The following is a 57,671-nucleotide window of genomic DNA, read 5'->3' as shown; positions in this document are numbered from 1 at the left end:
CACGCAGCGTGATTCCGATATCGCCTTTGAAACAATCAAAAGAGACGATGAAGTTGACGAGCTATACAACGACACTTACCGCGCCGTGATGGCGTATATGGCAGCCAATAGTGACTCGTTCCAATTAGCACAACGGTTGGAATGGGCGGCGCACAATCTGGAACGTGCGGCCGACCGGGTCACCAATATTTGCGAATGGGTGATCTATTTGGCTTCTGGTGAATATAATCAGGGCAAGGAATTGCTTCGTTCATACGATTCTACATAAGTGTGTCACAACTGAGCATTTTCTAAAAATCTTGCTTTCTGCGGGTCGTGTCGTTGACGCGACCCGTTATTTGTTTATATTTCTGATATGGCACAAGTTAAGGAGAAACCAACAATCACGACGGACGGGGCAAACACGGCCGTTTCTGCCAGAAATTACGGTCGTCTTTTAGGCGCAGTCGTCATCCTGCTGCTGCTCATTGGCCTCTTCCCCAACCTGGTTCCCGCTGGCTTGAATGAACGATTCCAAACCTTTGTCACCATCTTTTTGGGAATCTTCATTGAAGCAGTGCCCTTTTTGCTGGCGGGCTCGCTGGTTTCTGGGCTGATTGATGTTTTTGTAGACAAAGAAGCATTGGCACGGTACGTGCCGCGACGGGCAGTGCCAGCGGCGTTTGTGGGGTCGTTGCTGGGATTTGCCTTCCCCGTCTGTGAATGTGGCGTGGTGCCCGTAACGCGACGGCTCTACCAAAAAGGGCTGCCCGTCTCTGTTGGCATCGCTTTTTTGTTGAGCGCCCCAGTGATTAACCCGGTTGTGTTGGTAAGTACGTATGTTGCTTTTGGCTGGGGGCCGGTGCTAATCGGCCGTTTTGCCTTTACCATTCTCATCGCCTTTGTTGTGGGCCTTATCTTCCAGTTTGCCCCGCCCAAAGAGATTATTTTGCCGCAGACCGACGATAGCCACGATCATGATCATTATGCAATGGCGGCTGGGAACGGCCGTTCCCAACGTCTGTGGCAGGCAGTTACCATCGCCGGGGACGACTTCATTGACATGGTGCGCTACCTCATTGTTGGCTCCATGCTGGCGGCCACCATGCAAACCTTTGTGCCACAATCCACCCTCATTGCCTTCGGCAGCGGGCCTGTCACCTCCGTCGTGGCCATGATGGTGTTGGCTTTTGTGCTGTCCATCTGCTCCACGGTGGATGCCTTTCTGGCACTTTCCTTTGTCAACAGCTTCACCACTGGCTCGATTCTCAGCTTTTTGGTCTTTGGCCCCATGGTAGACATCAAAAGTGCGCTCATGTTCCTGGGCGTTTTCCGGCGGCGGGTGGTGCTTTATCTCATTCTGCTGCCGCTGGCACTCACCATGCTGATAACCGTTTTCATTAACCTAAACCTGAATTGGTAGGAATATTTGCCACGGATTTTCACGATTAACGCGGATTAAAAAATCTGTGATAATCCGCGAAATCTGCGGCTAAAAAATTATGAAACAAACGATTAAGGTCATCTTACTCATTGCTCTGGGCATCTTTTTATTGAGCCGTTTGCTGAACGGCACGCTCAGTTTTTACATTCACCCTCGCTTTAATGTGCTAACGCTGCTAACGGCCGTTGGCCTCATGGGTCTGGGCATCGCTTACGCCATTCAACAACGGCGGCAGGCTGCCCACAATCACTCCCACGATGAAGCCCATGATCACGACGACCATGAGCACGAGCACGTCCACAGCCACGACGTCACTTGGGTCGGATTGCTCCTGCTGGCCATCCCCGTGGTGCTGGGGCTGCTGGTAGAACCCCGTCCACTTGGCGCATCGGCCCTGCAAAATCGGGAAATCAACATCGGCAACGACGTGTCGCTGGTGTCGGCCAATGCGCCAGAGGGCAGCGAATTGAGCGTGATTGCCAACGCAGGCGAACGCAACATCCTGGACTGGCTCTACCTGTTCCAGCGCAGCGCAGAACCCACCGCCTTTGATGGCGAAGAGGCGCATGTGGTAGGCTTTGTTTACCGGGATGAGCGCTTTGCCGAAACGCAGTTCATGGTGAGCCGCTTCACCGTTAGCTGCTGCGTGGCCGACGCCGCCCCGATTGGGTTGATTGTGGAGTGGCCGGATACGGCCGTCCTTGCTCCAGACAGTTGGGTAGAAGTCGCTGGCACCGTCCAGGCCCGTACCTTCAATGGTGTGCAAATGCCCGTGCTGGTGGCGGAGAGTATTACGCCCACGGAAACGCCGAGCCAGCCATATCTATATCAGTGAATTTTGTAATTTTGAATGATCCTCCGGGAGGTTTCGCTAATTTGTAAGGCCGTAGATCAAACCTCCCGGAGGTTGATGTTGAAACAAAGTACTTAATTATCAATTACCCCTCCATGTCACTCACCCGCTTCGACCGCATCGTTATTTCCACCCTGGCTGTGCTGGCAACAATGATTACAGTCGTCATCCTCTACGGCGACAATATTGCCCTGGAAGCCACTGGCACTTGGCCTGCGCCCAACAGCAGCAGCATTTCTACCCGCGCTACCATTCAGGTGACCTTTAGCGAGCCATTGGCCAACGTGCCGGAAACGGCCGTTACCCTCGATCCCGCCATCCCTGGCACAGTTTCTATTGCCAGCAACCAACTCATCTTCCAGCCAGACGTGCCGTTGGCCGCCGATAGCCGCTACCGCGTCACCGTCGCCGAGATCAGCAGCGAGCAAGGACACCAGCTAGACGAGTCACTTAGTTGGGAATTCCAGACTGGCCAACCGCGCATCGTCTACATCAGTTGGGATGATGAAGCCGCCGACCAGCTCTACATCGCCGATGTGGGCGGCGAAACCGTTACCACCACGCCCCTCACCGCTACCGACGCGGACGTACTCGACTTTGCCATCAAGCCAGACGGCAGCCAGATTGCTTACGCCATCCTGCGCGACGGCGGCGCGGCCGATCTGTGGCTCATCAACAGCGATGGTAGCGGCAATCGGGAACTGCTGGCCTGCCCGGAAGCCGCTTGCTCCCAGGCGCAATGGTTACCAGACGGCCGTCGCCTCATCTACGAGCGGCGCAACATTCCCACACCCGGCGCGCCGCCCGGCAACCCACGTCTCTGGTGGCTAGACGTCACCACTGGGGAGACCGTGCCGCTCTTTCAAAATAATCAAATGTTGGGACTGTACCCGCGCATTTCAGACGATGGGCAGTGGCTCAGTTTCGTTTCGCCTATTGATCAGGGCATCCAGCTATTCAATTTGGCAGATGGCACCGGGATGCTCATTCCCAATCAGATGGGTTCCCCGGCCGTGTGGCGACCGCAGGGAGACAGCCTGCTCATCACCAACATCAACACCAGCAGCACCAACTGGAGCGTGGAGCTAACCAGCGTCAACCTGGCCAGCGAAGCCACCACCGTCCTCAGCCAGCCCATGCCGGGCGAAGACAGCGTGGACGACAGTTCGCCCGCCTGGTCGCCAGATGGTGAATGGATTGCCTTAGGCCGCAAGCTGCCGCGCACGCCCATGGGTCGCCAAATTTGGGTGATGCGCGCCGATGGCTCAGAATCGTTTGCGGTCACCAACGATCCGCAAATACATCACGGAGAAATCACCTGGTCGCCAGACGGCCGTTTCCTACTCTACCAGCAATACAACCTGGAAGAACTGTATGCCAAGCCCGCCATCTGGCTCGTCGAAATCACCACCGGCGAACGCACCGAAATCGCGACGCCTGGCACATTACCTGCTTGGCTTCCGTAAAACTACCCTCTCCCTCTCAGAGAGAGGGGGCAAAATTCCCTCCCCTTTTGAGGAGGAGGGTTAGGGAGGGGGTCAAACAATCATGAACAACGCACCACAGCAAACCCAACCAGAAGCCAAACCACAACTCCCCCGCTGGCAAATTGGACTGCTGTTGCTGATGTTATTTGCCTTCCTGGGCGCATCTTACGCTTTTTTGCAGCCACCTCGCCGCCCCACCACGCTCCCGCCCATCCTCTACTTAGCTGAAGATGAGCCCGGTCTGTACCAACTATTCCTGGCAAATACACCCGACTGGCAACCGACGCAGCTAACGCAAGAAACAGCCGTTCTGCTCAATTACGCGCCTGCCCCCAACGGCAACCAAATTGCCTACGCCACCAGCCTGCCAGACGGCAACAGCCAGATTAAGCTGCTTCCCCTCAACGGCTCGCCCGAAACGCTGCTCACCTGCGAAAATGCCGAATGCGCCCAACCGGTCTGGCACCCAGACGGCCGTCGCCTGCTGTACGAGCGGCGCGAACCACCCAACTTTGGCCACCCCCAGCTTTGGTGGCTAGACACCCAAACCGGAGAATCTATTTTGCTGCTCGAAGATGAAACGGCCGTTGGCAGCAACGCCCGCTTCTCCCCCGATGGGCGTTGGGTCGCCTTTGCTGGTTCGCCAGATGAAGGCATTCGGCTGTACAACTTTGCGGACGGCCGTTTCCTCACTTACCCCAGCATCGTTGGCACACCCGCCGCCTGGCACCCAATTGGCAACCAATTACTCTACCAAAACAGCCGCACCGTCGTTTTTCACGGTGAAAGCAACAACAATCACGACGAGCATGGGCACGATTTTGCAACGGCCGTTAGCCTCTACCTGGGCGGCATCAACAGCGAAGCCAACAATCGCCTTCTCAGTGAAGATGGTGCCTTTGACGACGGCAACGCCGCTTGGTCGCCTGATGGCGAGTGGATTGCCTTTGGACGCCGCTTGGCTGGCACCAACACAGGCCGCCAGCTTTGGCTCATGCGCGCCGATGGCTCAGAAGCCCGCGCCCTGACAGACGATATTACCATTCATCATGGCCCCCCAAGCTGGTCACCAGACGGCCGTTTCCTTCTCTTCCAACAATACAACAGCAACACCCCCAACCAGCTCCCCACCGTTTGGTTCCTCGAACTCGCCAGCGGCGAATTCACGCAAGTGACAAGCAATGGCCTTTTGCCAACGTTTTGGGTTTCATTGCAATAGTGGGTTGTGGCGTAGTGATAACAAGATAAGTCTAAGTAAAACGGCTATCTAGCCACCAAATATAATACAATCAATTCCAAGACATTTCTAGAATTGCCAAATTTAAGTCCCACCCTTGACCCCACTTTTAGTACCCTACTATTACTCTTAGACGATCATTCTCATCATCAAAAGATAAAGTAATTTTACTTAAGGGCTCGGAAACCCTCTTTCCGATTTTCAGTTTATCAAATGTAACCCAATAATTATTGATAAACACAACCTCCGCTAATTCATCCCATGCCCAACGATGGCTAAAAAGATGAATCATAGGCCTCGCACCTATACTCTCTTCTCTTCTTGATACAGGCACAGTTGAAGTATCCCCATGCACAGTGACCTTTTTTCCCAGCCACTTTGCCAGTTCGCTCACAATATCAGATCTGAGATCAACTAATTGCTGGAAAACCTGTTCTGTGGCAATTACAGTTTCTGAACCTTGCCTCACCCAAGCTGGTCCACCAAAATGCGGAGTATCCCCATCATGTTCGATTTCAATACGAACACAAAATTTATCCATTTTCTTGTAAATCATTGATCTCCAAAGAATTGGAGGATAAATTTTGTCGCACTCTTTCCGAATTCTTTTCTGAATATTGTCAGGATTCTTAACGCCTTGGACTGTCCCATCATCCTTTTCACCAATCAGAATAGTTGCCACATGCCCTGGTTTCACGGAATTGGAAAACGCTACAAGGGTTTTTAGAAGATCTTTCAAATCTGATTCTACTTTTCTCTCAAGCAAATTGTCTTCCCACGGAAAATCAATCATCGTTTTACCTTTAAATGTGTTTTGGATACAAAATAACGTTACCGTGTTCTACTACATTGACATCTCATTGACAATGTGTTTTTTCTTGATTTGATATATTTCTCTGTGACAACCCACCTGCTTATTCATTCCATTGTCTTCTAACCCATCCACAATCGTTAACCAAATGTTTACAGCGATTTAGCTATCCCTTAACAAAGGTAAGGTATTCTGGGGGCAAGTACACACTTATGGTTGTTCCTACCCCCGGAACAAGCAACGGCAAACGTTTCAGGAAACGCACATTTCTTTCCTCCTTTTCTCCTCTATGGTTAAGTTTGAACACGAATTGGGAGCGGGTTGCGGCCCCGCTCCCTTTTCATTTCCCTCATAAAAGCGTTCCCAAGTGGCAAAATACAGATTTTAAGGTTGATGCTTAATCTGGTTTACAATAATAGGCGTCTGTTTTAGCGCACATTTTACAGTTAGCACCATAGTGCTGGAGTAAAATGTGGAAACGATTGGTTGAATATGCCATAATCAGCATAGCAAATACATAAAATTCTTCTTGTTCATCAATTCTCGAAGAAAAATGACTGAAGCATCGTTTAATTCATCATGACATTAGTTGGACCTAGCTGGATCGGCCGAACGCTTGGTGGCCGTTACGAAATCGAATCAATTTTGGGGCGCGGCGGTATGTCGTCAGTTTACCGTGCCACAGACCCAAATTTGCGGCGCAAAGTTGCCGTCAAAATCATTCACCAGCATCTTTCCGACAATAAAGAGTTTATCGAGCGATTTGAACAGGAAGCGGCCGTTATCGCCCAGCTACGCCATCCCAACATTGTGCAGGTGCACGACTTCAATCACGAAGGCGAAGTCTACTTCATGGTAATGGAATATGTGCCGGGGGAAACGCTCGGTAAGCGGCTGGAGGCACTCAAAGGTGCTGGTTTGCGCCTGCCGCTGAACGACACCATCCGCATCCTCACCACCATTTGCGGGGCGGTTGATTACGCCCACCAGCGGCGCATGATTCACCGCGATCTGAAGCCTGCCAACGTAATGATCAATCTGCTTAACGAGCCGGTGCTTATGGATTTTGGCATTGCCAAAATTGTGGGTGGTCGTTCTCACACAGCTACGGGGGCGGCAATGGGAACGGCCGCTTACATGTCGCCAGAGCAGGTGCGCGGGGAACACGCCGACCACCGCTCCGACATTTACTCTCTGGGCATCATGATGTACGAAATGCTGAGTGGTGAAACCCCGTTTCACGGTGACTCCACCTACCAAATTATGCTCAAGCATATCAATGAGCCATTGCCAGACATCCAGCTTGTAGAAGCCAACACCCCCAACTCGCTGGTCAACATTTTAGAACGCGCCCTCTCCAAAAATCCTGACCACCGCTTCCAAACCGCGCAGGAGATGGCCGCCGCGCTGAATACCGCCGCCATGCAAATGCCCAGCCCCACCGACACGCTGGCCGCGCGCCACCTGGACCGGCTGATGGTAATGTGGCAATCGGCCCGCGATCTGTACGATGACCGGGAGTTTGCCCGTTGCCTGGACAAACTGGATGAGCTTCACCGTGCCGACCCAGATTACCAGGAACAAAAGTCAAAGCAGCTACGGCAGCAAGCTATCGATCATCTAATCGAGCGCGCCAACCGCACCCTGGAAAGTGGCGAATTTTCTGAGAGTTTAACGGCCGTAAAAGCCCTGCGCGAACGCGACATCACCCATCCAGACCTGGACGAGTTGGAAACCAAAGCGCGGGCTGGTTTAGAAACGATGGCGCTGCAAGCGCAGCTAAACCAACTGTATGAAGAAGCATTGGCACACCTGGATAACCGTGAATATCAATCTGCCCTAGCCAAGTGGGATGTGATTGAACAGCGACGAGGTAAACTACCGTTTGCCGATAGGCTTGCTGTGCAAAAGCGCGCCAACGAAGGCATTTGTGCCACTCTTTACAACCAGGCTATTGCTGCCCTGGCACAAAATAACCCTGAGCAAACGTTGGCAATCTGGGAAAAAATTTCAGCAACAGATTCAGAATTCCCAGACTCGCAAAACGTGGTGCAATCTGCTGAGGCGATGATTCAGGGGCAAAACCGCAAAAAATTACGAACGCCCTTATTCATCATTGGGGGTGTAGCCCTGCTTGCACTGCTTATCTGGGGCGCAAGCCAGTTCATTGGTGGCTCAGATGATGTGGCGGAAACGGCCGTTCCCACCACCATCCCTGCCATCGCCGCCAACACAGAAACACCCACCGCAACCACGATGCCCACAGAAACGGCCACCAATCCACCCACGGCAACCGCAACAGATGCGCCAACGGACACGGCCGTTCCTACCAACACCGCCTCACCCACGCCAGAGCTAACACCCAGCGCGACACCGCTGCCGCAGGATACGGCCGTTGCCACTGAAAACGCCTCCATCTTTGCCCAGGCCAGCACCAACAGCAATGAATTGGGCATCGTGCGCGCGGAAGAAATGGTGACGGTGCTGGGTCGCTCGGCCAACAACAATTGGCTGTATGTGTTGGATGACTCAGGGAATCGTGGCTTTATTTTTGCAGACTTGCTAACCTGGGCAGGCGATGTTGAGGCATTGCCCATCCGCACAGGCAGCACAACCATACCCGATGCAACGGCCGTTCCCACTACCGACGGCACGCTCACTCTGGACATTTACCAGCTAGACGGCACCGAACAGTGTGGCGAAGGCAGTTCCTGGACCCAACAGGTTTTCATGCGTGCCCAGGGCGTTAGCGGAACGTTTGACTATTATTGGGAAGGCGAACTGATTGGAACGGCCGTAAATGATAACATTACCTTTGAAATTAGCAGCAGCGGTGGCGCCGTTGTTGGCACAGGCAGCGTCATCGTCAATGGCGCAGAAGTAAGCCAGCAAATATTTGTCCCGCCGCCAGCATGTAGCCAAAATTAATAGATAAAAATCATACCAGAAATCGTATTTCTCAAACCAATTCTTTTTGCTGTAACAAGCTACTCAGAAATACGATTTCGTAGGATAATTTGAAACACAACTTGGAGAAACAAGATGAGTGATCTGCAACCAACCTGGACTGGGCGCACCCTCGGTGGACGCTACAGAATTGATGCCCTACTGGGGCGTGGTGGCATGTCTTCAGTATACAAAGCCACAGACCCCAACTTGCAGCGCACCGTTGCCATCAAAATCATCCACCCCCATCTGTCTGAACACCCAGAATTTGTTAAGCGGTTCGAGCAAGAAGCTGCGGCCGTTGCCCGTTTGCGCCACCCCAACATCATGCTCGTACACGACTTCAACCACGAGGGCGGCGTCTACTACATTGTCTTTGAATACATTGCGGGCAACCCGCTGGATAACCGGCTAAAAGAGCTAAAAGAAGCCGGGCTGCGCCTGCCGCTATCAGAAACCATTGAGATTATGGTGCCGTTGTGCGAGGCTGTGGCCTACGCCCATGAAAACAAGATGGTTCACCGCGATCTGAAACCGTCTAACGTCATGATCAACCTGCTGGGGCAACCAATTTTGCTCGACTTTGGCATTGCCAAAATTGTTGGTGGCGGACATGTGCATACTGCCACGGGTGCTACCATCGGTACGGCCGCTTACATGGCTCCAGAGCAAGTGGTAGGTGATGAAGTGGATCATCGCGCCGACATCTACTCGCTGGGCGTGATGCTGTATGAAATGGCATGCGGTCGTCCGCCATATGAAGGGCAATCAGCTCTGACGGTGATGATGAAGCATGTCAACGAGCCTCTGCCAGACATCCGGCTGTTCAACAGCAATTTGCCCGATATGTTTAGCGCAGTGTTGGAAAAAGCATTGGCCAAAGACCCCAAAGAGCGGTTTAGCTCTGCATTGGAGATGGCAACGGCACTGCGCGATGTGGCGCGGCAGGCCTCCATGCCTGGCACAGACACGATGGCATACACCATACCACCCCCTGCAACTGACCGTGAATCAGCAGAAACGGCCGTTCCGCCCACCAAAATAGAACCAAAAGAAGAACCACCCTCGCTGGCAGATACAGAAATTGTCACACCAGACCCCGTTACAGAACCTATCGCGCAGCCAAAACCCAAGCCTGCAACCCAAAAATCTGGGCGCAACTGGCTGCCGTTGGTGCTGGGGGGCGTTGCGCTGCTGGCTATTATCGCTGCGGCCGTGCTGCTGTGGCCTCGACTGTTTCCGCCAGAATTGCCCAGTTCGGCAGGCATGGTGCAAGTCCCCGAAGGCACCTTCACTATCGGAGCCGACCTGAGCGGCAGCCAATACGTCTCGCCACAAGAAATTACGCTGGAATCATACTGGATTGACCGCTTTGAAGTGAGCAATAGTGATTACGCCCTCTTCCTGGCTGAAACGGAAAATGAACCACCGTCAAGCTGGGTGAATGGGCAGCTACCTGTTGGGCAAGAAAATCATCCTGTACGTGGCATTTCCTGGCAAAATGCCAACGATTATTGCAACCGCCAAAACAAACGCCTCCCATCCGAGGCAGAGTGGGAGGTGGCAGCGCGAGGCGGCTTGGGCTTCTTGTACCCGTGGGGAGACGACCCCACCAGCGTCAGCCTGCCCCAGAATAGCACCTATGCCAGCGGCAGTTTGCCCCCCAACCGCAGCAGCTTTGGTGTGTTTGACATGGCCGGTAACGTGTGGGAATGGGTAGATGAACCATATGCCGCTGTGCCTGAAGGCCAGGAAGTAGCGCGCGGTGGTGCGTTTGACTTTTTCAAAGATATGGCTTATCGGCTTCAGGGCGACCCCAATCTCCCCACCATGATCGCTTCAACAGGCGTGCGCTGCGCCGCGAGCGAGGCGGAAGTTGTTCCTGATGATGCGATTGTGCTAGTGGATGATTTTACAAACCCAGAAAGTGGCTGGCCCGATTTGAAGGAAGACAACGCCTGGCGCGGTTACCATCCGCCAGATTATTACCATGTGGAAGCAACGGGGGCCAATCAGGCAGCAACGGCCGTTTTCGGCTCAGAAGTTAGCAATGTCAGCATGGAAGCGCGCGTTTTCGTTGATATTTTGGAAACAGAAGCAGGGGAATATCGGTACGGGATCATCTTGCGCCAGACCAGTAATCGCGAGTTCTACGCCTTCACAGTTGCGCCCCGCTCAGGTGAGTGGGCCGTTCTCAAAGCATCAAACGATGGCTTAGATAACGTACAAAATGGCTCTATTGAAGGCTTAACGGCAGGTATTGGCGGCGCTATTCAAGGCGGTTCGGTAGACGTTGCCGATACCTTACGCGTGGATGCTAGTGGCAACATGTTCTCCTTTTTTGTAAACGGCCGTATCCTCACCACCTTCACCGACAGCAGCTACCCTAATGGCGATTTTGGCTTTTACGTAGAAACCGTAGACGAAACCCGCGCCCACGTTCATTACGACAATCTCACTATCCTAGAATTGGGCGATGCGTTACTACAAGATGAAGAAGAAGCCGTAGCGGCTGAGCCAACAGCAGAGGAAAATGATCCGGCCACCGATGCTACCGAAGTAGCCCCAGAACCTACCGCAACTACAGAAATCGGTGCAACAGGCCAACCAGAAGCGACTCCTGAACCTACCGCCACGCTGATACCCTCCTCCACCCCTGAACCAACCGAAGTTGCCGTCCCAAATGGCATGCTCCTCATTCCCAGCGGCAGCTTTTTGATGGGTTCCTCAACGGGTGAAGCCAATGAGCAACCAGAGCATGCGGTTACTTTAGACGCTTACTTCATTGACCAATTTGAGGTAAGCAACGAGCAATATTTGGCCTGTGTGGCGGATGGCGGCTGCACCCAAACTGGGCTACGGAACTCCTTCCGCCGTTCCGGCTATCGGGATGATCCTGTCTTTGCCAACTACCCCGTGATGGGCATCACCTGGACGCAGGCCAACGCTTATTGCGAATGGGCGGGCAAGCGACTGCCCACCGAAGCCGAATGGGAATTTGCCGCTAGCGGCCCAGACAACTTCACCTGGCCTTGGGGCAACGAATTTGATCCTGCCCTGTCTGCCGCCAGTTCGCTAGACACGGAGCCAGTGGATGACTTCCCCAATGGTGCCAGTCCGTTTGGCGTTTTCAACATGGCAGGTAATGTGAATGAGTGGGTGCTGGATCGGTTCGATCCAGATTTCTACGCCAATTCTCCCGAAAATAATCCAGTCAATCTGGATTCTGGCAACAGCCAAATTTACCGGGGCGGCAGCTTCGACAACACCAATGGCGCATTTTTCACAACCAGCCGCCGCTATGTCGTCTCTGGAAATACTTTTGATGTAGACATTGGCTTCCGCTGCGCTCAAGACAATCCTTAATTAGAAAGAGGCTGGGTGCGACTGACCCAGCCTCTTTTTCATTTGGCCGTTTCATCTTTGCCTGTTTTACGGCCGTTTCGCTCTTCTTCCCGCAGTTTTTCCAGCACGCCTACCCTGCGCGCAATATCCTGCACAATGAGCAATGTTTGTCCCACCGTTTGCTCTGTGGTGATGTCACCCCGCGTCCACCGCCTGATCACTTCGTCCAACGTGTAATTTCCCATCTGGCATTGCCTCCTTTTTTGCCACAGAGAACACAGAGATTTTTGAGAAAAGCATGTCCTATGTTGATTCTGTCGCTATTTCAAGGTTTGATTAAGAAAGGTGTGGCAACGGCCGTTTGCAAAAACAGCGTCAAGGTGAGCAAACCCCACTGTCTTCGCGTCCTCTTCCCAGGAAACACAGGCAACCAGAAAGTTACGGCAAGGTTCACCGCCAACGTTGCGCTTTTTGGTTAAAAGGTCTTTGTTGGAATGTTTGACTGTGTGATACGGCCGTTACCGCACCAATGATGACATTTTACACGGTAGCGTCTTTTTTGTCAATACCCATTTTCTTCTTTGAGTCATGTCCGCGTAGGCGGGCATCCATTTCAAACACAAAGATGGATTCCTGCCTCCGCAGGAATGACAGGTTTAAATGCAGAATGAGTTACGGCCGTTCTTCCCCCACCTCATACCCAAAGCCAGCCCGCTCCGCCACCAAGCCCAGATGTTTGGATGTGGCGCGGCTGGGTGCGTAGGCTCCCGTTTCCCACTCACTCACCGTCTGCTGGCGTACCCCTAACTCGTCTGCCAGCTCACCCTGCGACATTTCCATATGCTGCCGCAACGCCTTAATCATGCCGCGGTTCCATAGCACTGTATCCCCCGATTTTTCAACCGTGTAGGTCAGCTTCGCTTTAGCAAAATGCACCGTTTCTATAGCCAAGTCCACCGACTGTACATGATACCCCGCATCCATCCACGCCGATGCCTGCACCGCCCCTTTGCTGCGATTGCTCCACCAGCCAGCCCGGGCCCGTGCACTGCCGGGCAAATTGGTTTGCAGTAATTGTTCAATTTGGGAAAACGTCAGCGTCACCGGCTCGCCAGCCGCCTGCTGCAAGTGAGAATAAAGCGGAAAATATTTACTGCCTTGCTTCATAATTGGGCATTATACCAAAATTGCATGGGAAACGGCCGTAAATAATCAATAGCAACAAATGATGCGAATTTTTATGAACTTCACGCGCTAATTCGTGAAAATTCGATGCCAAAAATATTTATCACATAGGTTCAACTCTTTTGACGAAACCCAAAACCAGACTAAAATCTCGTAACGTTATTTACAAAAAATTCCATACTTCAACCACAGGAATATAAATGGTCAAAACAACCCCCTTTTATCCCCGCCTCGCCCCGCTGAGCGAAACGATGCTGTGGAAGCATTGGGCGGGCTATGCGGCGGCGCAAAATTACCAATTCTCCACACTCACCGAATATTTCGCCATCCGCAGCGGCGTAGCCGTATTCGACACTTCGCCGTTGTTCAAATACCGTATCAAAGGGCCAGACGCTGAGTGCTTCCTGTCAGGCGTGCTGGCGCGAGACATTCGCACCTGCCAACCGGGGCAAGCCCAGTACACCATCTGGTGCGATGATGCGGGCTACATGCTGGAAGATGGCGTGGTGCTGCGACTGAGTGAAGATGAATTTCTACTCACCGCCGCCGAACCAAACCTGCGCTACTTTGCCAACTTAATCGGCCATCACCGCGTGGAAATTAGCGACATCTCCAAAGAGTACGGCATTTTGGCCGTGCAAGGACCACACTCGCGCACCGTCCTGGCGCAACTCACAGAAACGGCCGTTGACCTCCCTTACTTCCACGTCACCCAAACCAAAATCGCCCAAAAGCCCGTCATTTTGTCCCGCACCGGCTACACGGGCGACCTCGGCTTTGAAATCTGGATCAAAACAGAGGATGCGCTTACCGTCTGGGATTCACTCATGGCGGCTGGTGCCAACTACAACATCATGCCGATAGGCTTGTGGGCGTTGAAGATGGCCCGCCTCGAAGCGGGGCTGCTTCTGCTGGATGTTGATTTTTCATCGTCGCGCTATGCCTGGATTGCCGAGCAGCGGGAAACACCACTGGAGCTGGGGTTTGATTGGATGTTTCGGAAGTTGGCGGATGAGGAACGGCCGTTCATTGGCCGTCAAGCCATCGAAAACGAAATCAAAAACAAAACCTCCCGCTGGAAAACCATCGGCCTCATGCTCGATTGGCAGGCCTATGACCAGACATATGAAGACCTCGGCCTCATCCCGCCAAAAGAGACAATGCCCCTCGAAGAAGCGCATTCACTGTACGACGCGGAACGCAACTACTTGGGCTACGCCACCAGCCTCATGTACTCCTCACTGCTCAAGCGGCACATTGCCATTGGCAAGCTGCCGCCGCACCTCAGCAAACTCGGCAGCGAAGCGTATCTCGAACTCATGGTGGTCCATCGGCCCAAATACGTGTTGGCCAACGTCGTGCGGACGCCCTTTTATGATCCACCCCACAAAAGACGATAAGCCGCCAATCAGACTCATTATTGACAAAGGCTATTACAAGTTTATACTTTAGAGTGTAAACTTCGGAGGTGATTTTATGCAAGCCACAGCAAAAGATTTGAGATTTAACGTCAAAGAACTATTAGATACGGTTTCCAGAGGGGAAGAGGTGATCATTACATATCGAGGAAAACCTCAAGCAAAGTTAATTCCTTTTGAAGATGAAATTGCCATTGAGGACGAACTTTTTGGAATATGGGCAGACGATTCAAAGTCTGAAGATGTAGCAGCGTATATTCGCAATATCCGCAAGGGGCGGTTTGATGCTGATTGATACTGATATCATCGTTTGGTATATGCGCGGCAATGAAAAGGCCAGAGAAACAATTGAAACCTATCCTCGATTCAGCATATCTGTTGTGACCTATATGGAATTGGTGCAAGGGATGAGGAATAAGAACGAGCTGCGGGCATTGCGTCGCGCTTTACGTGCCTGGAAAACAGAAATCATCTACATCAATGAAGAAATTTCCAGCAAGGCGATGTTTTTTGTTGAGCAATATTACCTGAGCCACCCTGTTCACCTTGCAGATGCTTTGATTGGTGCAACGGCCGTTACCCACGGCCTCTCTCTACTAACTGGCAACGCCAAACATTACACACCGATCAAAGATGTGGAAATCGTAAAATTTAAACCAGGGTAAAAGATGTCTAAAAAATATGATGCAATTGTAATCGGCGGTGGTCACAATGGGCTGGTGAATGGCGCGTACCTGGCCAAAGCGGGGCTGAAAACGGTGGTGCTAGAGAAGCGACACCTCGTTGGCGGCGCAGCCATCACCGAGGAGCTAAAGCCCGGCTTCCACTTCACCACCTTCTCTTACGCCCTCAGCCTGCTGCGCCCTGACATTATTCAGGAGCTGGAGCTAGTGAAGCACGGCCTGATGATCCTGCCCATGCCCAATACCTTCACCCCTGCTGAAAACGGCGACTACCTGCTGATGGGGCCAGACAGCTACCAAAATTACCACGAAATTGCCCGCCATTCGGCCAAAGACGCCGAGGCATATCACGATTACTGGCACATCATTAAGCAGGTGGTGCAGGCGGTGAAGCCGCTGGTAGACAGCATCCCGCCCGACATCACCAGCAGCGAGCCAGAAGAGTTGGCCCGCTTAGCGGCCGTGGGATCGCATCTTGGCAACCAAAACCCCAAAGTGCTGCACATGCTCACCCGTCTGCTCACAGGCAGCGCGGCCGACCTGCTGGACGACAATTTTGAAACCGATGTCCTTAAAGCAGCCTTCTGCTCCAGCGGGCTGATTGGCACCAAGGTTGGGCCGCGCTCGCAGGGGTCGGGGCTGGTGCTGCTGTACCACAAGCTCGGCGATTTTGACGGCAGCATTGGCGACTGGGGCTTCCACAAAGGGGGCAACGGCGGCTTCACCCAGGCAGTAGCCCGCGCTGCACAATCGTTTGGCTGCGAAATTCGGTTGGACGCGGCCGTGAGCGAAGTCATCACCAAAAATGGTGAGGCGATTGGCGTGGCGCTGCAAAACGGCGACGAGCTTTACGCTGACATCATCATCAGCGCGTTAGACCCGCGCCACACCTTCCTCAAACTCGTCGAGCCGCGCGATTTGCCTACCGATCTGGTAGAAACGATTGAAAATTTCAAGTATCAAGGGGTGTCGTCCAAGGTGAATTTTGCGCTGGATGGCCTGCCGGAATACCCGTCATTGCCCGGCCGCACCGATATTTTCCGGGGCTTCATGAACATTGGCCCTACGATGGATTACATCGAACGCGCCTTTGATGATGCGAAATATGGCTGGTATAGCAGGAAACCTTACATAGACTGCTGCATCCAATCAACCATAGACCCAGATATGGCCCCGCCGGGAAAACATATCATGTCCTGCTTTGTCCAGTACACGCCCTACAAGCTCAAAGGTAGCGATTGGGATAGCGAAAAAGAGAATTTTGGCGATGTGGTGCAGCAAACCCTCACCGAGATCTTCCCTAACTTTAGCGACCTTGTTTTGCACCGGGAGGTGGTCACGCCGCTGGACATCGAGCGCACGGTGGGGCTAAGCGAAGGTAACATCTTCGCTGGGGAATTTATGGGGCCACAAATGTACTTTTTCCGCCCCGCACCGGGCTGGAACCAGTACCGCACGCCAATCAAGGGCTACTACCAATGTGGCTCGGGCACGCATCCCGGCGGCTGCGTCATGGGCGCACCGGGGAAGCTAGCCGCCGCGCAGATTTTGGGGGATTTGAAGAAGTAAGCGAGTTTGCGATTGGCTATTAAGCAAGTCGGCAAGTAAAAGGTAAATAGAAATCACAATATGACTACAAAACGCAAACGGACAAAATCTATTTCAATCGCTGGTGTCAAATTTGCCAGGGATATTGTTAACGTTCATAACTCTATTTTCCAAGAAGTGGCACTAGAAAATGATATTGGAAATGATGCATATATTGAATTCATAAAGGACGAGGAAGCAACAGGATGCTGTATTTTTGTTCAAATCAAATCAGGAGATTCATATGTGAAGCCAGATGGAAACTACGTCTTAAAATCTGACAAGGATCACTTTGAGTATTGGGCATCACATTCATTACCAATTGGATGTATTGTTTATAGTCCCAAGAATAATCAAGCTGTCTGGTACGATGTAACAGAATATTTATCACAAAATCCCAATGTAATTAATGATGGTCCATATAATATAACCATTCCTCAATCACAAGTCTTCTCTCAAGAAACTTTTGCCGAGTTTGCAAATCATTTCCTCAACTATCTTGAACCATATAAACGCAGATTAGGAACTGCTTTGCGAAAATTTTCCGATAGAAAGAACTATCGTAATTGCCTGGATGGAATGAAATATTTATTCACGTTTCAAAGACAAGATTTTGTGAGTTGGTATTACGTCATAACTTGTTACCGGAATTTTCGGGGGCATCCGATGTTGTTTCAGCTTACAAACATGATTGCCTATTTACCTGGTCATGGGGACATTCTCTGGCATGGTGGAAACTATATTCAAGAAAACACACGAAAAGCAGCATTAGCTTTCTTGAACGAAAGCTTTGGCAAAGAAGAAGTTTTAACAATGTTAGAAATAGTGACTGATGGTGGTGGATTCACCCGTGGTGCAATTGGTCAATCTGTATATGTTATCCTTTGGAATGTTAAGAACCGTGAAGCTGTTCTTGAGTCAATTTTGGCCGATGTAGATGTTGATAATGAGAGCCGGTATTGGTCCCTTTTAGTTTTAGTTTATTTCATGCAGATAAACGATGCTAGAATCAATAAATGCGTGAAACTAATCGACACATACCAACATCTCTTTTCAGATAATGAAATAAAACAAATGGTTCAGGGCTTACGCAAGGAACTTAAAGCGAAGCGAAGTTTTGAACTGTTCTTTTAGTATTGTTCACATTTGCATAACTTTATTTTCTTAAGCTGACACTTTTATGATACTCGCCTACTTACATGCTCGCTAACTTTGTTATGAAAAACACAACAATCGCCCTCATTCAAACAGGCTGCCGGGCAGAGATGATCAAAATGTACCGGGAGCTGGTGGCGGAAACGGCCGTTTCCATGCAAGCCCCATGAAAAACACACAAATTCAATTCGATATAATCTCACAAATTCAGAGCGTGCTTCATACGGCTGGCATTCCATTTTGGCTGCGCGGTGGCTGGGCAGTTGACTTTCTTTTGGAACGCATTACCCGCGAACACAGCGATATTGATTTGGTCGCCTGGAAACGTCATGCCGTGCAATTACGCAGCTTGTTTGAGCAAGCAGACTTTACATTTATGCGCGACACAGGCGTTCAATACGATTTCACAAAATGTGGGCAGGAAATCAGCGTTGTGTTTATTTCGCAAATTAGAGGGGAACTGTTTGTAGAAGGCATCCCCGACTGGGTGTGGCTACCTGAGGCGCTGTCATTGCCGCCACAGGAACTTGATGGTTCGTTTTGTCATGTCCTTTCGCCAGCGCAGTTGTTGGAGGAAAAAGTAGGTTACCAAAAAGACACCGGACGATCGCCACGCACCAAAGATTTGCAGAGCATGAAAACGCTAAACCAAATCATCATGAGCTAATCAATTACCCCGGAAACTCAAAATTTCCGGGGTAATAATGGCTGCTACAAATATCTTTCAAATTTGTTGTTCTCATCAACCAAAATATTGGTTGGCTCAATCAGTTCATCCGTTAGCTCAAAGCCGATGATGATGATTTCTTCTCCCTTTTTGATAAGGTGCGCGGCCGCACCGTTCATGAAAATGTCGCCGGAGCCAGGTTTGCCTTCAATAATGTACGTTTCCAGTCGAGAGCCAGAGGTGTTGCTTACCACCAATACTTTTTCGCCAGGGCGAAAGCCAACCAAATCAACCAGTTCTTTATCAATCGTAATACTGCCGACATAATTCACGTCCGCCTGAGTGACAGTTGCTTTGTGAATTTTGCCGTGTAACATCCATCGCATTATGTGTAAATCCTTTACAGTTGCCCACAAATCAGTTTTGATACTTCTTATTTTCGGGTCAGATGTTGCTAAATCGAATATCCGAAGGAAATATTAACATATTGCTCAGAGCAAAATCGTATAATTTTCGTTAGAACGCCCGCCACAAATGATCCAAATGGAGATCAGCCGATGAGCAGAAAAATCCGCGTCCTAAAAGCGAGTGGCACGCCGTATGAGATTGGGTTTGTACACGGCCGTTCCTACCACACCCAAATCCGCCAATACACCGAGGAACGCATCCAGCTCGTCTGCGATGGCTTGTGGAGCGGTGGCCCCTTGCCCCGCAGCGAGGTGCTGGCGCTGGCTGAAGCCTGTCTGCCTGCCCACGAAGCCTACGCGCCAGACCTCTTTCAGGAGCTGCAAGGGCTGGCCGCTGCGACCCAACTCTCTCTGGCAGAACTGATCATCGTCGGTGGCTTCACTGATTTTGTAGACGTGGTTTACAGCGTCATGCAGCAAAAAAAGGCACGCTTGCCCGTTGATGACTGCACCGCCTTCATCGTGCCAGATGGCGCGGCCGAGGGCGCAGGCTTCTTTGGCCAAACGTGGGACATGCACGACACGGCGACCCAATACGTCATCCTGCTGGACGTGCAGCCAGATGATGCGCCGCGCAGCCTTGTGTTCACCACCACCGGCTGCGTGGGGCAAATTGGGATGAATGGACACGGCATCTGCATTGGCATCAACAATCTGCTGGGGGCAGACGGGCAAATCGGCGTCACCTGGCCGTTTGTGGTGCGGAAGGTACTGCAACAAGACAATCTCGACGACGCGCTCGCCTACATCACCGAGGCGAAGCTGGCCGGGGCGCATAATTATTTGCTTTTTGATGGAAACGGCCGTGGTTACAACATTGAAGCGATGTCCAGCCATCACGCCATTACTCCACTCGCTGAGAAACCGTTGATTCACACCAACCATTGCCTACGGCCGCAGACGCAACAGTTTGCCCAGGCACGCCCACCAGAAGCGCAGGTTAGTTCTGAGGCTAGATTGGATAGAGCAGAGGAGCTTTTGGGGGAACGGCCGTTAACCATCCACCATCTCATTGCCCTCACCCGCAACTCGGAAGCCATCTGCGTCCGCGCCCAGCCGCCGTTCCACGTGGAATCCTGCGGCGCAGCCATTATGCAGCCCAAAACAGGCACCTTCTGGGCCGTTTGGGGCCTCCCCAGCGAAAACGAATACGAGCAATTTACAATCAATTAGCCCAAGGTGACTGTCACTGGCCAAAAGATGCTTGGTTAATGAAGTGGGTTAAGGCCAGTGACAGTCACCTCCACAAGCAAAAGGAAATCCAATGGAAGCGTGGAGCATTAGCCAGTTACAGCAAATGATGGACAGCGGCACGATGCGTGCCAAAGAGATCGTGCAGCTTTACCTGGATCGCATCCAGCAAATTGACCAGACTGGCCCCAAACTCAACAGTGTCTTGGCCATCAACCCAGAGGTGCTCGCCATGGCTGAGGAGCTAGACGCAGAGCGCAAAGCTCGTGGACCACGCAGCCCACTACACGGCATCCCCATTTTGCTTAAAGACAACATCGAGACCACTGACCCCCTGCCCACCACCGCCGGGTCGCTGGCACTTGCCCAAAACTTTGCCCAGCAAGACAGCTTTGTAGCTGAACGCCTACGCGCCGCTGGCGCCATTCTCCTGGGCAAAACCAACTTGAGTGAGTGGGCCAACTTTCGCTCTTCCCGCTCCAGCAGTGGCTGGAGCAGCGCGGGTGGCCAAGTACACAATCCGTACGCGCTGGATCGCAATCCGTGTGGCAGTAGCTCTGGTTCTGGCGTGGCAGTTGCTGCCAACCTGGGCGCTGCCGCCATTGGCACCGAAACCGACGGCTCGATTGTTTGCCCCTCTCATGTTAATGGCATCGTCGGCATGAAGCCCACCGTGGGGCTGGTCGGGCGGTCTGGCATCGTCCCCATCTCACACAGCCAGGATACGGCTGGCCCGATGGCTAGAACTGTGTGGGATACGGCCGTTCTGCTCGGCGCACTCACAGGCACAGACCCACGCGACGCCACAACAGCAAAAAGTGCAGGCAACAGCCATACCGACTACACGCAATTTTTAGACAAAAACGGTCTAAACGGTGCCAGAATTGGCGTCTCGCGCAACTTCTTCGGCTATAACCCTTACGTAGACGCGGTTATCGAGCAAGCGATTGAAACGATGCGTCAGCAGGGTGCCATCATCATTGACCCGGCCAACGTAGAAACCAAGGGTCAGTTTGGCGACTCTGAATTTGAGGTGCTGCTGTATGAATTCAAGCACAATCTGAATGCCTATCTGGCCACCACCCCCAAAACAGTCGTCCACCGCACATTGGCCGACCTCATCACCTTCAACCAAGCCAACAAAGAAACAATCATGCCCTATTTTGGTCAGGAACTGTTTGAAGCTGCCCAAGCAAAGGGAGACATCAGCGACGAAGCTTACCGCGAGGCTCTTGCTAATAACCATCGCCTAGCGCGGGATGAGGGGATTGATGCCACGCTCAAGGCACATCAGCTAGACGCGATTGTCGCCCCCACAGGCGGCCCGGCCTGGCTGACCGATTGGGTAAATGGAGATAATTACGGCGGCGCAAGTTCCTCGCCTGCGGCCGTAGCGGGGTATCCTAACATCACAGTTCCGGCAGGATACATATTTGGGCTGCCAGTAGGTATCTCGTTCATTGGTGGGGCGTGGCAAGAGCCAACGCTGCTGCGGCTGGCCTATGCGTTTGAGCAAGCAACGCAGGTGCGCCAGCCACCCCAATTTTTGCCCACGCTAAAATTTTCTTAACAACTGGAAAACCCCGCTCGCATCTGAGGATGCTCACTCCTCTCATTGCTGAGAAAAAACTTTGAACAAATTTGTAAACTGTTTTGTTTGGGCTATAATCTCCGGTGGCTTGGAGGTGCGACGACATCGGCACGGCGGCCTACAGGCTAAATTAGTTTTTTGGAGGTTCAACCTTATGCCACTAGATGGTACAGAAAAAGCCGAATTGATTTCCGATTTTGCTCAAAGTGAAGGCGACACCGGCTCTGCTGAGGTGCAAATTGCGATTTTTGATCGTCGCATTAAGCAGTTGCAGGAGCATCTACGCATGCACAAGCACGACGAAAGCTCCCGTCGGGGGCTGCTGAAACTGGTTGGTAAGCGTCGCCGTTTGCTGGCCTACTTACGCAAGCGTCACCCAGAACGGTACCGCGAGATTTTGGGCCGATTGGGTCTGCGTCGTTAATTAAAAAGGTATTCAACGAGGGGTGACGCGGTTGTCGCCCCTCCGTTTTTATTTCTGGAGCGGGTTTGGCGGTTTAGGAATTGGGTATTGTTACATACGGCAAATTGTCCGGTGTATGTGCCAATCCCCAGTCCCTAATCCATCCCCTCCAACCAAAACGAACGGAAAAGCGTTTTTCATAGCTCACAATGCTGCCCGAAACGTTGGTGGATTGTTTTTTGCGATCTATCTGGCAGTTTCGTCTTTAGAAAACCGCTCTTCCCAAGTAACTCACCTTTATGGAGGTTTATTCAATGAGTTCTGAACAAAATTTTACCACCCGCATTGGCAATGAAGAAATTACAATTGCCACAGGTAAATTGGCTGGGCAAGCTGGCGGTGCGGTCACCATTCGCGTGGGCGACTGTATGTTGCTGTCTACAGCCACTATGTCCAAAACTGTGCGCGAAGGGTTAGATTTCTTTCCCCTGAGCGTTGATTTTGAAGAGAAGATGTACGCTGGCGGCCGTATTCCGGGTGGCTACTTCAAGCGTGAAGGCCGCCCCACCACAGAAGCAGTTTTAGTGTCACGGCTAACGGATCGTCCGTTACGGCCGTTGTTCCCCAAAGGCATGCGTAACGAAGTACAAATCATCACCAGCACGCTCTCAGCAGACGGTGAGCACCATCTAGACATCCTGGCCGTCAATGCTGCCAGTGCCGCGCTGCACATCTCCAACATTCCCTGGGCTGGCCCTATCGGTGCCGTGCGCGTAGGCTACATCAATGGCGAATTTGTGGCTAACCCCACCGTACCAGAGATGGAAAACAGCAGTCTAGACCTGCGCTTGGCAGGCACCAAAGATGCCATCATCATGGTAGAAGCTGGCGCGGATGAAGTGACCGAAGAACTGCTGGTCGAAGCATTGGATTTTGGTCATGCAGCCATGCAGCCATTCATCAATCTGGTGAATGAAATGCGCGACGCGATTGGCAAGGAAAAAGATGAGATTGTGCTGAGTTCTGTGGATGAGGCGTTGGAAACGGCCGTAAAAGACAAAATCGGCTCCCGCATCACGGAGATCGTGGCTGGCACCACTGACCGATACGAGCGCAATGAGCAAATGGGGGACCTGCGCGAAGAAATCGTCAACGACTTCTTTGAAATCGACGAAACCACCAACCTCAGCGAAGTACGCGAAGTAATAACCGGTGTGCAAAAGAAAGCCGTCCGTGACCGCATCCTGTATGAAGGCATTCGCCCAGACGGCCGTGATTACACCACCGTACGGCCGTTATCCTCCGAAATTAACCTTGTGCCGCGTACCCACGGCTCTGGCCTATTCAAACGTGGCGAAACCCAGGTGCTTTCCCTAGCCACGCTGGGCACTCCCCGCGAGGCTCAAAAAATTGAAGGGCTCACCAGCGACGACACCCGTCGCTACATGCACCACTACAACTTCCCCCCCTTCTCCACCGGCGAGACCTGGTTCCTGCGCGGCCCCAAGCGGCGCGAGATTGGTCATGGTGCCCTGGCAGAAACCGCTCTGCGTCCGATGATTCCCAGCGAAGAAGAATTCCCCTACACCATTCGCGTGGTGTCTGAGGTGCTCTCCTCCAACGGCAGCACCAGCCAGGCCAGCGTTTGTGCCTCTACCTTAGCCCTCATGGACTGCGGCGTGCCGATTAAACGCCCAGTCGCCGGTGTGGCAATGGGTCTGGTAACCGACGGCGAAAAATTTGCTGTTCTCACCGACATTCAGGGGATGGAAGATCACCTGGGCGATATGGACTTCAAAGTCGCCGGAACCAGTGAAGGTATTACCGCCCTGCAAATGGACATCAAAATTGCGGGCATCACCAAAGAGCTAATGGCGCAGGCTCTGGAGCAGGCCAAAGTGGGTCGGCTGCACATTCTGGCCAACATGCTAGAAACCATCTCTGAACCTCGTTCTGAGTTAAGCGCAAACGCCCCCCGGATGCTTTCCATCAAAATTGACCCCGACAAGATTGGTGCAGTCATTGGCAAAGGCGGCGCAACCATTCGCAGTCTGGAAGAAACATATGAAGTTTCCATTGACATCCAGGAAGATGGCACCATCTTTGTGGCCGGTGTAGATGGCCCCAAAGCGGAAATGGCTGTGCAACAAATTGACGGCATGACCAAATCGCCTGAACCGGGTGCCATTTACCCCGGTAAAGTGGTGCGTATCACCGATTTTGGCGCGTTCATTGAGTTCCTGCCCGGCACCGACGGCCTGGTCCACATCTCCCAAATCTCTGCCGACCATATCAAACGAGTGGAGGATGCTCTGCAACTTGGGGATGAGGTAATGGTAATGGTCACTGACGTCACGCCAGATGGCAAGGTGCGCCTGTCTCGCAAGGCGGTTCTGGAAGGCTTTACCCTGGAGGAAGCTCGCGCCGACGACAAACCAAAGCGCTCTGGTGGCGGTGGGAATCGTGGCGGCAATCGCGGTGGTGGTCGTGGCCGTGACAATCGCGGTGGTGGCCGAGGCCGTCGTTAACTACCAGTACGCGAGTAAATAATTCATCATGACAAACGCCCAGGCCACAACTGTCTGGGCGTTTTGCGTTTATCTAAGTTTCTGGAAAAGAGATGCGATTTCTGACTTTTCCAAGTCTATTCAAATGTCATCAAGAAATCGCATATCTGCACACGCTTTTTCTTGTGAACGTCATTCCCAATGACAGGTTTTTCCGTGTACAATAATGTCATCAGGGTGTGTCCTACCCTGCCACTGCCAAACTTGATATTTGTACAGGAATCGGTGTCACGACCATGAAACGTAACGTTCGTTCCAGTTCCCCTCCTTGGAGTCCTCACAACAAGCGGCTTGTGCTGTTGATTATGTTTGTGCTGCTCTCATTGGCGCTTTATCGTTTTCGCTTGCTATTGTTGCCATTGAGTATGGCCATGATTTTGGCTTATTTGATTGAGCCTTTGGTTACGCAAATTTCGCGGCGCACACCGCTCAGCCGCAATCTCTCTATTGGGCTTGTCTATCTATTGTTGGTAGCTGCTCTGGTTTCCATCCCGGTTAGCACCATAAACCCCATTGTGACGCAGGTGAACAACTTTATCCATCGTACACCCCAATACATTCGTGATATTGGTGAGTTCTTCCAGGATCCAATTGTTCTGGCTGATGATATTGTGCTGCCCGTTGACCAGCTTTCATTGGACCAGCTATTTGCGTCGTTAAGCAACAATTTGGTTCAGGTGGTGCAAACTTTGGGCGGGCAAACGATTAGCATTTTTGGGAGTCTGGCAACGGCAACGATTTCAACCGTCGGCTGGACGATTATGGTCCTCTTTTTATCATTTTATCTGGTAAAAGATCACGAAACGCTATTTGAATCCCTTGTTAAATTGGCCCCAAAATCATATCAGAGTGATTTGTACCAGCTAAGTGAGGGCATTAGCATTACCTGGAACGCTTTTCTGCGGGGCCAACTGGTGCTTTGCGTAGTGGTAGGGGTCATCATTTTTTTCATTGCGCTTATTATTGGGCTGCCAAACGCGATGACGTTGGCACTTATTGCTGGATTTATGGAGCTGATTCCGACGTTTGGCCCAATTTTGGCGGCTATTCCGGCCGTGCTAATTGCTGCTATCCAGACAGATGCCAGTTGGCTGGGCAGCTTGATGTCACCGTTTTGGTTTGCGGTGCTGGTGCTGGGCATTTATGGGTTCATTTACCAATTTGAAAATTATTATCTGGTGCCGCGTATTATTGGGCATCATCTGAAGCTGCATCCGCTGGCGGTGTTGTTGGGTGTGTTGGGTGGAGCCAGCGTGGCGGGCATTTTGGGTGTGCTATTGGCAGCCCCGGTGCTGGCTAGTATCCGGCTTATTTGGATGTACATTTATTGCAAGCTGACGGATCAGGATCCGTTTTCTGATAAGTTTATGCCTTTTACAAAGGTGAAAGCACCGACAACGGCCGTTTCCACCCCATCCCTACCACAAAATCCAGACAAACCAGACAATACGGCCACCGCTTCATAATTTTGGTATTTTTGACGCGCCAGGCTTACAATTGACGGCATCTTAAGTTATGTACGGCCGTTTGCCACCTTGCCAACCTTCACACAAAAAAGGATAAACAATCCAATGAGTAACGATGAAAAAATGGAAGTTGATATGGTTGCCGAAACCGAAAATTTCGCCGTCTGGCGCAGCCCGAATGACGATGGCTTTTTTTACCATGTGGAGCTGGGCAGCATCACCCTGCATCTGGCATCTGACGAGTGGGAAGAGTTTTTGGAGCTAATGAGCGACGCAAATGACAAGTCGTGAGGTAAACGGCCGTTCCACCGAAACCGAGCCAGCCGCTACCTACAGCCTCATGATGCGGGATTTGGCCGAGCATGAACGCCCCCGTGAGCGGCTGCTCAAAGTTGGGGAGCGAGCCGTTTCCACTGCTGAACTGCTGGCTATCATTTTGCGCTCCGGCGTGCCGGGCGAAAACGTGCTGCGGTTGGCAGAGCGGCTGCTAACCACTTTCCAGGATTTACCTGGCCTGGCGCGTGCCTCTATTGCTGAACTGACCAGAGTGAAGGGGGTTGGCCCGGCTAAGGCGGTAGAGATCAAGGCTGCGCTGGAAATCGGCCGTCGGCTGCTAACCAGCGCGCCCCAAGAAAAGCCGCGCATCACGTCCCCAGGCGATGCTGCTAACCTGCTAATGTCGGAGATGAGCTTTTTGGAAAAAGAGCATCTGCGCCTGATTTTGATGGATACGCGCAATCGCGTGCTGGCCACGCCCACCATCTACGTTGGCAGCCTGAACACCTCGGTCATTCGCGTTGGGGAACTATTTCGCGCAGCCATCAAGGAAAATGCGGCCGCTTTCATCGTGGCCCACAACCATCCCTCCGGTGACCCTTCACCCTCCTCTGAAGACGTGGCTGTAACGCAGCAGCTTGTAAAAGCTGGTTCGCTACTTAACATTGACGTGCTGGATCACATTGTTATTGGGCATAATCGCTTTGTCTCCATGAAGGAACGGGGGCTGGGGTTTTCGTAAATGAGCCTAGAAACTAGAGATTAAGCAATCCCTAGTCTCAAATCTCCCAAAAATTATGGCAAGACAAGAACTTTTGACAAACGGCCGTATCGGCAAACCATTTCATCCGTATCGTGACAACAAAAACCTCATCATCGCCGCAGGTTGGGCACCTTGGTGGCTAAACGCCGCTGAGGGTTCACCCGACTGGAAGAACCGCACACCCATTTTTAGTGCCTACACCCTGGACGACAGCTTGACGCAGCAGCTTAGTACCCCGTGGGGGACGCACGAAGCTGGTTTATGGCAGCAGGTTCCCTCCGTGGCGGGCAACCAGTATGAGTTGAGCGTCGAAGGGCAAGCGTGGTCCAGTGAAGATGCGTCACCGGGCAGCCAACTCGAGGCCAGCAACGTTAATTTGCAGGTGGGCATTGATCCCACGGGCGGACTTGACCCTACCAGCCCGCTCATTGTGTGGAGCGAGGCAGCACAGCCACTCAGCCATTGGGAAACGGTGCGCGCGCAGGCAGAGGCGGAAGCGTCAATCATCACCATTTTTGTGAAATCGGCCCCGAACTTGCCCAAGCGGTTGCAATCTATTTTTTGGCGGAACGCGTTTTTGCGCCCCATCGGGCGGCACAAGCGCGGGGTGAATATTGTGGGTTTGGGGGATACGCATATCGCCCTAGAGCCCGAGCAGCCCAAACCGGGGGAACCGATTACGGCCGTCATCTCCGCCAGCCGAGAGCACAAATATACAGACCTCATCGTTATGCGCCCGGACAACACGCAAGGCCAAGTGACAGCCAGAGGGCGGACGCTGGACGACGAACGCTTTGTGTGGCGCTACGAATTTAGCACCGACATGGACGGCCTGTACGATATTCGCTTCGTGGGGGATTTTGGGGCGCGGCTGCTGGCGCTGCGGCTGCTGCAAGTGGCAAGAAATGTGCAGTTGGTTCCCAGCGATTCAGCCCGGATGAGTTACCGTCGCGTTTATGTTCTGCTACCCCCAACGGCCAGCCAAAAGTGGATGTTGGCAGCGGTGAGGGGAGGGTATGACGGCCGTTTCACAATCGGTTTTTCAGCAGATGACGCAGGCATTGGCAATCTGGAAAATCGGCACGTTTTGGCTGTAAACCCCCACCATTGGCCCGAAGTGTTGACGGCAAGCTGGTTCCAGCAGCATTATCCAGGAGTCAAATTTACGCCCGTGGTCGCCAATCAGCCAGAAGATTTAGAAGCGTGGCTCAAAAACTGGACAGGCTTAGATTAAATTTTCCAGTAGGAGAAAAGGGAGATATTATGAAAAGAAAAAGGGTCAAAAAAGCTGAGATATTTTCAGATACCCTGTTTTTTCTAGGGGTGAGCCTTTTAGGAATTTGGGGAATTGTCATTTTTGCCGTTGTGGGAATGATTATTTTTGTACCCAATTTTGATGGACTTAACCCTCAATCAAATGTATCCGCTTTCTGGCTAGCACTCATTCCTATAGGTATATTTTTTTTCGCAATTGGTGGCTACTTCAAATTTATCCACCAAAGGTTACCTCTCTCTATACAACCATTTGGACTCTTGCTGCCTATTTTAGCCACTCTATATTTTTTACACTCATTTACTGCACCAGAAATACAAGAGTTTGCTCCAATCTTTTCTGAGGTACAAAATTTTATAATCAAGCAACAAACAGACATTTCCATTGAATTACTTGGAGGGGTGTTTACAGCTTGGATATTTTATTATGGGTTTGAAATATCTAGGGAGGAAGAACAAGAGCAAGATCACAAACAATTACTATCAGAACTTAAATCCATTCGGAAAGAGCTAGCAATCTTAAAACAGGTAACTAGCAACCAAAACCAAGCCATCAAACCTACACCAAGCTTTTTTGCTAGGTTATTTTCCCGAAAGTAAGTAATGCCAAACCTACAACTATAATCAATCTGCGGCCAAGAGAGCCACATCCACAACTTCTACCTCAAAATTGTGACCCGATGAGACGAGAATGATGCTCTCGATAAATTGAGGCGTGCTGCGACCCTGGCGGGCAATTTCTTCCCCTAAATCAATATCGTAGAAATATTCCTGACCCAGCGGCACGCGCTCGTGGGTGTCTTGCACCATGGCGCAGGTGGTACAGCCGTCTGGCTGCACACCGGGGATGGGGTCGCCAACAGCGTAAAAGCCATGCTGCCAAGTGTTGGAAAAACCTCCGCCATCTACGTAATTAACACGCACGAAGAGTGGACATTCACTCCCAGCAATGCCGCACACCTCCAGTGATTGGTTGATGATGCGGAACGTCACCAGCAGGCGCAGCGATTCAATTTCGGCCACATCTTGATTGACAGATTGGCGCACCAACACATCGGCATGGCCTACGCCTTCGCGGATGATGTTGAGGCGCGGTACGTCGCCTGCGTCTAGCACACGCACCTGCCCAGCAGGCTGGTCGGCTCGCTCGACGCTCCAGGGAAACACCGTCCAGCGGTTGAGTTCCTGGCTAAAATCACCGTTAGCCAATAAGTTGCGCTCTGTTTCCAGTGGCCCTTGCGGAGGCGCACCCGTCGGCACAACGGCCCGCTGATTCTGGATCAGGGTCAACCCGCTGCCGTCTACGGCCGTTACCATCACTTCCCCCGCCTGCACTGTCACCTGCGTCTCGTCGTTGTTCACAATGATGGTGTACTGCCCTGGCGTCTGGATGGTGATGTCGCTTTGGGGGCTGGCGATGATGATGTGGGACGGCCGTTCCCCAAATTCGGGCACGGTGAGGCGGATACGGCCGTTATCGAGCCGAAAACTCAGACTGTTCTCTTTATCACTTACGCCAAAGCGGGGGGTATCTCCCTCCAGCAAGATGAGATCGGTGTTGCTGTACACCTGCAGCCGCGCCAGCAAATCTTGCTCTTTGGGCGGATTGACGGCAATCAGTGCCGAGGCATTGTCACCCGTTAGCACCCGCTCGCCGGGGGCAATGACCAGACCACCCTCGCCAGCCAGCAGCGCGGTGCGGTCGCCCGTGGTGTTGTCTATGCCCACCGTCCCCTGATTAGCCTGTACAAAAACCGCCAGCGATTCGGTTAAATTTTGCACCAACGCATTGGCGGTGAAGGGAATGGCGATGGTGATAATCATGCAGACGGTAAAGCTACCGAGCAAAACCACCCAGGCCATTCGTTGACGCTCTCGTTTACTCTTTTCTTCAACCATAACTTCTCTGTGAAACTGTGTATCACATTTAGAATTGGACAGAGAAAACAAACCGCAAAGGCGCAAAGGGCGCAGAGTTTCAAAGCTTACAGAGACAATCTTTGCGTTCTCCGCAACTCTGCGGTGAAATTACTCTTCTTCTGTAAAGCTATCCGTGTCCAATTTTCCTGTTTTCGGAAACTTAACCCATGTACTTAACCGAGAATCTACTAAATTCGCCCGTTGCGTCTGCCCATTTCACATCTACACGTTGCACGCTGGCGGCAGGCGACCCCTCATGCAAAAAGGCGACCAGTTGGTGCAAGGCAGCTTCGTCTCCCTCTGCCACTACTTTCACGGTGCGATCTCTTTGGTTGGCAACCCAGCCCGTTAGCCCCAACCGATTGGCAGTGCGATGGGTGTAGTAGCGAAACGAAACCCCTTGTACATAGCCATGCACAACGGCCGTCACTTGTTTGTGTGGGTCTAAGTCAGGCATTGTTCTCCTCAGGCGAATTATACCTAAGGGTAGCGGGGAGGAGTAGGTGAGGTGGAACGGCCGTAGGGCAATAATCCCCAAAGCGGCGACCAGTCGAGGGTATGCGATACATCTATTGTGCTACAAAACATCTTTCGCTATACTATTTCCCATCGTGTACGATCATCCACTCAGGACAAAACCGATGCCAATCAGCAAAAATTAGGTTTCAACCAGCATTGACAAGTACCATCTCGAGCGGTACAAAGCCATTTGTGGCAACTTAGGAACAATAGCCAACATGCGCTAGGCTGTTCACAACCTCTACCTGAATACTTACGATTTGCGAAGACGCATCCTGAAAAAAATATTGTCAAAACTAAATATACCTTTCAGAAGTAAGTAGAGTTGATTGGGAAATCGCTTTTAAGAGAATTCTATGCGAAAGAATTTGCATTAGAAAAATCAAAAAACGACTATAGGAGAGCAGCATAATAAATAGTCAGCGTTTTATCACCTCAGTTTTCACGAAGAAGGTTAAATTCGTTGTACGTTACATACGTAATAGTAGGAGACTGTAATGTTCAATATATCCATCAATTTATATTTAGGATCGAGATTTAGAGATGTGTCCATTTTACCCAGTTTGTCCTGTGTGAATTTGCAAAAACGGACAGTTTAAAATTCTCAATCCTTAGGAGGTAAAATCAAATGGATCCAGTAACAGTGAGTGTAGTAGCAACTAGTGTGGTTAGCTTAATTTCAACTGCTATTGTTAATGCTGGTAAAGTTGTTATTAACAAGAGCAGCAAGGAAGTCGCAAAATATTTGGGAGACATCGTTGGAAAAAACGTGTCCGCAGTCTTAAATACAGTTATTAGCCAAGCGAGTGATAAACCGGCCGCCAACGAAGCTGTTGAAGACATACTTTTAGAACCAGAAAATGAAGATGTAAAGGCAGCTTTACGAAGACAAATAGAAAAGCTCATGAAAAAAGATGAAGAGTTTGCAAATAAACTAGCCGAACTCCTGGAAGAGGCAAAATCAGAAGCAAAACAAATAGGAGTTAATATAACTGTAAGTGGTAGTGGTTCGGCCGCTTCTTCGGGGGGTGTTGCTGCCGGCAAAGGTGGCGTTGCAGTTCAAGGTAACGTAAAAGGTGGTATCAGCATGGGAGGTTCAGATAAAAAACAATTGTAATTTTTACAAAATGCCAATCATGAACGTGTTATTAAGGACGAAATGAATCAAGCTGAAGATCAAAACAATCCAAAGATCGAGAATCTTCAATTATCGACTTCGGGTTCTGGTGCGGCAGCAAATGATGGTGGTGTTGCAGCTGGCAAGATGGGCATTGCCATTAAAGGTGACATTCAGGGCGACGTTCATTATCATGGATTAATTGAGGAAAAAACATCAATTCCTCATCAGGGTCCCCCACCGCCGCCTAATTATATTCCCCGCGAGCAAGAGATAGCACTTATTGAAACCTTATGTCAAGAAGGAAACCAAATCACATTGATTCAAGGAGAGTCAGGCGTTGGTAAGACATCACTAGCAGCTAGCCTTGTCGACCACTTTCAAGCAGAGGAATATTTTAATGATGGTATCCTCTGGGGTGATATGAGCGAAACTGATGCCCATGAACAATTGTGGTACTTTGCTGATAGTATCGGTTTAAAGCAGCGTGTTGGTGCAAAATCACATACATTACCGCGTGACCTGTTTTGGAATGCTCTCGTAGATAAGCAGGTGCTACTTGTTTTAGATAATATCACTGACTCCAAAATAGTTGAGCAAATAGTGTCGCCGTCTCTCAGCACTGGAAAATGGAAAAAATGTCGTATTTTGTTAATAGCTATCCCCAACCAGAAATTTGAAATATCGATTGATTATCAGTTATCTCTAGATCCTTTCAGCAACGAGGAAGCAGAAGCCTTTTTCAAAAAAGCCTTGGACGGATCAATCCTTAATCAATATAGCGATATTCTTTTTGATATCGCACAAGAATTAAATTTTTATCCAAACACCATCGTTGCTGCCACACAAAAATTTATTCGTGGGGATGGGAATCCTTATACTTATCTACAGCAACTACGTCTAGCAGAGAAACAACCTCAAGAAATTTACAGGGCATTCTGGGAAGCTCACTCTCTGAATATTCAAGGTCTATCGGATGATCAGATTCGCCTGTTAGAGCTTACTGCCGTCCTAAGCACTGCTGATTTCAGTTACGAAATGATAGCGGCTATCGCTCTACGAAAACCTACTGAAATTCAGCATGAGTTAAATGGTTTAGTCCAGAGAGGATTATTGCAAGTAACTGATAAGGAACGCTTTACCCGCAATCTTGATTTCCATGAATTTTTAAAAAGTAGATTGCAAGCTTGGGCAAATTACGAGCTGCAAGCTGCTTATCATTTGTTAGCTCGATACTGTATCGATTTAGCGCACGATCTTGCCGAAAAATACGGGCTAAATACTGCATTGATTGCAGATAGTATATCAGTTTCCCGCTACCAGAGAGAACTATTGGATGAAATGCCCCATTTTCGCAAAATTTTTAATTGGGCATTGGAGCAAAGTGATTGGCAAATTTTGCGCCGTTTTGCCCACTATCCTTATTTTGGTTTACTAAGGGATCTCTTCACTAATAGTTTTTATACGCGATTTTCCTTTGAAATGGCAACTATCGCTAATGTTCTTGTTACGCATAACGGTCGGCAGTCCATATTTCATGTAAAGGAGTGCATAGGTAATTCTCATGGATTATGGCCTGCCATTAGACCTGGCAAATATCTTTTTGGCATCAATGGCGATATCAGAACCCACGCCCGTTATTCTAAAGAATTTGAAAGACCCTCGATCGGTCTTTCGAGTCGGACACGCCGCAGAGCAGGCCGGCATATTCTTGGAGACAAGATAACGGGTGATATTTATTCTCTCGATGGTGTTTCTGATCAGCTATCAAGCGAGCCAACACGACCAGAATTATCATTAAATTTCTATGCTAGCCATACTGTCAATCTTCAATTTTCCCAAGTTGATATTATTGATACGGTCTGGGTTGCCGTTCATGCTCACAATCTTAACTTTTATCGGATTAGTTTTGTCGGCACACATTTTCTAGGCTGCTACCTTCAGCATTCCGGTTTTTTCGAATGTGAGGCAAGAGGCATAGATTTTTCTGGCAGTGACTTGAGTGGATCGGTTTTCAGGGATGTTGATTTTCGAGGTGCCATTTTTACTAATACAATTTTAAAAGATACCGTGTTTGATAATGTGGATTTACGTGGCAGTAATTTGAAAGGTGCCAATTTCAGCGGGGCGGCCATAAAGCATACGAACCTAGATGGGTGCAACTTAATTGACACCGTTTGGAAGGATGTAACCGGAACTCCCTTACTAAGTGATGAAGATCGCCTTTTTGCTAAACACATATTTCAACCGAACCCACAAAGATCGAGCTTGAAGCCATCGATCTTAATAATAGTACATCTAACCTTGATAATTATTTTTTGGGATTGAGCAATGATCCCCTTTATTCTATTTCTGTCTGGACCAACTTCCTATTCCTTGTGAGTAAAGGGAATATGTCTCACTTTAAAGATATCAATGGTTCGTCAGCTATTATCTACAATAGTGTTTTTGAAGGTGAAACTCAGTTCCAGAATATGACGATGGTTGGTGCTACAATTGCCGAAGCTCGTTTCGAAGGTGGAACTATATTTAATGATATTCCTATGCAAGGAATAACAATTTTCAAGACCATATTTGAAGGTGATACTGTTTTTATACATTCGTCCATGAAAGGCACACGAATATCTGAAACAAGATTTGAAGGTGGAATTGATTTTCAACAAACTGACTTGACCGGGGTAGTCGTGAAAAATTGCATTTTTGAAGGAGGCTTCCTCGGATCGAATATAGACCTGAAACAAGCCCAGATAGTTGATTCAGTATTTGAAGGCGATTCTCTTTTTGACCAAGCTAGGATGTCTCTGTGTAATATTTCTAAGACTGTTTTTGCAGAGGGATCTTCTTTTATCGAAGCGGATATTCGAGCGGCAAGCTTTGCCAAAGTTGAATTACAAAGCGCATCATTCCGAGGAGCTGATTTATCTTGGTCTCATTTGTTTGATATCAATCTTGATAGAGGAGATATCTCAGACGCGAAACTGTCATCGGCAACATTGGAAAAGGTGTCCTTAGTTAGTGCAAATCTGACAGGAGTCGATTTGTCTAGGGCACGATTAATTGATGTTAATCTACGGGGAGCAAAACTCCAAGATGCTAATCTACTGAATGTTAATCTTGATAGTGTAGTATTGTTGGGTGTGGACCTGACAGAGTTTGGCTACTTAATGTTGAGCAAAAATTTTGTGGCTAACCAATTTAGATTTGGTTGGGAATTGTTGTCAGACGATTTAAAAATGAAGCAGGACTTCGCTGATACTTTTTGGCAGTTAGCAAAACTTTCATCCGAAGGAAAAAATCTCGACATTGAGAAAACACAACAGATAATAAACGTTCTAGATGAAGGCTTGGAGATAGTTATTGAAATATTATATCCAATCCTTACACAACAATCTTACAAAATTATTTTGGACAGTTCTTCTCACCCAACCAATATATCTATTGTGTATGATGACACTATACTTCGAGTAAATGAAGCCAAAGCAGACTTGCAACAACTCATCGCTCAATTAAACTTAGTGGCGCATCAAGTACCTCCTAACAATACTGAAGAGGCAGAAGTAATAGCCGAACTAGCACAGACACTTATCGAAACTGCAAGCAGCGATAGACCAAACAAAACGATGATGAAAATCATGGGGGAAGGATTGAAGCAGGCTGCTAAGAATTTGGCAGAAATTGTACCAAATATTGTCCAAATCGTGGACAATATTGTAACAGCTACTCTTTCCATGGTACAAGAGCATAAATATATCGCCTGGCACCCTGAACTGCAACAACTCGTTGCTCAATTAAATATGGTATTGCAACAAGTACCTCCTAACAATACTGAAGAGGCAGAAGTAATAGCCGAACTAGCACAGACACTTATCGAAACTGCTAGCAGCGATAGACCAAACAAAACGATGATGAAAATCATGGGGGAAGGATTGAAGCAGGCTGCTAAGAATTTGGCAGAAATTGTACCAAATATTGTCCAAATCGTGGACAATATTGTGACGGCTACCCTCGTTTTGGGATAAATGTAGAATTTCACACATTTTCCTAACTCTACAAAACGGTTATTTCCGCAGACCTGTTGCGTGCTATCGTACCAGACCCGCTGGGAGACATACGTTGCATCCGGCATAATGCAGATATCGAGCCTTCGGCTCCGAATCCTTCTGTGCAAGTGAACTGGGTTTTAGGCGGCCTCTAAAATTGGGCTCGTTCGCCTTCATAATCACGATTTCCCGTTAATTTCAAAAAATCAACTATGAGATTCCGCCCGTTCACGCAGGAGGTGGCCGGGAAGGCCGGGGCCTTCGTAAATGAGGCTGGTGTAGAGCTGTAACAGGCTGGCACCGGCGTCTAGCTTGGTCTGCAAGTCGGCGGCCGTGCGGATGCCGCCCACGCCAATTATGGGCAATTTCCCGTTTGTCTGTCGCCAAATGTGCTGAATGATCTCGGTGCTTTGCTGGCGCACGGGGAGGCCACTTAGTCCGCCCGTCTCGTTCTGTTTGAGGGAGCGCAATCCGTCGCGGCGAATAGTGGTGTTGGTGGCAATGATGGCGTCAATTTGTTGGTCTTGAACGGCCGTTAAAATCTCATCCAACTCATCCAAAGTCAAATCCGGGGCAATTTTGATGAATAACGGCCGTTTCGCAATGTTATGCGCCTCAGCCAATGTTTGATTCTCTGCCGCTAGCGCACCGAGCAGCTCGCCCAAATAATCCCCACCCTGCAAATCCCGCAGCCCCGGCGTGTTGGGCGAGCTAATGTTCACCGCTAAGTAATCTGCATAAGGATAAACCGCCTGCATCACCGCGATGTAGTCGCCAGCCGCTTCCGCCAGCGGGGTCTCCTTTTGCTTGCCCAAACTGACGCCCAAGATGTAATCGTGCGGCTTTTCAGCCAGTTTTCGCAGCCGAGGCAACGCCACCTGCACGCCGCCGTTAGGGAAACCCATCCGGTTGATAATCGCTCCATCCTCTGGCAGCCGGAAGATGCGCGGGCGCGGATTGCCCACCTGCGGGCGCGGCGTCAGTGTACCAACCTCGATGTGCCCAAAGCCGAGCGCGGCCAAACCGGGCACCACGCGCACGTCCTTGTCGAAGCCAGCGGCCATGCCCAACACGTTGGGGAAGGTTAGCCCAGCGAATTCAACTGGGCTTTTGGGTAAGGGACCAGCGATTTTTTTTAGGAACGGCCATCCCACCCCACCTTGCGCCCATTCCAGCAAAGAGAGCGTCCGCTCGTGCACGGTTTCCGCATCCATGCGCCGCAAAATCGGAAACACAAAACGCTGATAAAAGTTAGCCAAATCGAAACATCCACTTCACCAGCCAAGCTGCGGCCGGTTTCCAGACCGAGCCGCCCGGTGGCACGGTGAGGACACCGGCCACAGCAAGAGTGTGTAAAAATTAGCCAAATCGAAAACCCTCCACGTCAGCTTTTAATTCTTGTTTCACTTCGGGGGGCACTTTATTCCAGGGCATATCGTGCAACGCGCCATAAAGCGCATACAGCAAATTGAGGCTCACCGGGTAGCCCTGCGCTTTCAGCAAACAGTACGCAGACATGATGCCCATCTCGCTCAACTCCTGCTGTGTGTGCACGCCAATATTAGCTAACCACGTGGTTGATTTTGGCCCCAAATTAAGCAGCGATTCCAGTTCTGAGTTTGCCATTTCCCCTCAAAAAAAGCCATCTCGTTGTGGAGATGGCCTATAAACCTAATCATCGTTTAGCTGCAAAACAGCCATAAATGCTTCCTGCGGCACTTCTACCGTGCCGATCATCTTCATGCGCTTCTTGCCCTTCTTTTGCTTTTCCAACAGCTTGCGCTTACGAGACACATCACCGCCATAACATTTGGCCAACACGTCTTTCCGCATTGCCTTCACGGTAGCGCGGCTAATCACGCGCTTGCCGGTTGCCGCCTGAATTGGTACCTCAAACATCTGGCGCGGAATTTTCTTCTTCAAGGCCGTCACCAGCTTCTGCCCCCGATGGTACGCCATGTCACGATGCACAATCATTGCCAACGCATCCACTGGCTGTTTATTTACCAGCACTTCCAGCTTCACCAAATTAGAGGCGCGATAGCCTGCCGCCTCATAATCCATCGAAGCGTAGCCACGGGTGCCGCTCTTTAGCTTGTCGTAAAAATCAATGATGATTTCTGCCAGGGGAATATCAAACTTAAGCACCACGCGCCCTGGGGCGGGATATTCCTGCCCCACAAATTCGCCTCGTCGCTTAATCACCAAATCCATCACGACCCCGTAATATTCATCTGGCGTGAAGATTTGCACGTGCATCCACGGCTCACGAATCTCTTCGATTTGGCTTTCGTCGGGCAGCTCGGCTGGGCTGTCTACAATAACCTCCTCGCCTGTGTGTGCCATTTTTACTTCATACCGCACGCTGGGCGCAGTTGCTACCAAATCAAGATCATATTCACGCTCTAGCCGCTCTTGTATAATTTCCATGTGGAACAAGCCCAAAAAGCCACAACGAAAACCAAAGTTTAGTGCGTCGGACGTTTCTTGCTCAAAAACAAGCGAGGCATCGTTTAGTTGCAGCCGTTCTAACGCTTCTTTCAAGAGGGCGTAATCTTCCCCTTCGGTGGGGTAAAAGCCAGCAAAGACCATTGGCTTGACTGCCTGATAGCCCGGCCAGGGTGATACGGCCGTTCGCTCTCGCAATGTAATGGTGTCACCCACGCGACATTCGCGCACCGTTTTAAGCCCGGTGGCAATGTACCCCACTTCACCAGCAGAGAGCGTGTCCACCGGCTTCATGGCTGGGGCAAATACGCCAATTTCGATGGGTTCGGCCGTCACTTCGTTAGACATCATCTGAATCCATTGTCGTTTATGCAGTTGGCCTTCAAACACGCGCACGTAAGCGATGACACCTTTGTAAGAATCGTAGTGGGAATCGAAGACCAGGGCACGAAGCGGTGCTTCGTTATCAATTATAGGAGGCGGTACGCGCTCAACAACGGCCTCCAGCACTTGCTGGATGTTGGTTCCCATTTTGGCACTAATTGGAATGACATCTTCCGCTGGCAAGCCGATTATGTTTTCAATCTCCTCGGCCACGTCTTCCGGCATAGCGGCAGGAAGGTCAATTTTGTTGACAACGGGGATGATTTCCAGATCAGATTCGAGTGCCAGGTAGAGGTTAGCCAACGTTTGGGCTTCGATGCCTTGCGTGGCGTCTACAACCAGCAGCGCCCCCTCGCAGCCTTGCAAGGCGCGGCTGACTTCGTAGCCAAAATCTACGTGGCCAGGGGTGTCAATCAGGTTCATGATGTATTCCTGGCCATCTTTGGCGGTGTAGGTCATGCGAACGGCCGAAGCCTTGATGGTTACGCCTTTTTCCCGCTCTAAATCCATGCTGTCAAGCACCTGCTCCTGCATTTCCCGCTCGGTGAGGGTGTCTGTTTCTTGCAGCAGGCGGTCGGCTAAGGTTGATTTCCCATGATCAATATGGGCGATGATGCAAAAATTGCGAATGTTACTTTGTGTCATGGGGTAAGTATATCAAAATGGCGCGTTTACGGTAGAATAGCCAAAAGTGTTACGAGGTTTTCTATGAGTCCACATGATGAAACGGCCGATCCGCTGCAGCCACACAGCCACGAGCCTAACCCTGCCCCACCCTCTGATGATCCGTCGTTTGAACTGCTGTTTATAAACGGCCGTTCCCAAACCATCACCGTCCAAGAATTGCATCAGTTACCCGTCGTCTCCGTGCCAGATTGTTACATTGTCAGCACCGGGCACGGCACATCTGGGCCATTTACGTTTACCGGGGTTACGCTATTGGATTTTGTCACTCATTTTTGTGGAAATGCTTGGTCGGAGGTTGAGGTCGTCAGTGCTGATGGCTTCGGCAATCGCGTTTACGCACACGAATTGCACCAGCCGGATCCGGCTGGCTCTATTTTGCTAGCATATCAGATGGATGGAGAACCCCTCACCCGTCAACAGGGTCTCGTCCGCATGATTGTGCCAAGCGAGCGCGATGATGCGCTGCGACAGGTAAAGTGGGTGGGGAAAGTGAGAGTGGTGGGAGCGTGATACGGCCGTACAAAAAGCCCCGGCTAATTTACCAAGAGCTTCTCACACTTAAGTTTATTCAACAAAACAAGCTAAGACGCATACACAAAACGCTCAGTCAATGACTTGACAAAATCTTCAAGCCCTTGTTTGCCTCGATGTTGTAACGTCAACCGATCCGAGCAAACTTGCTCAACATCTTTTGCCAAATGTTTGTTGCTACTGGTTACCGCAACACTGCCACAGCCGCTGTTGAATTCCATCAACAATGATTTTACCCGAGCATCTCGCCGCAACGCATCCCCGTTACGTCCGCCAGACGGCAAAATGAGCAAACAGTCTTCACCCGATGGGTCAAAAGGTTTATCCGCCAACTCAAAATCCGCCTTAAGGCCAACACCCTGGCGACTGTAAACCAGTTTATCAAACAGGCTTACACTCTTGATAGATAGGCCAGCCTGACGGAAGTTATGCAGGAAATAGATAACTTCTAATTCATCAAAACCATCCCCGATAAGAATATAGCTTTGCGATCGTTTCTTTCTTCCGTTGCGATAAGGTAAAGACATGCTGTTCCTCGTGTTGCCAACAACTCACAAGGTCGTGGCTACTATGAAATTAACTGATGGTAAAAATTTGCACCGAGGATGTTTTATACGCCTCCGGTACATACGCCGCCGCTACCAACACAATACCGCACGAGCGGAATCCCAGCATCTTCAAAACCACTAACTTGAGCTAGTATCGAAAATGCAATGACTGTTAGTAAAGCTAAAATTGCTAAGGCAAGCACTATAGAAGCCAACTTGTTTTGTTCAATTACAGAAAACATGGAATACCTCCTCTCCAAAAGTGTTTGATAAATTGATAATATGCTTCATTTTCTTGCGGCTTCAAGTAAAGCCATGTAAACATTAACAGCCATTGGTCATGGTAAACTACAAAATAGCTTCAATATGACTGCAACCCCCCTGCAAAAAATCTCCAAAAGTGTGTAAGATAGCGTGTATACCTGTGGAAATGTTGGAAATGGTGTCTAAAATATCGATCTTTCTAGACGTATGTGAGGGATGTTGTGATTAATTCTGATGATGTTTTAATAGCTTTACGCCTATGGCACGGAGGGGATGCTACCCACTGGCCTATGGCTAATCTGCGTTTAGGTCTGGCACTGGCTCAAACAGAAGATGCTTACGGCACATTGGCAGAAACTGGCAAGGCAGCAAAAAATCGAGCTGTGCTTAGTTTTGGATTAGATCAATTACGCAAAGTATCCCCAGAAGCAGAAGAACTGTTACGAGAAAGATTTGAGCACAGACGAGATGTTCTGACTGTGGCAAACCGATTGAATATTTCTGAATCAACCCTCTACTATCGTCAGCGTCAAGCAATTTCCCATCTAACAGATATTCTCAATCAACAAGAAATCTTAGCCAGCAGCGACTGGCGCAATAAAATGGAATCTCGCTTGAGTATTCCTTCATACGAAGCGTTAGTTGGGATTGAAGAAGCAGAAGGATTGTTGAAAGATGCTTTATTTTTTGAAGATGAACAATTCATCATCTCAATTGACGGCATTGGTGGGCTAGGCAAAACTGCCCTGGCCGATTATTTGGCTCGGCAAATGCTCACAACAACAAGATTTGATGAAATTGCCTGGGTAACAGCGAAACATACTCATTTATCTATGCTTGGGCGATTGCAAATTGAAAGCGGCCGTCCGGCATTAACCTTGCCGTTATTAATCGAGCGGTTATGTACCCAATTTGGTTTAAACAACAACCCAAACTTGACGCACTTACAAAGGCAACGGTTGCTATACAGATTTATCAAAGAGCGACGCTGCTTAATCATTATTGATAATCTTGAAACGGTTGCCGACTACCAAACGCTCATTCCTGAGCTAAAAAAATGGCAAAACCCCTCTAAATTTTTACTCACGTCCAGAATACGGCTTCTCTCAGAACCAGGCATATTCTCATATTCACACAAGGAGCTAAATCAAAAATCTGCATTACAACTAGTCCGTCAAGAGGCAAAACGAGGAGGCTTTAATGATTTAACACATGCGCCTGATGAAGAGATTTTAAAGATTTACGACATTGTTGGGGGAAATCCATTAGCCTTAAAATTGATAATCGGACAATTACGCTTTTATTCTTTGGCCAACGTCTTAAATCGCTTCGCCGCCAATCAACCCACTGAAACAAATGAAGGAATTTTTGAATATATCTTCCGTGAAATTTGGGAGTCACTTGACGATCAGAGCAAGACCGTGTTGGTTAGCCTGACACAAGCGGGTGAATCGGGCTTTACGTTGGATCATTTGGTCGCTGTCTCTGAGTTGTCTGAAACGGCCGTTTATAACAGTCTCTCAGGGTTGGTCGTTTCTTCTTTGGTGGATATTACCGGCACCATTTTAGAAAGACGATACCGATTGCATCGGCTCACGGAAATTTTCCTGTTGCGAATGATTGAGGGGGAATAATGACCGCTACTATTGGCATTTCTGATCAAGCAAAATGGCGCAGGGTGCTTGAGCAACAAAAAATCGCTAATGCCCAACGCTGGCTAATGATGTTAGAGACGAGTGATGAACCAACAAAGTTAGTTCAAGAAGATTATGATAATTTTTTGAGAGCATTGGAAACAACTCTACAAAATCCAAAATCGTTCGACATTGCCTACAGGCTTTGCTATTTACTGTATCCAATCACTTTCGGATATGCTGATTGGGATAGGTGGCTCGTTTATTTGCGCCAATCGTTACACATCAGTCAAACAGTAAAAAACCAGGATAAAGAGGCATTTTTCTTGGAAAAAATTGGAGATATTTTATACCACAAAGGTAACCTAAAAAATGCTGAGGCGAGCTATTATTCGGCGAGTCAAATTTATAAAAGCAATAATAACCCTCCTCATTACTACCGAACGTTAGCCATGTTAGCGATGCTAAAAGACCTTCAAGGTGAGGCAGGTGAAGGCATTGCTTTGTGCCAACAAGTGTTAACTCTGGCAAAAGATGATAAATTGACAATCGCCCATGCAAACTTAAATCTTGCCAACATTTACCGGAGAATTCGTAATTGGGAAAAGGCTCAAGCGGCAGCCAGAAAAGCTTATGACCTTTACAATGAATTTGGCCATTCATCATTCCTTACAAAAGCAACAATAACATTGATTGCTGTGTGGGCTGAAACAGGTAGTTGGAACAGCATTCATCAGCTATCAGAAGAATTGATAAGCGTTCTTAATGCTTCTGGTGACGTGCATAACTTAAGCCAGCTAAAAAATAATTTAGGCATTCAGGCTTTCGGTCAGGGAAATTACAAAATGGCTGAAGCGGCCTGGCAAGAAGCGTTGCAGCTATTATCTCAAATTCAGGAGCCTACGGAATTGGCAAGCATATACAATAATTTAGGCATGGTCTATACGCAAATGGAAGAGTGGGAAACGGCCGAAGAAATGCTGCTCAAAGCAATTACCGCATATCGGCGATTTGGGGACACATTTAACTGGGCCAATTCACTCGACAACCTTGCCGATTTATACGAAGCGCGACAGCAACCAACCGAATTTGAACAGACTTTGCAGGAAGCTATAGCTGGTTTGCAGGTTCTTAAAGATACACCCCACGCCAACGATTTATTGGAATATATGCAAAAAAGATTGCTAAAAAACCAATAAACCCCTCTTTGCAAGGCAAAAAACCCCAATATCTGACACATTTCAATTTTATTTAAAGCTGCTTTGTAGGTGTTTTGCAGGCAATTTCAGGGATGGCCTTGGTCATTGTGCTACTATGTTTTCGAAATTGAAGAGTATATACTTATCACTTCTGCTTATAAGTTTATGTAAAGTTAGTTATGTCATCAAATTCAGCTCATTCTAATCCGCTCCCATCGCCTCCCCAAACCCAACAATTGGAAACAATTGGTTTTTTAGCTACTGGCATTGCCCACGACTTTAGCAACTTGCTAACCAGTATTGTAGGCCAAACTTCTTTAGCATTAGCTACCTTGCCTCAGGATAATGTTGCTAGATCGCACATTGAAAAAGCGATGCAAGCGGCTGAGTTTGCGGCGGAACTCACTCGCCAGTTGCTCACCTACGCCAATTCAGAGAATGCGCCTAATGAGCTAATTGATTTGAACCGGTTGGTCAATGACAATATCAGTTTACTCAACACAACATTGCTTAAAGGTGTTTCTTTGCAGCTTGATTTAGCCAGAAATTTGCCGCCTATTGAAGCCAAGCGTGCCCATATTCAGCAAATTGTCATGAATTTGATCATCAATGCGGCCGAATCTATTGAAAACGGCAAAGGAATTATTTTGTTGCGGACTGGTTTAGAAACCGTTTGTGAAAATGACACGCGCTATAGTTTTGCAAACGGCCGTTCCCCCTTCCCTGGCCCCTGTATTTATTTACAAATCACCGACACGGGCTGTGGCATGACCCAACAGCAGCTTAAGAAAATTTTCTCCCCGTTTTTCACAACCAAACCAACCGGGCGCGGCTTAGGCCTTTCCACAGTGTTAGATATTGTCGCCTTTTATCAAGGGGGAATTACTGTAGAAAGCCAAACAGACTTAGGCTCAACGTTTTGCGTATTTTTGCCCTTGCCAACCCAATTGGGCCTGATGCCCAATATGACCCTGCTGCACTAACTTTCTGAATCTGGCTGAACGAGCAACGTGTCAACGGCCGTTTGCGCCAACCCATTCTCTCCCCCAACTTGTAACCAAACCAAGAACTCCACGTTTCCCTCTGCACCAGTGACAGGAGAGCGGGTTAGTCCGTGCACCGAAAACCTATTTTCCCGAAACCAATGCCACAAATCGAGTAGAACCATGCGATGAACGGCCGTATCCTTCACAATGCCGCCCCGCCCCACCTGCTTGGGGCCGGCCTCGAACTGCGGCTTGATGAGTGCCACAATGCTCGCTTGTTCAGTGAGCCACTGCTTCACCGCTGGCAAAATCAGGCGCAGCGAGATAAAAGAAACGTCAATTACGACAACATTGACAAGCTCACCCAAATCTTCAAGGTAGCGAGCATTTGTACGCTCCAAAACGGTTACCCGCTCATCTTGACGCAATGACCAATCTAGTTGGCCATACCCTACATCAATGGCATAGACTCGTGCTGCCCCATTTTGCAACAGCACGTCAGTAAAGCCTCCGGTGCAAGCTCCCACATCGGCGCAAATGGCTCCTGCCACGTCCAAATTGAACGCTTCCAATGCACCCGCCAGTTTGAAACCGCCTCGTCCTACATATGGTAGCTGCGCTTTAAGTTCAATGGCAGCTTTGTTGGAAACGGCCGTACCCGGTTTATCCACCCTCTCGCCATCCACCAACACCTCGCCAGCCAAAATAACGCCCTGCGCCTTTGACCGCGTTGACACCAGCCCACGCGCTACCAGCAACTTATCCAAGCGTTCCTTATTCTTCGCCAAAACTGCTCAATTCCTCAAAAAACTCTGTGGCCTCTGTGGCAAAAAATCAAAGACGACTTACCCAATCCGCCAAAATGTCTGCCAGCGACTGCTCCAGACCAATCTGCGGCTGCCAGCCTGTTTGTGCCTGCAATTTGCCATAGCTGCCATACAAGCAAGGCGTGTCAGACGGCCGCATTCGCGCCGGGTCTTGCGCCACTTCCACCTCAATATCGGCTAACGCGATCAGCTTTTGCAAAATTGCTTCAATTTTCACGGGTCTGCCAGAGCAAATAAGGTACGCCTCGCCTGGTTTGCCCTGCTCTGCTAATAGTTCATATGCCCGCACCACATCCCGCACATCGGTAAAGTCCCGCTGGGCTTCCAAATTACCCACCATCATCTGGTTGGGCCGCTGCCCCAGGCGCATCCCGGCTAGCTGGCTGGCAAAATCTGGCACCACAAAGCCCAGCGATTGATGCGGTCCAATATGGTTAAACGGCCGTGCTTCCACCACAGGCAGTTCATATCGTTCCCAAAACAGCGACACTAGCTGACCAGCCGTCCATTTACTGAGGCCATACGGATGATGCGGCGCAGGCGGCGTCTGCTCGGTGATGGGCAGCATCTCTGGTTTGATTTCGCCATAAATTTCTGCACTGGTAACAATGAGCGTACGCGGACGGCCGTAGGCCACCACCGCCTGAAGCAAATTCGCCGTCCCCACGCTGTTCACCGCCAGCGTCAAACCCGGCTGCTGCCAAGAGCGCGCCGGGTATGCCTGCCCAGCCAGATGATAGACACGGTCTGGTTTGGCTTGGACAACGGCCGTTTCCAGCGACGTCTGATCCAACAAATTTCCTGGAATCTGCGTCACATTTTCATGCTGCAGCAGCGGCTGGTGGCTTGTTTCTGCATGAACCAGTGAAAAAATCTCATGACCAGCCGCCACCAGATTTTCAACAAGATGGGAACCGGCAAAACCGGTCGCCCCCGTTATAAAAATTCGCATACAATTCCTCTAGCTGTTGGGAAAATCATATCCAGTTAGCCAACGTGAACCAACTTTGCACATTATACCTGCCAAATCGCCGCTGGCTAAACCAAACGCAGAAGGGTAGGCATGGGTGGACGGCCTTGCGCCCGTAAACAGCACCAATCCCGTGCCTGGCACTTAAAGACAAAGTATAATGTTCTCCATGAATCCGGCCCTCGACCGCATTGTCCAAACGCTGGCAGCTGACCTCGGTCACCAGCTAGAAGCAGTTTTTCTTTTTGGCAGCCAAACCAAGCAGCAAGTGGCAACGGCCGTTTCCGATACCAACCTCCTGCTCATCACCCAGCCAAACACGAACATCCGAACCATACGGAATAGCTTCATTCCGCTGTGGCAAGAACATAAAATGATGCTCAAGCGCGCCCCAATGATCACCAATCGCCAAGCGCTCCTTCGTCATCTGCAGCTCAACCCACAGTTGGCACTGAACCTGCTCCAGCACGGGCAACAATTGGCAGGCGAGCCAATCTCACTTGATTTATTCCGTACATCGGCCAATCCATACGAAATTTACGCCCATCTCGCCCAGCAACTGCTGGAAGCTTCCGCTGCGCTCGTGCCCAACAGCGAACCAGAAAGCGAGCTGCTACTCAACCGACTTTTCCGGCAGATCACAAACAAACCCGGCGATGGCCAAACGGCCGCTACCCAATTCAACACCCTGCAGCAGGCAGTAACGGCCGTCATCAACAAACTCCCCGCCGCCAAAATTTGGCAAAAAGCGGCTCAATCTGGGGCAACCTCCCCCAACATTCCCGGCCTGCAAGCCATCTACACAGAAAACAAGCGCAACATCTTCGTCTTTAACCAACTCACACCCCAACAAATTCGCCAAATCAACTGGCAAACCTTGTCACATCATTTGCCAGAACCAGATGCTTCGCTGCACATCACCACTGTTGCCCAATTTTGCCTGATGGCCCTCTATGACAAAGCGCTCGATCTGCGCTTTAGCAAATATAGCCACAAATGGGGCATCCATTTTCTAGATAAACTCGCGCCCTCTGGCTACCAAATCTTGCGCCAGGCCGCCCGCATCCCCTCCCAAATCCTGGTTGATGAACTGCCACACAGCGTCCTGACCGCCTCCAACGTCAGCGACGACACCTTGCATAAGCTCATCCACGATTACCAAAACCGGATGCTCAACGTGCAGCTAGAAAATGAACTCCTCTTCCGCCTCGGCCTGATCCCAGCCAAATTTGTGCCGCCCGAACCGCTACCTGAGCCGGATGTGTCCGCACCAGAACGCTTGGACGCCATCTTCCAACATTTGGAATGGTGGGCTGACTTTTACCAAACCGCCCTGCAAGCCCAAACGTGACACGGCCGTTTCCCAAGTTCCAATTTGGTAGCGGCCTGCGTCTTTTGTTGCTCATCACCCTCATCTGGCTCATTCAGCCCGCGCCGTTACTCATAGTGCCGGGGCCGCCCCAAACCGTGCAAACCACACATCCTATTGTGGGCGTCCACACCCGCCTCACGGACGAAGTAGAAGAGTGGAAAATCCAGCGTAGCCTGGAAATGGTGCGCCAAATGGGGTCCCCCTGGATTGTGGAGCTTTTCCCCTGGGCCTATTACCATGCCGAAGACGGTGGCATTGCCTGGGATCATCCAGATATGGTGATGGAACATGCCCACGCGCAGGGGCTAAAAGTCATCGCCCGCATCGGCCTCACGCCCGGCTGGGCGCGCCCCCCAGACACGCCACTCAACTACCTGGACGCCACCGCCTACGACGATTTTGCAGAGTTCGCTGCCCGCTTTGCCGCCCGCTACGAGGACAAGCTGGCGGCCATCATTGTGGGGAATGAGCCAAACTTAAGCTATGAATGGGGGTATCGGGAGGCAACGGCCGCCGATTACGTGGAATTGCTCAAAACGGTCTATCCTGCTGTCAAAGCGGCCAATCCAGACGTACTGGTGCTGGGCGGGGCGCTGGCTCCCACGCTGGAACCAGTCGGCTCTCCCTGGGGGCTAAACGATCTCATCTACCTAGACCAAATGTACGCCGCCGGAGCCGCCGACTACTTCGACGGGCTGGCCGTCCACACCTATGGCCTCACCTTCCCTGCCCTGGCTAATCCTGGCGCAGAAATCCTCAACTTCCGCCGCGTGGAGCTGGTGCGGGAGGTGATGCTGCGCCACGGCGACGCCGACACCCAAATTTACATCACCGAATTTGGCTGGAACGACCACCCCCGCTGGACGCAAGCGGTACGCCCCGGCCAGCGCATCCAAAATACACTTGATGCCTTCACCCACGCCGAAAAGAATTGGCCTTACGTGGAAATGATCGCTATCTGGGCCTTTCGCTTTCCTGCCCCCACCAAAAGCATCATGGATTATTACACCCTTGTCACCCCGGAGTTTGTTGAGAAGCCAATTTATGAAGAATTGCAGCGGTTTACAGGGAATTAAACGAATATTGTGTAGTGCGTATTGCGTAGAGAAACCATTACGCGATACGCAACACGCAATACGCAACCATTCCACAGTTCAGATCGAATTCAGATCGTTTGGTAGCTATGCTAAAGGTGGGTTGTGGCTAACGGCCGTTCTCATCCTCACCTTCATTTCTCTGCAAATGGGTTGCCAAACGGCCGATTCTAGCTGGGAACAGGTGCAGGCAGCGGGCGTTCTGCGCGTGGGGCTAGACCCCACCTACCCGCCGTTCGAGGTGGATGACGGCGGCGCTACAAGCGCTGGCGTCTACGGTCTGGACGTAGATTTAGCCAAAGCGATTGCGGCTAATTTGGGCGTGGAGGTGCAGTTTGTCTACTTTGGCTACGACGGCCTGTACGATGCCCTGGCCACCGAGCAAGTAGATGTCCTCATCTCGGCCCTGGTCATCATCCCGGAGCGGACGCGGGATTTTAGCTACAGCGAACCATACTTTAACGCAGGCGAAATCCTGATTGTCCCGAAGGGCAATGACACCATCGAAACGATGGCCGATTTGAGCGGCCACAAGCTGGCGGTGGAACTTGGCAGTTTAGGGCATGTGGAAGCGACCGAGTGGGCAAAGCGGGTGGAAGGGTTGGAAATTTTGACTTTTTCTACGGCAGATGAGGCGATAACGGCCGTACAGCAAAACAATGCCCACGCCGCCCTTACCGACGCCATAAGCGGCCGTCTCTTTTTGCGCGACAACGACGGCCTCAAACGGCTACCTGAAAGCGTTACCGTAGAACCTTTTGCCTTTGTTGTGCGTAGTGAAGACGAACAGCTACTCGTTATGCTCAACCAAAGCTTAAACACAGTACGAAGCTCTGGCCAGCTTGACCAAATCGAAACAGAATGGCTCGGATCTTAAAAATGACACATGAGTGCTTGCGTTTTCTTCTTCAAAACTGACAGAATTGGTAAATCCAACCAATCCATCAAGAGAAGGCTAAACCACCATGTCGAGAAGATTAATGTTCGTACCCATCTACGGCAATGCGCTAATAATGCTCGTACTCGCAACCTATTTCTTTATTATTCCCTTTGGGATATTGGTGAGCATCTTAAGTGATCCCGGTTTAAAAAATGGAGAAATGCCTCGTTTCTTATATCAATGGCATCATCAACTCTCAGACAAATTCGCGCCCTGGGCACGCGAGCGCGTAAATTCTGACCGGGCCACAGAACTAAGCTTGAACAATATTTCCGGGACAGAGTGGCCAATATTCAGTGCTGTATTTTATTTGTGGACAACTGAAGCATTACAGGATGCGTGGGAAGAAAATCCATTGCTAAACCCAACAATGCCGAAAGAATATGCTAGAGAAGCGATTGAATCTGCTGCGGCAATCATTAGTGACCCCAATCATGCAAACTGGGTAAGGATCCATTGGGGGGATGATTATCTTCATCAGGAGAATCTTTTTTACCGAATGCTGCTAATTAGTGGATTGACCAGCTACCAAAAATTGCTCGGGGATGACAGATATGAAACGCTCCTGGTTGACCAGATTGAATCACTCTCAGCAGAGCTAGACGCTTCACCCTACGGCTTGCTAGACGATTATCCAGGTCAATGCTATCCCATTGATATATTGCCAGCCATTGCAGCCATCCAACGCGCCGATGAGGTTTTAGGCACTGACCACACTCAATTTACAGCTCGCGCCATACACGCTTTTGAGGGCACAAGACTCGATGCTCAAACACAGTTGCCAGCCTACATCGCCAACTCTAAAACTGGCGAAGGAATTGGGCCAGCGCGTGGTGTTGGTATTTCTTACATGCTTATTTGGGCACCAGAACTGTGGCCAGATACTGCTCAAAGCTGGTTTGAGCGGTATGAAAATCATTTTTGGCAAGAGGGGCTTTTTATTACGGGTGTACGAGAATTTTCTAAACAAAGCAATTTCAGCGATTGGCTCATTGATGTTGATGCCGGCCCGGTTGTTGGGGGGTATGGCACGGTAGCAACTGCTTTTGGGATTGGTGCAGCGCGGGTAAACGGCCGTTTCGACCAAGCTTACCCATTGAGTGCTGAGGGACTTGTCGCTTCATGGCCCCTTCCCAACGGAACCTTACTTGGCGCTCGCACGCTGTCAAATTTGTCAGACGCACCATACATAGGTGAATCCATTCTGCTCTTTAACCTAACCCGGCAACCCATCCCTGAAGGCTTCGTTCCCGCAAACAGCAGTCTCCCAATTGTTGTCTATCTTATTCTATTTCTATACTTACTTGCTGGTTTAGCCAGTATAAGCTTCGCATTGCGGTATATTAAAAGATGGCGCACACAGTTGCCAGGACAACCCTTTTCTCAACTGCGCCTCCAGTTCATTGGCTGGGCAGTTCTGATTCTGGCGAGTATAGTTGCCATCATATTTTACCAACCTATTCTAGGCCTATTCACCTTATTGATGGCACAGCTTCTGCCAAGAGGCTATCGTAATAGAACCTTTCGCCCCAGTAGTGCGTAGCGAAAACGGGCAGTTGCTCACCATGCCCAACCAAAGCCTGGCCACCTTTCAGCAATCCGGCCAGCTAGACCAAATCGAAACGGAATGGCCAGACTCTTGAAATCAACGCTTGGAAAATTGAACATTGATTTTAATATCGCCGCGTGATAATATCGCCGTATGATAAAATCTTTTGCGTCTGCTGAAACCGAGAAAATTTTTAGGGGAAAGGTCTCAAGAAAACTACCTAATGACATCCAAAGAACAGCGCGACGCAAGCTTCTGTATTTACAAGATGCAGAAGATTTAAGAGATTTGCTAGCTCCTCCCGGAAACCGGCTTGAAAAACTGCGCGGCAATCGTGATGGACAATACAGCATTCGCATCAACAATCAATGGCGAATTTGCTTCCGGTGGGAGAATGATTATGCCCTTGATGTAGAAATTGTGGATTACCACAAATAAGGAGCAATGAAAGATGGAAGATAGATTACCACCTGTTCATCCCGGTGAAGTGCTGTTGGAGGATTTCATGAAGCCGATGGAATTAACCCAATATCGTGTGGCAAAAGATATTGGTGTGCCTGCCATGCGTATCAGTCAAATTGTCAATGGCAAGCGTGCTGTCACAGCGGACACTGCCATGCGTTTAGCCCGTTATTTTGGCACTAGCCCAGATGTCTGGCTGCGTTTACAGGCTCGCTATGATCTTGAGGTTGCCCAAATTGAATACGGTGATCGCATCAAGCAAGAAGTGAAGATACTGGACAAAGGCGAATACCCACCAATTCCCCAGGCAAGTTAATTTTGTGATTCAAATGTCCCCGCAAGGGTATGATGAAAATTTGAAGGAACGAATGCGAAAGTTCTACAGGTTCATACCACAAGAGAAATTTCTTGCAGCAAGTTTGTTGCTATTTGCTTTGCTGCTAGCTACTTTGTTTAACTCTGGTTCAGCGGCGGCGCAGACAAAGTCGTTTTATTGGGAGCGGTTCGATGTGACGATTACGCTGCTGGAAAATGGCGACATGGTGATTGAGGAAACGCAGATACTCAACTTTTCTGGGGAGCCGTTTACCTTTGGCTACGGCACCATTCTCACCGGCAGCGTGGGTAACAATGACGACATCTTCGACATCCAACTGCGCGAAGGGGATTTGGTTTACCGCGAATCCAGTAGCAACGACCCCGGCACGTTTGAAGTAAGCCGCTCCCGCGACAAGGTGCGAATTGATTGGTATTTTGAGCCAGCGGTGGGGCAGCGCACCTATACTTTTAGCTACGTTGTGCAAGGTGGCATCATCGTCGGGACGCCAGATGAGGGCAGCGGCGACCAGATTTTCTGGAAAGCGATTCCATCAGACCATCCGGGGCGCATCCAGAACAGCACCGTTACCCTGCACCTACCCGAAGGCGTGGAACCGCAGCGATACATTGATGATGGCACCTATTTGGTAGAAGGGCTAGCAGCGGGGGATTCTAACTTGGTGGATACAAGGGTGAGTGATAACGGCCGTATCATCACCTACACCCTCCTCGAACCCCTCTTGTCCGGCCAGGCGTTTGAAGTGCGTGTACAGTTCCCGCACGGCATTCTGGACATTTCCACCCCAGATTGGCAGCAGCGGCAGCAAAACGCCGACGTATACGGCCTCATCGGGATTGTCATTTCTGTGCTAATTTTGGTCGGCGGGCCGCTGGGCGTACTGGTTTTGTGGTACGCACGGGGCCGCGACCCGGAAACGGGCCTCATCGTGCCAGAATATTTACCAGAACCACCCTCTAGCCTGCGCCCGGCGGTGGTAGGCACGTTGGTGGATGAAAAGGCAGACATGCGCGACATCGTTTCTACCCTGGTAGACTTGGCGCAACGTGACTTTATTACCATCAGCGAGAACAAAGCGAAGAACCATGTTTTTACGCTGGTAGATGCGAGTAAGGGGGGATTACGGCCGTATGAAAGCCAGTTCCTCAAATCATTCTTTGGCCGCAAAAAAGAGCGCAAGCTGTCTGAACTGCGCTACAAATTTGCCAGCAAGCTGCCCCGGCTGCGTAAAATGCTCTACGAAGAACTCATCGCCGAAGGGCTAGTAGACCGTTCGCCAGACAAAGTCCGGAATCGGTACGGGCTTTGGGCGGGGCTGGTGGTCTTTATCGGCATGATTGCCTTCTTCGTTCCCGTTATCGTCTTGCCAGAAGATGCCGCCTTTGTCGGCTGTTGTGCCTCGATTGTGCTGGGCATCACTGCCCTGTTTGTGGGCGTGGTGGGGCGGCACATGCCCACCAAAACGACCAAAGGTGCCGAAGAAAAGGCCAAATGGGATGCCTTCAAAAAGTATCTCCAAAATATTGAAGAATATGAAGAGCTGGCGCAGGCTGGCGATTTGTTTGAAAAATATCTACCCTACGCCACGGCATTTGGTCTAGACCGCAGCTGGGTTCGTAAATTTGCCGCCATGCCACACACGCCGATTCCGCGCTGGTACACTCCGTATGGCCACGGCCGTCCCATTCATCACGGCAGCAGCGGCACAGACGGCGGTGGTAGCGGCGGCATTGGCACGGCTCCCTCCTTGCCCAGCCTCGATTCGGCCGCAGATGGCATGGCGGGCGGGCTGGAATCCATGTCGGCCGGGCTAACACGAATGCTCAACAGCACGGCCTCCACCATGCGTAGCGTGCGCTCCAGCAGCGGCGGCCGTAGCTCTGGCAGCTTCAGCGGCGGATTTAGCGGCGGCAGTTCTGGCGGTGGCGGCAGCAGAGGTTTTGGATAAAAATTATGGGCAGAACTCTTGGACTTATTCTCATCGCTGGCGGCATCGTCGTCGGCATAATCATCGTCGTCCTGATGGGCATTTATCGGGGCGAAGGGCGGCTGACCGCAGGCGGCATGGCGCTAGGCATCACGCTGGGTTTACTGGTGCTGGTGCTGCCGCAGCTAGGCTTTGGCGCATTTTTATTTTGGAAAGGCGGGCAGGATACGGCCGTTGCCGCCCGCGCCCAACAGCAGCGCCAACTGCTCGATATGGTGAAAACACGCGGCCAAGTCACCATTAGCGACCTAGTAATCAAGCTAAACAGTGACCGGGAGACGGTGCAGCAAAATCTGTACCAACTCGTGGGTATGGGGCTGTTTTCTGGCTATGTAAACTGGGATGAAGGTATGTTATACTCTCGTCAGGCAAATGAGCTGCATCAGCTTCACAAATGCGAACATTGCGGTGGCGAGTTGGAATTAGCTGGGAAGGGTGTTATTCGCTGCCCCTTCTGCGGCACGGAGTATTTTTTGGAATCGTGATGTCTATCAACAGAGTAACTATTCAGATGCTCCGGCGGTTCTCCAGACCGCGTCGGCTAGGTGGCACGATTGCGCATACATGCGCCGACGCTGGCCACAGCCAGAGAATCGTGATGTCTATCAACAGATTTTTTTCTTTAATCTGTGACAATCTGTGTTTATCTGTGTCCATAATTTTAGGAAGTAATAACTCAACAAGAGAGGCGACCCAATATGAAAGAACAAATTTCCGACTTATTTCAAAAAATCCAGGGCGAATCAACTGGCCTGGGCAATTTACTGAGCAAAATCCCTGGCCTGGATGGCTACATGGAACGCAGTCGTCGGCGCGAGGCGGATCAACTGCTGCGTAAAACAATTGCCGACCGACTGGAAGGCAGTCGCTTGCAGCTAGGGGGCGTCAGCGAAGCCCTCAGCCGCGACATCATCAAGGCGATTGACCACGCCGAGCCGCTGGGCCGCGTAGACACGCGCCTGATGGGGCTTATTGGCAAAGTGAAAGATGCCCCCCAGGGTTACGCTGGTTTCTTCGATGCCATCAAGGTGAAAGAAGAAGATTTGGCCCGCATTTACGCCTTCGATGAAAATATGCTGAATTTTGCCGACCAAATTGGGGCAGAAACGGGTCTGCTGGCAGCGGCCGTTGATGAAGACGGCGACATTTCCGGGGCGATCCGTGAGCTAGACAACACGCTCAAAGAGGCCAACAGTACCTTCGATGGCCGTGACGAAGTCATCAAAGGCATCGGCGAACCCAACGACATTGACGATCTAAAAAGCGACTTTTAGAAATGAATTTGGAGACTAGAGACTAAAAGCTGGAGACTAAATCTCCAATCTCCAGTCTCCTGATTAAGGAGAATTGAATCATGGCAAAAGTGTTTGATCGCGTAGCAATTGATTCCTGGCTTCGGGACGAAGTTGTACGAAAATTCCCACCCGGTGGCCTGGGGGATATTAAATTAGGCTCTCCCTGTATTGTGAATCCGGGGGAAACGGCCGTCTTCGTCCGCAGTGGTGAAGCAATGGGTACCTTTGAACCCGGTACGCATGTGCTTACCACCGCCAACGTCCCCTTCCTCATGGATTGGGTAGAAAAAGGGCTGTTCGGCGGCAAAAACGTCTTCACCGCCGATGTTTACTACGTCAAAACCACCGATCTGACAATGAAGTGGGGCACCACCCAACCCATCATCATCGAGCATCTGAACCGCCCACCGGGGGCTAGCGCCATTGTGGGCAACGGCACCTACGTGGTGCGCGTCAAAGAGCCGTGGCGCTTCCTACAGGCAATGGACGCCTTCCGCGAGAGCGTGCGTCAGCCCCAGCTCAAAGATCGCCTCGACCCCAAATTGGCGATCATGATGCAAGACAAGATGAGCGAGCTGGCCATCGCCAAGAACCTCGGCCCGGCGCAGCTACAATCCTTCTCGCAAGACCTCAACGAACTGCTCATCGGGCTGCTCCAGGCAGAGTTTGACGCCCTGGGCATGGTTTTGGTTGACTTTAACATTCGCATGGGGCTGCATCCCAAATCGTTGGAAGTAGTTACCAACATGGGGTACGGCACCAGCTACGTGCAGAAGCAACAGGCAGACGCCTTTGTGGATGCTGCGAACAACCCCGCAGGAGGCGGTGCGATGGGTGAAATTGGATTTGGCGCGATGGGTATGGCTGCTATGCAAAGCATGCAAAATCAGCAGCAACAACAGCAAGTACAGCAACCGCAAGCTGCACCCCCAGCAGAGTCTGGCGGCAGTGCTGGCATGCCCGATGTGATGACCCCACACCAAGCGGCCGAAATTTTGCAGGTTTCTTACGAAGATGTGGTGGCGGCTATTGAAGCGGGTGATCTGAAAGCCCGCAAGATTGGCAATGCCTACCGCATCAGTAAAGCCAACATGGAAGCTTTTTTGGCTGGATGATTTTTTACCACAGAGAACACAGAGGTTTAAGAGTTTTTTCTCTTTTTCCTCTGTGTACTCTGTGGCTTCCTTTCCGGTTTCAACTATCGGCCAATGCCGCCTGCCAGAGCGGCAGCACGGCCGTTTCCCCCACATCCTGCTGCAAAATCCATCCCAAAAACGTGCCGCAATCGTAGCAAAACTGTTCGCTGTCGGCGAGATTAATTTGGGACGGCCGTTCCCAAACCACATCCACACGTTCTGCCGGAGCAAAGACCAGAATCGCATCATGCAGCAAGGCTCTCATGCCAGAAATGTGTACCGAGATTGGGCTTTCTGAATGCACCACGTACCGGTTCACCAGGGCAAACCCTGCCTGCCGCAACGCTACCGTGAGAGCCGCCCACCCTTTGGGGTTCCAATGGTGAAAGGTGAAGATGAAACGGCCGTTGCCATCTTCCTTCAACACCCGCCTGCACTCCGTAAAAATGCCCGTCATCAACTCCGTGTAGCGGCTTTCGCTGTCTAGCTGGTGCGGGTCTACCGCCGACTGCTGCGTGTCGTAGGCCCAATTGGCAGCATCTGGCAGCAGGTGGCGCAGCCACACGCGGAAAAAGGCGGCCAAGTCACTATACTGCACGCTGTCAAAATAAGGCGGATCGGTCACGATAAAA

Annotated in this window: 52 protein-coding genes and 1 pseudogene (2 of these 53 running past the window's edge); 39 read left to right on the top strand and 14 right to left on the bottom strand. The window is 50.4% G+C overall.

What is annotated here, in order from left to right:
* The 5 genes from phoU to ACOQPM_RS02175 form a co-directional block, all read left to right on the top strand.
* On the top strand, positions 1-268 hold the final stretch of the coding sequence (gene phoU / locus ACOQPM_RS02195) for a phosphate signaling complex protein PhoU (RefSeq protein ID WP_420627587.1). 419 nt of this gene lie to the left of the window's left edge; only the last 268 of its 687 coding nucleotides appear in the window; the start codon falls outside the window, past its left edge; it ends in the stop codon at positions 266-268.
* A gap of 87 nt (positions 269-355) precedes the next feature.
* Positions 356-1,402: a permease gene (locus ACOQPM_RS02190; protein WP_420627586.1), complete on the top strand. Its 1,047-nt coding sequence runs from the start codon at positions 356-358 to the stop codon at positions 1,400-1,402.
* Between the two features lie 79 nt (positions 1,403-1,481).
* Complete coding sequence (locus ACOQPM_RS02185; protein ID WP_420627585.1) at positions 1,482-2,258, top strand: TIGR03943 family putative permease subunit; 777 nt, start codon at positions 1,482-1,484, stop codon at positions 2,256-2,258.
* 113 nt (positions 2,259-2,371) lie between these two features.
* Positions 2,372-3,742: an Ig-like domain-containing protein gene (locus ACOQPM_RS02180; protein ID WP_420627584.1), complete on the top strand. Its 1,371-nt coding sequence runs from the start codon at positions 2,372-2,374 to the stop codon at positions 3,740-3,742.
* A gap of 82 nt (positions 3,743-3,824) precedes the next feature.
* Positions 3,825-4,982: a TolB family protein gene (locus tag ACOQPM_RS02175; protein WP_420627583.1), complete on the top strand. Its 1,158-nt coding sequence runs from the start codon at positions 3,825-3,827 to the stop codon at positions 4,980-4,982.
* Positions 4,983-5,109: 127 nt separating this feature from the next.
* On the opposite strand, the gene ACOQPM_RS02170 is transcribed toward ACOQPM_RS02175, so the two are convergent.
* A complete protein-coding gene (locus ACOQPM_RS02170; RefSeq protein WP_420627582.1) occupies positions 5,110-5,793 on the bottom strand; it encodes a helix-turn-helix domain-containing protein in 684 nt (227 codons plus the stop codon).
* 597 nt (positions 5,794-6,390) lie between these two features.
* Between ACOQPM_RS02170 and ACOQPM_RS02165 the strand changes: the two genes are divergently transcribed.
* Both ACOQPM_RS02165 and ACOQPM_RS02160 read left to right on the top strand, forming a co-directional pair.
* Complete coding sequence (locus ACOQPM_RS02165) at positions 6,391-8,739, top strand: protein kinase domain-containing protein (protein WP_420627581.1); 2,349 nt, start codon at positions 6,391-6,393, stop codon at positions 8,737-8,739.
* A gap of 114 nt (positions 8,740-8,853) precedes the next feature.
* Positions 8,854-12,123 (top strand): SUMF1/EgtB/PvdO family nonheme iron enzyme, encoded by a 3,270-nt coding sequence (locus ACOQPM_RS02160; RefSeq protein ID WP_420627580.1) that lies wholly within the window; start codon positions 8,854-8,856, stop codon positions 12,121-12,123.
* A gap of 38 nt (positions 12,124-12,161) precedes the next feature.
* On the opposite strand, the gene ACOQPM_RS02155 is transcribed toward ACOQPM_RS02160, so the two are convergent.
* Positions 12,162-12,347, bottom strand: coding sequence for a hypothetical protein (locus ACOQPM_RS02155; RefSeq protein ID WP_420627579.1), 186 nt, complete (start codon positions 12,345-12,347; stop codon positions 12,162-12,164).
* A 427-nt stretch (positions 12,348-12,774) separates the two neighbouring features.
* The gene (locus tag ACOQPM_RS02150; RefSeq protein ID WP_420627578.1) at positions 12,775-13,269 is read right to left on the bottom strand and encodes a helix-turn-helix transcriptional regulator; all 495 of its coding nucleotides are present in this window, start codon (positions 13,267-13,269) and stop codon (positions 12,775-12,777) included.
* 218 nt (positions 13,270-13,487) lie between these two features.
* Between ACOQPM_RS02150 and ACOQPM_RS02145 the strand changes: the two genes are divergently transcribed.
* From ACOQPM_RS02145 to ACOQPM_RS02120, 6 genes are all read left to right on the top strand, one after another.
* Positions 13,488-14,687 (top strand): aminomethyltransferase family protein, encoded by a 1,200-nt coding sequence (locus ACOQPM_RS02145; protein WP_420627577.1) that lies wholly within the window; start codon positions 13,488-13,490, stop codon positions 14,685-14,687.
* A 76-nt stretch (positions 14,688-14,763) separates the two neighbouring features.
* Positions 14,764-15,000: a type II toxin-antitoxin system Phd/YefM family antitoxin gene (locus ACOQPM_RS02140; protein WP_420627576.1), complete on the top strand. Its 237-nt coding sequence runs from the start codon at positions 14,764-14,766 to the stop codon at positions 14,998-15,000.
* The gene (locus tag ACOQPM_RS02135) at positions 14,990-15,370 is read left to right on the top strand and encodes a type II toxin-antitoxin system VapC family toxin (RefSeq protein ID WP_420627575.1); all 381 of its coding nucleotides are present in this window, start codon (positions 14,990-14,992) and stop codon (positions 15,368-15,370) included. Before ACOQPM_RS02140 ends, ACOQPM_RS02135 begins: the two co-directional genes overlap by 11 nt.
* Positions 15,371-15,373: 3 nt before the next feature.
* Positions 15,374-16,957 (top strand): phytoene desaturase family protein, encoded by a 1,584-nt coding sequence (locus ACOQPM_RS02130; RefSeq protein WP_420627574.1) that lies wholly within the window; start codon positions 15,374-15,376, stop codon positions 16,955-16,957.
* Between the two features lie 60 nt (positions 16,958-17,017).
* Complete coding sequence (locus tag ACOQPM_RS02125) at positions 17,018-18,109, top strand: DUF4365 domain-containing protein (protein ID WP_420627573.1); 1,092 nt, start codon at positions 17,018-17,020, stop codon at positions 18,107-18,109.
* A gap of 187 nt (positions 18,110-18,296) precedes the next feature.
* Positions 18,297-18,797 carry a nucleotidyltransferase domain-containing protein gene (locus tag ACOQPM_RS02120; RefSeq protein ID WP_420627572.1) on the top strand — a complete coding sequence of 167 codons (501 nt, stop codon included), beginning with the start codon at positions 18,297-18,299 and terminating at the stop codon, positions 18,795-18,797.
* Positions 18,798-18,841: 44 nt separating this feature from the next.
* Here the strand turns inward: ACOQPM_RS02120 and panD are convergent, their stop codons facing one another.
* Positions 18,842-19,183, bottom strand: a complete 342-nt coding sequence (gene panD / locus ACOQPM_RS02115; RefSeq protein ID WP_420627571.1) for an aspartate 1-decarboxylase — start codon at positions 19,181-19,183, stop codon at positions 18,842-18,844.
* A gap of 171 nt (positions 19,184-19,354) precedes the next feature.
* On the opposite strand from panD, the gene ACOQPM_RS02110 reads away from it, so the two are divergent.
* The 9 genes and pseudogenes from ACOQPM_RS02110 to ACOQPM_RS02070 all read left to right on the top strand — a co-directional run bounded on the left by ACOQPM_RS02110 (position 19,355) and on the right by ACOQPM_RS02070 (position 29,393).
* Positions 19,355-20,437, top strand: coding sequence for a C45 family autoproteolytic acyltransferase/hydolase (locus tag ACOQPM_RS02110; protein ID WP_420627570.1), 1,083 nt, complete (start codon positions 19,355-19,357; stop codon positions 20,435-20,437).
* A gap of 82 nt (positions 20,438-20,519) precedes the next feature.
* Positions 20,520-22,025 (top strand): annotated as a pseudogene (locus ACOQPM_RS02105) (amidase); the annotation flags it as partial.
* A 175-nt stretch (positions 22,026-22,200) separates the two neighbouring features.
* Positions 22,201-22,470: a 30S ribosomal protein S15 gene (gene rpsO / locus ACOQPM_RS02100; protein WP_420627569.1), complete on the top strand. Its 270-nt coding sequence runs from the start codon at positions 22,201-22,203 to the stop codon at positions 22,468-22,470.
* A 293-nt stretch (positions 22,471-22,763) separates the two neighbouring features.
* Positions 22,764-24,977, top strand: coding sequence for a polyribonucleotide nucleotidyltransferase (locus ACOQPM_RS02095; RefSeq protein ID WP_420627568.1), 2,214 nt, complete (start codon positions 22,764-22,766; stop codon positions 24,975-24,977).
* A 275-nt stretch (positions 24,978-25,252) separates the two neighbouring features.
* Positions 25,253-26,482 (top strand): AI-2E family transporter, encoded by a 1,230-nt coding sequence (locus tag ACOQPM_RS02090; RefSeq protein ID WP_420627567.1) that lies wholly within the window; start codon positions 25,253-25,255, stop codon positions 26,480-26,482.
* A 105-nt stretch (positions 26,483-26,587) separates the two neighbouring features.
* Positions 26,588-26,773, top strand: a complete 186-nt coding sequence (locus tag ACOQPM_RS02085; protein ID WP_420627566.1) for a hypothetical protein — start codon at positions 26,588-26,590, stop codon at positions 26,771-26,773.
* On the top strand, positions 26,760-27,500 hold the full coding sequence (gene radC, locus ACOQPM_RS02080; protein ID WP_420627565.1) for a RadC family protein: 741 nt from the start codon (positions 26,760-26,762) through the stop codon (positions 27,498-27,500). The genes ACOQPM_RS02085 and radC overlap by 14 nt, the downstream gene beginning before the upstream one ends.
* Positions 27,501-27,555: 55 nt before the next feature.
* Positions 27,556-28,755 (top strand): hypothetical protein, encoded by a 1,200-nt coding sequence (locus tag ACOQPM_RS02075; protein ID WP_420627564.1) that lies wholly within the window; start codon positions 27,556-27,558, stop codon positions 28,753-28,755.
* A complete protein-coding gene (locus tag ACOQPM_RS02070) occupies positions 28,725-29,393 on the top strand; it encodes a hypothetical protein (protein ID WP_420627563.1) in 669 nt (222 codons plus the stop codon). Before ACOQPM_RS02075 ends, ACOQPM_RS02070 begins: the two co-directional genes overlap by 31 nt.
* A 24-nt stretch (positions 29,394-29,417) precedes the next feature.
* Here ACOQPM_RS02070 and ACOQPM_RS02065 read toward each other — a convergent pair whose 3' ends face one another.
* Together ACOQPM_RS02065 and ACOQPM_RS02060 are read right to left on the bottom strand one after the other, a co-directional pair.
* A complete protein-coding gene (locus ACOQPM_RS02065) occupies positions 29,418-30,692 on the bottom strand; it encodes a hypothetical protein (protein WP_420627562.1) in 1,275 nt (424 codons plus the stop codon).
* Between the two features lie 181 nt (positions 30,693-30,873).
* The gene (locus tag ACOQPM_RS02060; RefSeq protein WP_420627561.1) at positions 30,874-31,170 is read right to left on the bottom strand and encodes an acylphosphatase; all 297 of its coding nucleotides are present in this window, start codon (positions 31,168-31,170) and stop codon (positions 30,874-30,876) included.
* Between the two features lie 690 nt (positions 31,171-31,860).
* Between ACOQPM_RS02060 and ACOQPM_RS02055 the strand changes: the two genes are divergently transcribed.
* The 3 genes from ACOQPM_RS02055 (at position 31,861) to ACOQPM_RS02045 (ending at position 36,368) form a co-directional block, all read left to right on the top strand.
* Positions 31,861-32,349 carry a hypothetical protein gene (locus ACOQPM_RS02055; RefSeq protein ID WP_420627560.1) on the top strand — a complete coding sequence of 163 codons (489 nt, stop codon included), beginning with the start codon at positions 31,861-31,863 and terminating at the stop codon, positions 32,347-32,349.
* Between the two features lie 42 nt (positions 32,350-32,391).
* The gene (locus ACOQPM_RS02050) at positions 32,392-34,677 is read left to right on the top strand and encodes a pentapeptide repeat-containing protein (protein ID WP_420627559.1); all 2,286 of its coding nucleotides are present in this window, start codon (positions 32,392-32,394) and stop codon (positions 34,675-34,677) included.
* Between the two features lie 65 nt (positions 34,678-34,742).
* Positions 34,743-36,368 (top strand): pentapeptide repeat-containing protein, encoded by a 1,626-nt coding sequence (locus ACOQPM_RS02045; RefSeq protein ID WP_420627558.1) that lies wholly within the window; start codon positions 34,743-34,745, stop codon positions 36,366-36,368.
* Between the two features lie 227 nt (positions 36,369-36,595).
* On the opposite strand, the gene ACOQPM_RS02040 is transcribed toward ACOQPM_RS02045, so the two are convergent.
* The 3 genes from ACOQPM_RS02040 to lepA form a co-directional block, all read right to left on the bottom strand.
* Complete coding sequence (locus ACOQPM_RS02040) at positions 36,596-37,648, bottom strand: quinone-dependent dihydroorotate dehydrogenase (RefSeq protein ID WP_420627557.1); 1,053 nt, start codon at positions 37,646-37,648, stop codon at positions 36,596-36,598.
* A 100-nt stretch (positions 37,649-37,748) separates the two neighbouring features.
* Positions 37,749-38,015: a TfoX/Sxy family protein gene (locus tag ACOQPM_RS02035; RefSeq protein ID WP_420627556.1), complete on the bottom strand. Its 267-nt coding sequence runs from the start codon at positions 38,013-38,015 to the stop codon at positions 37,749-37,751.
* A gap of 45 nt (positions 38,016-38,060) precedes the next feature.
* Positions 38,061-39,866 carry a translation elongation factor 4 gene (gene lepA, locus ACOQPM_RS02030; protein WP_420627555.1) on the bottom strand — a complete coding sequence of 602 codons (1,806 nt, stop codon included), beginning with the start codon at positions 39,864-39,866 and terminating at the stop codon, positions 38,061-38,063.
* Between the two features lie 63 nt (positions 39,867-39,929).
* Here lepA and ACOQPM_RS02025 point away from each other — a divergent pair, with 63 nt between their 5' ends.
* Positions 39,930-40,418: a molybdopterin-dependent oxidoreductase gene (locus tag ACOQPM_RS02025; protein ID WP_420627554.1), complete on the top strand. Its 489-nt coding sequence runs from the start codon at positions 39,930-39,932 to the stop codon at positions 40,416-40,418.
* Between the two features lie 71 nt (positions 40,419-40,489).
* Here the strand turns inward: ACOQPM_RS02025 and ACOQPM_RS02020 are convergent, their stop codons facing one another.
* Positions 40,490-40,966, bottom strand: a complete 477-nt coding sequence (locus tag ACOQPM_RS02020) for a DJ-1/PfpI family protein (RefSeq protein WP_420627553.1) — start codon at positions 40,964-40,966, stop codon at positions 40,490-40,492.
* Between the two features lie 83 nt (positions 40,967-41,049).
* Entirely contained in the window at positions 41,050-41,229 is a 180-nt protein-coding gene (locus tag ACOQPM_RS02015; RefSeq protein WP_420627552.1) for a hypothetical protein, read from the bottom strand.
* A 243-nt stretch (positions 41,230-41,472) separates the two neighbouring features.
* Between ACOQPM_RS02015 and ACOQPM_RS02010 the strand changes: the two genes are divergently transcribed.
* The 3 genes from ACOQPM_RS02010 to ACOQPM_RS02000 all read left to right on the top strand — a co-directional run bounded on the left by ACOQPM_RS02010 (position 41,473) and on the right by ACOQPM_RS02000 (position 45,067).
* Entirely contained in the window at positions 41,473-42,885 is a 1,413-nt protein-coding gene (locus ACOQPM_RS02010; RefSeq protein WP_420627551.1) for an NB-ARC domain-containing protein, read from the top strand.
* Positions 42,885-44,084: a tetratricopeptide repeat protein gene (locus ACOQPM_RS02005; protein WP_420627550.1), complete on the top strand. Its 1,200-nt coding sequence runs from the start codon at positions 42,885-42,887 to the stop codon at positions 44,082-44,084. Before ACOQPM_RS02010 ends, ACOQPM_RS02005 begins: the two co-directional genes overlap by 1 nt.
* A gap of 179 nt (positions 44,085-44,263) precedes the next feature.
* Entirely contained in the window at positions 44,264-45,067 is an 804-nt protein-coding gene (locus ACOQPM_RS02000) for a sensor histidine kinase (RefSeq protein ID WP_420627549.1), read from the top strand.
* On the opposite strand, the gene ACOQPM_RS01995 is transcribed toward ACOQPM_RS02000, so the two are convergent.
* Positions 45,064-45,858 carry a TlyA family RNA methyltransferase gene (locus ACOQPM_RS01995; protein WP_420627548.1) on the bottom strand — a complete coding sequence of 265 codons (795 nt, stop codon included), beginning with the start codon at positions 45,856-45,858 and terminating at the stop codon, positions 45,064-45,066. The genes ACOQPM_RS02000 and ACOQPM_RS01995 overlap by 4 nt on opposite strands.
* Before the next feature lie 46 nt (positions 45,859-45,904).
* Positions 45,905-46,849 carry a GDP-mannose 4,6-dehydratase gene (locus ACOQPM_RS01990; protein ID WP_420627547.1) on the bottom strand — a complete coding sequence of 315 codons (945 nt, stop codon included), beginning with the start codon at positions 46,847-46,849 and terminating at the stop codon, positions 45,905-45,907.
* A 187-nt stretch (positions 46,850-47,036) separates the two neighbouring features.
* Here ACOQPM_RS01990 and ACOQPM_RS01985 point away from each other — a divergent pair, with 187 nt between their 5' ends.
* The 10 genes from ACOQPM_RS01985 to ACOQPM_RS01940 all read left to right on the top strand — a co-directional run bounded on the left by ACOQPM_RS01985 (position 47,037) and on the right by ACOQPM_RS01940 (position 57,018).
* A complete protein-coding gene (locus ACOQPM_RS01985; protein ID WP_420627546.1) occupies positions 47,037-48,218 on the top strand; it encodes a hypothetical protein in 1,182 nt (393 codons plus the stop codon).
* On the top strand, positions 48,215-49,315 hold the full coding sequence (locus ACOQPM_RS01980; RefSeq protein ID WP_420627545.1) for a hypothetical protein: 1,101 nt from the start codon (positions 48,215-48,217) through the stop codon (positions 49,313-49,315). Before ACOQPM_RS01985 ends, ACOQPM_RS01980 begins: the two co-directional genes overlap by 4 nt.
* On the top strand, positions 49,284-50,210 hold the full coding sequence (locus ACOQPM_RS01975) for a substrate-binding periplasmic protein (RefSeq protein WP_420627544.1): 927 nt from the start codon (positions 49,284-49,286) through the stop codon (positions 50,208-50,210). Before ACOQPM_RS01980 ends, ACOQPM_RS01975 begins: the two co-directional genes overlap by 32 nt.
* 223 nt (positions 50,211-50,433) lie before the next feature.
* Positions 50,434-51,816: a hypothetical protein gene (locus tag ACOQPM_RS01970; protein ID WP_420627543.1), complete on the top strand. Its 1,383-nt coding sequence runs from the start codon at positions 50,434-50,436 to the stop codon at positions 51,814-51,816.
* 159 nt (positions 51,817-51,975) lie between these two features.
* Positions 51,976-52,260 carry a type II toxin-antitoxin system RelE/ParE family toxin gene (locus ACOQPM_RS01965; protein ID WP_420627542.1) on the top strand — a complete coding sequence of 95 codons (285 nt, stop codon included), beginning with the start codon at positions 51,976-51,978 and terminating at the stop codon, positions 52,258-52,260.
* A gap of 13 nt (positions 52,261-52,273) precedes the next feature.
* Complete coding sequence (locus ACOQPM_RS01960; RefSeq protein WP_420627541.1) at positions 52,274-52,600, top strand: HigA family addiction module antitoxin; 327 nt, start codon at positions 52,274-52,276, stop codon at positions 52,598-52,600.
* A gap of 13 nt (positions 52,601-52,613) precedes the next feature.
* Positions 52,614-54,569: a DUF2207 family protein gene (locus ACOQPM_RS01955; protein WP_420628245.1), complete on the top strand. Its 1,956-nt coding sequence runs from the start codon at positions 52,614-52,616 to the stop codon at positions 54,567-54,569.
* Positions 54,570-54,574: 5 nt separating this feature from the next.
* Positions 54,575-55,093: a hypothetical protein gene (locus tag ACOQPM_RS01950; RefSeq protein WP_420627540.1), complete on the top strand. Its 519-nt coding sequence runs from the start codon at positions 54,575-54,577 to the stop codon at positions 55,091-55,093.
* 213 nt (positions 55,094-55,306) lie between these two features.
* On the top strand, positions 55,307-55,882 hold the full coding sequence (locus ACOQPM_RS01945; protein ID WP_420627539.1) for a hypothetical protein: 576 nt from the start codon (positions 55,307-55,309) through the stop codon (positions 55,880-55,882).
* Positions 55,883-55,962: 80 nt separating this feature from the next.
* Positions 55,963-57,018 carry an SPFH domain-containing protein gene (locus ACOQPM_RS01940; protein ID WP_420627538.1) on the top strand — a complete coding sequence of 352 codons (1,056 nt, stop codon included), beginning with the start codon at positions 55,963-55,965 and terminating at the stop codon, positions 57,016-57,018.
* 79 nt (positions 57,019-57,097) lie between these two features.
* On the opposite strand, the gene ACOQPM_RS01935 is transcribed toward ACOQPM_RS01940, so the two are convergent.
* Positions 57,098-57,671 carry the end of a DNA methyltransferase gene (locus ACOQPM_RS01935; RefSeq protein ID WP_420627537.1) on the bottom strand. 1,406 nt of this gene lie beyond the right edge of the window, so the window shows 574 of its 1,980 coding nt (coding positions 1,407-1,980); its start codon lies off the right edge, out of view — the gene reads right to left on this strand; the stop codon is at positions 57,098-57,100.

Source organism: Candidatus Leptofilum sp. (genome assembly GCF_965223525.1).
Classification (GTDB): Bacteria; Chloroflexota; Anaerolineae; order Promineifilales; family Promineifilaceae; genus Leptofilum.
Note: the sequence above shows the minus strand (reverse complement) of the source record. Positions and strands in the feature narration are given on the sequence as shown.

Excerpts from the sequence above, each read along its gene's own strand:
- ACOQPM_RS02190 (WP_420627586.1), top strand. The coding sequence starts at position 356 with ATGGCACAAGTTAAGGAGAAACCAACAATCACGACGGACGGGGCAAAC.
- ACOQPM_RS02185 (WP_420627585.1), top strand. The coding sequence starts at position 1,482 with ATGAAACAAACGATTAAGGTCATCTTACTCATTGCTCTGGGCATCTTT.
- ACOQPM_RS02180 (WP_420627584.1), top strand. The coding sequence starts at position 2,372 with ATGTCACTCACCCGCTTCGACCGCATCGTTATTTCCACCCTGGCTGTG.
- ACOQPM_RS02175 (WP_420627583.1), top strand. The coding sequence starts at position 3,825 with ATGAACAACGCACCACAGCAAACCCAACCAGAAGCCAAACCACAACTC.
- ACOQPM_RS02170 (WP_420627582.1), bottom strand. The coding sequence starts at position 5,793 with ATGATTGATTTTCCGTGGGAAGACAATTTGCTTGAGAGAAAAGTAGAA.
- ACOQPM_RS02165 (WP_420627581.1), top strand. The coding sequence starts at position 6,391 with ATGACATTAGTTGGACCTAGCTGGATCGGCCGAACGCTTGGTGGCCGT.
- ACOQPM_RS02160 (WP_420627580.1), top strand. The coding sequence starts at position 8,854 with ATGAGTGATCTGCAACCAACCTGGACTGGGCGCACCCTCGGTGGACGC.
- ACOQPM_RS02155 (WP_420627579.1), bottom strand. The coding sequence starts at position 12,347 with ATGGGAAATTACACGTTGGACGAAGTGATCAGGCGGTGGACGCGGGGT.
- ACOQPM_RS02150 (WP_420627578.1), bottom strand. The coding sequence starts at position 13,269 with ATGAAGCAAGGCAGTAAATATTTTCCGCTTTATTCTCACTTGCAGCAG.
- ACOQPM_RS02145 (WP_420627577.1), top strand. The coding sequence starts at position 13,488 with ATGGTCAAAACAACCCCCTTTTATCCCCGCCTCGCCCCGCTGAGCGAA.
- ACOQPM_RS02140 (WP_420627576.1), top strand. The coding sequence starts at position 14,764 with ATGCAAGCCACAGCAAAAGATTTGAGATTTAACGTCAAAGAACTATTA.
- ACOQPM_RS02135 (WP_420627575.1), top strand. The coding sequence starts at position 14,990 with ATGCTGATTGATACTGATATCATCGTTTGGTATATGCGCGGCAATGAA.
- ACOQPM_RS02130 (WP_420627574.1), top strand. The coding sequence starts at position 15,374 with ATGTCTAAAAAATATGATGCAATTGTAATCGGCGGTGGTCACAATGGG.
- ACOQPM_RS02125 (WP_420627573.1), top strand. The coding sequence starts at position 17,018 with ATGACTACAAAACGCAAACGGACAAAATCTATTTCAATCGCTGGTGTC.
- ACOQPM_RS02120 (WP_420627572.1), top strand. The coding sequence starts at position 18,297 with ATGAAAAACACACAAATTCAATTCGATATAATCTCACAAATTCAGAGC.
- panD (WP_420627571.1), bottom strand. The coding sequence starts at position 19,183 with ATGCGATGGATGTTACACGGCAAAATTCACAAAGCAACTGTCACTCAG.
- ACOQPM_RS02110 (WP_420627570.1), top strand. The coding sequence starts at position 19,355 with ATGAGCAGAAAAATCCGCGTCCTAAAAGCGAGTGGCACGCCGTATGAG.
- rpsO (WP_420627569.1), top strand. The coding sequence starts at position 22,201 with ATGCCACTAGATGGTACAGAAAAAGCCGAATTGATTTCCGATTTTGCT.
- ACOQPM_RS02095 (WP_420627568.1), top strand. The coding sequence starts at position 22,764 with ATGAGTTCTGAACAAAATTTTACCACCCGCATTGGCAATGAAGAAATT.
- ACOQPM_RS02090 (WP_420627567.1), top strand. The coding sequence starts at position 25,253 with ATGAAACGTAACGTTCGTTCCAGTTCCCCTCCTTGGAGTCCTCACAAC.
- ACOQPM_RS02085 (WP_420627566.1), top strand. The coding sequence starts at position 26,588 with ATGAGTAACGATGAAAAAATGGAAGTTGATATGGTTGCCGAAACCGAA.
- radC (WP_420627565.1), top strand. The coding sequence starts at position 26,760 with ATGACAAGTCGTGAGGTAAACGGCCGTTCCACCGAAACCGAGCCAGCC.
- ACOQPM_RS02075 (WP_420627564.1), top strand. The coding sequence starts at position 27,556 with ATGGCAAGACAAGAACTTTTGACAAACGGCCGTATCGGCAAACCATTT.
- ACOQPM_RS02065 (WP_420627562.1), bottom strand. The coding sequence starts at position 30,692 with ATGGTTGAAGAAAAGAGTAAACGAGAGCGTCAACGAATGGCCTGGGTG.
- ACOQPM_RS02060 (WP_420627561.1), bottom strand. The coding sequence starts at position 31,170 with ATGCCTGACTTAGACCCACACAAACAAGTGACGGCCGTTGTGCATGGC.
- ACOQPM_RS02055 (WP_420627560.1), top strand. The coding sequence starts at position 31,861 with ATGGATCCAGTAACAGTGAGTGTAGTAGCAACTAGTGTGGTTAGCTTA.
- ACOQPM_RS02050 (WP_420627559.1), top strand. The coding sequence starts at position 32,392 with ATGAATCAAGCTGAAGATCAAAACAATCCAAAGATCGAGAATCTTCAA.
- ACOQPM_RS02045 (WP_420627558.1), top strand. The coding sequence starts at position 34,743 with ATGTCTCACTTTAAAGATATCAATGGTTCGTCAGCTATTATCTACAAT.
- ACOQPM_RS02035 (WP_420627556.1), bottom strand. The coding sequence starts at position 38,015 with ATGGCAAACTCAGAACTGGAATCGCTGCTTAATTTGGGGCCAAAATCA.
- lepA (WP_420627555.1), bottom strand. The coding sequence starts at position 39,866 with ATGACACAAAGTAACATTCGCAATTTTTGCATCATCGCCCATATTGAT.
- ACOQPM_RS02025 (WP_420627554.1), top strand. The coding sequence starts at position 39,930 with ATGAGTCCACATGATGAAACGGCCGATCCGCTGCAGCCACACAGCCAC.
- ACOQPM_RS02020 (WP_420627553.1), bottom strand. The coding sequence starts at position 40,966 with ATGTCTTTACCTTATCGCAACGGAAGAAAGAAACGATCGCAAAGCTAT.
- ACOQPM_RS02015 (WP_420627552.1), bottom strand. The coding sequence starts at position 41,229 with ATGTTTTCTGTAATTGAACAAAACAAGTTGGCTTCTATAGTGCTTGCC.
- ACOQPM_RS02005 (WP_420627550.1), top strand. The coding sequence starts at position 42,885 with ATGACCGCTACTATTGGCATTTCTGATCAAGCAAAATGGCGCAGGGTG.
- ACOQPM_RS02000 (WP_420627549.1), top strand. The coding sequence starts at position 44,264 with ATGTCATCAAATTCAGCTCATTCTAATCCGCTCCCATCGCCTCCCCAA.
- ACOQPM_RS01990 (WP_420627547.1), bottom strand. The coding sequence starts at position 46,849 with ATGCGAATTTTTATAACGGGGGCGACCGGTTTTGCCGGTTCCCATCTT.
- ACOQPM_RS01985 (WP_420627546.1), top strand. The coding sequence starts at position 47,037 with ATGAATCCGGCCCTCGACCGCATTGTCCAAACGCTGGCAGCTGACCTC.
- ACOQPM_RS01975 (WP_420627544.1), top strand. The coding sequence starts at position 49,284 with ATGAAGAATTGCAGCGGTTTACAGGGAATTAAACGAATATTGTGTAGT.
- ACOQPM_RS01970 (WP_420627543.1), top strand. The coding sequence starts at position 50,434 with ATGCCTCGTTTCTTATATCAATGGCATCATCAACTCTCAGACAAATTC.
- ACOQPM_RS01965 (WP_420627542.1), top strand. The coding sequence starts at position 51,976 with ATGATAAAATCTTTTGCGTCTGCTGAAACCGAGAAAATTTTTAGGGGA.
- ACOQPM_RS01960 (WP_420627541.1), top strand. The coding sequence starts at position 52,274 with ATGGAAGATAGATTACCACCTGTTCATCCCGGTGAAGTGCTGTTGGAG.
- ACOQPM_RS01955 (WP_420628245.1), top strand. The coding sequence starts at position 52,614 with ATGTCCCCGCAAGGGTATGATGAAAATTTGAAGGAACGAATGCGAAAG.
- ACOQPM_RS01950 (WP_420627540.1), top strand. The coding sequence starts at position 54,575 with ATGGGCAGAACTCTTGGACTTATTCTCATCGCTGGCGGCATCGTCGTC.
- ACOQPM_RS01945 (WP_420627539.1), top strand. The coding sequence starts at position 55,307 with ATGAAAGAACAAATTTCCGACTTATTTCAAAAAATCCAGGGCGAATCA.
- ACOQPM_RS01940 (WP_420627538.1), top strand. The coding sequence starts at position 55,963 with ATGGCAAAAGTGTTTGATCGCGTAGCAATTGATTCCTGGCTTCGGGAC.